Source organism: Streptomyces sp. NPDC048248, from assembly GCF_043201875.1.
GTDB lineage: Bacteria > Actinomycetota > Actinomycetes > Streptomycetales > Streptomycetaceae > Streptomyces.
In genome coordinates, this window is sequence record NZ_JBICZL010000007.1 from 1 (window position 1) to 56047 (window position 56047).

At 70.2% G+C, this 56047-nt stretch carries 52 protein-coding genes and 2 pseudogenes (1 of these 54 cut by a window edge); 35 read left to right on the forward strand and 19 right to left on the reverse strand.

The genetic code is table 11. The annotated features are described in order from the left end of the window. Window positions 1-197 precede the first annotated feature (197 nt). Together ACGFZW_RS15830 and ACGFZW_RS15835 are read left to right on the forward strand one after the other, a co-directional pair. Window positions 198-3407 carry an alpha-L-rhamnosidase gene (locus ACGFZW_RS15830; protein ID WP_393893693.1) on the forward strand — a complete coding sequence of 1070 codons (3210 nt, stop codon included), beginning with the start codon at window positions 198-200 and terminating at the stop codon, window positions 3405-3407. A 298-nt stretch (window positions 3408-3705) separates the two neighbouring features. Next, entirely contained in the window at window positions 3706-4497 is a 792-nt protein-coding gene (locus ACGFZW_RS15835; protein WP_393893694.1) for a methyltransferase domain-containing protein, read from the forward strand. A gap of 34 nt (window positions 4498-4531) precedes the next feature. Here the strand turns inward: ACGFZW_RS15835 and ACGFZW_RS15840 are convergent, their stop codons facing one another. Continuing rightward, window positions 4532-4930, reverse strand: a complete 399-nt coding sequence (locus ACGFZW_RS15840) for a VOC family protein (RefSeq protein WP_393893695.1) — start codon at window positions 4928-4930, stop codon at window positions 4532-4534. Between the two features lie 92 nt (window positions 4931-5022). Here ACGFZW_RS15840 and ACGFZW_RS15845 point away from each other — a divergent pair, with 92 nt between their 5' ends. Both ACGFZW_RS15845 and ACGFZW_RS15850 read left to right on the forward strand, forming a co-directional pair. Then, window positions 5023-6033 (forward strand): helix-turn-helix transcriptional regulator, encoded by a 1011-nt coding sequence (locus tag ACGFZW_RS15845; protein ID WP_393893696.1) that lies wholly within the window; start codon window positions 5023-5025, stop codon window positions 6031-6033. Between the two features lie 413 nt (window positions 6034-6446). Next, window positions 6447-7211 carry a thioesterase family protein gene (locus ACGFZW_RS15850; protein WP_393894103.1) on the forward strand — a complete coding sequence of 255 codons (765 nt, stop codon included), beginning with the start codon at window positions 6447-6449 and terminating at the stop codon, window positions 7209-7211. A gap of 108 nt (window positions 7212-7319) precedes the next feature. Here ACGFZW_RS15850 and ACGFZW_RS15855 read toward each other — a convergent pair whose 3' ends face one another. Together ACGFZW_RS15855 and ACGFZW_RS15860 are read right to left on the reverse strand one after the other, a co-directional pair. Further along, window positions 7320-7853, reverse strand: coding sequence for a GNAT family N-acetyltransferase (locus ACGFZW_RS15855; RefSeq protein ID WP_393893697.1), 534 nt, complete (start codon window positions 7851-7853; stop codon window positions 7320-7322). A 326-nt stretch (window positions 7854-8179) separates the two neighbouring features. Further along, the gene (locus ACGFZW_RS15860; protein ID WP_393893698.1) at window positions 8180-9592 is read right to left on the reverse strand and encodes an MFS transporter; all 1413 of its coding nucleotides are present in this window, start codon (window positions 9590-9592) and stop codon (window positions 8180-8182) included. Window positions 9593-10279: 687 nt separating this feature from the next. Here ACGFZW_RS15860 and ACGFZW_RS15865 point away from each other — a divergent pair. Both ACGFZW_RS15865 and ACGFZW_RS15870 read left to right on the forward strand, forming a co-directional pair. Further along, the gene (locus ACGFZW_RS15865) at window positions 10280-10510 is read left to right on the forward strand and encodes a hypothetical protein (RefSeq protein ID WP_393893699.1); all 231 of its coding nucleotides are present in this window, start codon (window positions 10280-10282) and stop codon (window positions 10508-10510) included. A 185-nt stretch (window positions 10511-10695) separates the two neighbouring features. Further along, on the forward strand, window positions 10696-11274 hold the full coding sequence (locus ACGFZW_RS15870) for a Type-2Aa cytolytic delta-endotoxin (RefSeq protein ID WP_393893700.1): 579 nt from the start codon (window positions 10696-10698) through the stop codon (window positions 11272-11274). A gap of 389 nt (window positions 11275-11663) precedes the next feature. On the opposite strand, the gene ACGFZW_RS15875 is transcribed toward ACGFZW_RS15870, so the two are convergent. Next, window positions 11664-12290: a TetR/AcrR family transcriptional regulator gene (locus ACGFZW_RS15875; RefSeq protein ID WP_393893701.1), complete on the reverse strand. Its 627-nt coding sequence runs from the start codon at window positions 12288-12290 to the stop codon at window positions 11664-11666. A 98-nt stretch (window positions 12291-12388) separates the two neighbouring features. Between ACGFZW_RS15875 and ACGFZW_RS15880 the strand changes: the two genes are divergently transcribed. Both ACGFZW_RS15880 and ACGFZW_RS15885 read left to right on the forward strand, forming a co-directional pair. Then, on the forward strand, window positions 12389-13432 hold the full coding sequence (locus tag ACGFZW_RS15880; protein WP_393893702.1) for an aldo/keto reductase: 1044 nt from the start codon (window positions 12389-12391) through the stop codon (window positions 13430-13432). A gap of 102 nt (window positions 13433-13534) precedes the next feature. After that, window positions 13535-13726 (forward strand): annotated as a pseudogene (locus ACGFZW_RS15885) (IS982 family transposase); the annotation flags it as partial. Here ACGFZW_RS15885 and ACGFZW_RS15890 read toward each other — a convergent pair. Further along, complete coding sequence (locus tag ACGFZW_RS15890) at window positions 13689-14246, reverse strand: DUF3291 domain-containing protein (protein WP_393893703.1); 558 nt, start codon at window positions 14244-14246, stop codon at window positions 13689-13691. The pseudogene ACGFZW_RS15885 and the gene ACGFZW_RS15890 overlap by 38 nt on opposite strands. A gap of 430 nt (window positions 14247-14676) precedes the next feature. Here ACGFZW_RS15890 and ACGFZW_RS15895 point away from each other — a divergent pair, with 430 nt between their 5' ends. The 14 genes from ACGFZW_RS15895 to ACGFZW_RS15960 all read left to right on the forward strand — a co-directional run bounded on the left by ACGFZW_RS15895 (window position 14677) and on the right by ACGFZW_RS15960 (window position 28508). Next, window positions 14677-14820 carry a hypothetical protein gene (locus ACGFZW_RS15895; protein WP_393893704.1) on the forward strand — a complete coding sequence of 48 codons (144 nt, stop codon included), beginning with the start codon at window positions 14677-14679 and terminating at the stop codon, window positions 14818-14820. 11 nt (window positions 14821-14831) lie between these two features. Further along, window positions 14832-15554, forward strand: coding sequence for an SAM-dependent methyltransferase (locus ACGFZW_RS15900; protein WP_393893705.1), 723 nt, complete (start codon window positions 14832-14834; stop codon window positions 15552-15554). A 254-nt stretch (window positions 15555-15808) separates the two neighbouring features. Further along, window positions 15809-16357: a SigE family RNA polymerase sigma factor gene (locus ACGFZW_RS15905; RefSeq protein ID WP_393893706.1), complete on the forward strand. Its 549-nt coding sequence runs from the start codon at window positions 15809-15811 to the stop codon at window positions 16355-16357. Then, complete coding sequence (locus ACGFZW_RS15910; protein WP_393893707.1) at window positions 16357-17088, forward strand: hypothetical protein; 732 nt, start codon at window positions 16357-16359, stop codon at window positions 17086-17088. The genes ACGFZW_RS15905 and ACGFZW_RS15910 overlap by 1 nt, the downstream gene beginning before the upstream one ends. Before the next feature lie 88 nt (window positions 17089-17176). Beyond that, complete coding sequence (locus tag ACGFZW_RS15915; RefSeq protein ID WP_393893708.1) at window positions 17177-18010, forward strand: pectate lyase; 834 nt, start codon at window positions 17177-17179, stop codon at window positions 18008-18010. Window positions 18011-18171: 161 nt separating this feature from the next. Beyond that, window positions 18172-18840, forward strand: a complete 669-nt coding sequence (locus ACGFZW_RS15920; protein WP_393893709.1) for a GntR family transcriptional regulator — start codon at window positions 18172-18174, stop codon at window positions 18838-18840. Then, entirely contained in the window at window positions 18837-19748 is a 912-nt protein-coding gene (locus tag ACGFZW_RS15925; protein WP_393893710.1) for a dihydrodipicolinate synthase family protein, read from the forward strand. Before ACGFZW_RS15920 ends, ACGFZW_RS15925 begins: the two co-directional genes overlap by 4 nt. After that, window positions 19745-21466 carry an L-arabinonate dehydratase gene (araD, locus tag ACGFZW_RS15930; RefSeq protein WP_393893711.1) on the forward strand — a complete coding sequence of 574 codons (1722 nt, stop codon included), beginning with the start codon at window positions 19745-19747 and terminating at the stop codon, window positions 21464-21466. The genes ACGFZW_RS15925 and araD overlap by 4 nt, the downstream gene beginning before the upstream one ends. Window positions 21467-21565: 99 nt before the next feature. After that, on the forward strand, window positions 21566-22519 hold the full coding sequence (locus tag ACGFZW_RS15935; RefSeq protein ID WP_393893712.1) for a carbohydrate ABC transporter permease: 954 nt from the start codon (window positions 21566-21568) through the stop codon (window positions 22517-22519). After that, window positions 22516-23355, forward strand: coding sequence for a carbohydrate ABC transporter permease (locus tag ACGFZW_RS15940; RefSeq protein ID WP_393893713.1), 840 nt, complete (start codon window positions 22516-22518; stop codon window positions 23353-23355). Before ACGFZW_RS15935 ends, ACGFZW_RS15940 begins: the two co-directional genes overlap by 4 nt. After that, complete coding sequence (locus ACGFZW_RS15945; RefSeq protein ID WP_393893714.1) at window positions 23352-24539, forward strand: Gfo/Idh/MocA family protein; 1188 nt, start codon at window positions 23352-23354, stop codon at window positions 24537-24539. Before ACGFZW_RS15940 ends, ACGFZW_RS15945 begins: the two co-directional genes overlap by 4 nt. Continuing rightward, window positions 24536-25390, forward strand: a complete 855-nt coding sequence (locus tag ACGFZW_RS15950) for a PmoA family protein (RefSeq protein WP_393893715.1) — start codon at window positions 24536-24538, stop codon at window positions 25388-25390. The genes ACGFZW_RS15945 and ACGFZW_RS15950 overlap by 4 nt, the downstream gene beginning before the upstream one ends. Continuing rightward, a complete protein-coding gene (locus ACGFZW_RS15955) occupies window positions 25387-27051 on the forward strand; it encodes a family 43 glycosylhydrolase (protein ID WP_393893716.1) in 1665 nt (554 codons plus the stop codon). The genes ACGFZW_RS15950 and ACGFZW_RS15955 overlap by 4 nt, the downstream gene beginning before the upstream one ends. 110 nt (window positions 27052-27161) lie before the next feature. Beyond that, complete coding sequence (locus tag ACGFZW_RS15960; RefSeq protein ID WP_393893717.1) at window positions 27162-28508, forward strand: ABC transporter substrate-binding protein; 1347 nt, start codon at window positions 27162-27164, stop codon at window positions 28506-28508. A 30-nt stretch (window positions 28509-28538) separates the two neighbouring features. Here ACGFZW_RS15960 and ACGFZW_RS15965 read toward each other — a convergent pair whose 3' ends face one another. Continuing rightward, complete coding sequence (locus tag ACGFZW_RS15965) at window positions 28539-29228, reverse strand: flavin reductase family protein (RefSeq protein ID WP_393893718.1); 690 nt, start codon at window positions 29226-29228, stop codon at window positions 28539-28541. A 72-nt stretch (window positions 29229-29300) separates the two neighbouring features. Next, a complete protein-coding gene (locus tag ACGFZW_RS15970) occupies window positions 29301-29744 on the reverse strand; it encodes a cupin domain-containing protein (RefSeq protein ID WP_393893719.1) in 444 nt (147 codons plus the stop codon). 184 nt (window positions 29745-29928) lie between these two features. Between ACGFZW_RS15970 and ACGFZW_RS15975 the strand changes: the two genes are divergently transcribed. Together ACGFZW_RS15975 and ACGFZW_RS15980 are read left to right on the forward strand one after the other, a co-directional pair. Continuing rightward, window positions 29929-30588 (forward strand): DUF4956 domain-containing protein, encoded by a 660-nt coding sequence (locus ACGFZW_RS15975; protein ID WP_393893720.1) that lies wholly within the window; start codon window positions 29929-29931, stop codon window positions 30586-30588. Further along, complete coding sequence (locus ACGFZW_RS15980; protein WP_393894104.1) at window positions 30585-31403, forward strand: VTC domain-containing protein; 819 nt, start codon at window positions 30585-30587, stop codon at window positions 31401-31403. The genes ACGFZW_RS15975 and ACGFZW_RS15980 overlap by 4 nt, the downstream gene beginning before the upstream one ends. A gap of 51 nt (window positions 31404-31454) precedes the next feature. On the opposite strand, the gene ACGFZW_RS15985 is transcribed toward ACGFZW_RS15980, so the two are convergent. After that, entirely contained in the window at window positions 31455-32744 is a 1290-nt protein-coding gene (locus ACGFZW_RS15985; RefSeq protein ID WP_393893721.1) for a sensor histidine kinase, read from the reverse strand. After that, on the reverse strand, window positions 32744-33493 hold the full coding sequence (locus ACGFZW_RS15990; protein ID WP_393893722.1) for a response regulator transcription factor: 750 nt from the start codon (window positions 33491-33493) through the stop codon (window positions 32744-32746). The genes ACGFZW_RS15985 and ACGFZW_RS15990 overlap by 1 nt, the downstream gene beginning before the upstream one ends. Before the next feature lie 183 nt (window positions 33494-33676). Between ACGFZW_RS15990 and ACGFZW_RS15995 the strand changes: the two genes are divergently transcribed. Further along, a complete protein-coding gene (locus ACGFZW_RS15995) occupies window positions 33677-34204 on the forward strand; it encodes a hypothetical protein (RefSeq protein WP_393893723.1) in 528 nt (175 codons plus the stop codon). A 99-nt stretch (window positions 34205-34303) separates the two neighbouring features. Here ACGFZW_RS15995 and purU read toward each other — a convergent pair whose 3' ends face one another. The 7 genes and pseudogenes from purU to glyA form a co-directional block, all read right to left on the reverse strand. Continuing rightward, on the reverse strand, window positions 34304-35218 hold the full coding sequence (purU, locus tag ACGFZW_RS16000; protein WP_393893724.1) for a formyltetrahydrofolate deformylase: 915 nt from the start codon (window positions 35216-35218) through the stop codon (window positions 34304-34306). A gap of 4 nt (window positions 35219-35222) precedes the next feature. Beyond that, a pseudogene (locus ACGFZW_RS16005) lies at window positions 35223-36013 on the reverse strand (serine dehydratase beta chain). Then, window positions 36013-36642: a sarcosine oxidase subunit gamma gene (locus ACGFZW_RS16010; protein WP_393893725.1), complete on the reverse strand. Its 630-nt coding sequence runs from the start codon at window positions 36640-36642 to the stop codon at window positions 36013-36015. Before ACGFZW_RS16010 ends, ACGFZW_RS16005 begins: the two are co-directional and overlap by 1 nt. Then, the gene (locus ACGFZW_RS16015) at window positions 36635-39574 is read right to left on the reverse strand and encodes a sarcosine oxidase subunit alpha family protein (protein ID WP_393893726.1); all 2940 of its coding nucleotides are present in this window, start codon (window positions 39572-39574) and stop codon (window positions 36635-36637) included. Before ACGFZW_RS16015 ends, ACGFZW_RS16010 begins: the two co-directional genes overlap by 8 nt. After that, window positions 39571-39897, reverse strand: coding sequence for a sarcosine oxidase subunit delta (locus ACGFZW_RS16020; protein WP_393893727.1), 327 nt, complete (start codon window positions 39895-39897; stop codon window positions 39571-39573). The genes ACGFZW_RS16015 and ACGFZW_RS16020 overlap by 4 nt, the downstream gene beginning before the upstream one ends. An 85-nt stretch (window positions 39898-39982) precedes the next feature. Continuing rightward, window positions 39983-41203: a sarcosine oxidase subunit beta family protein gene (locus tag ACGFZW_RS16025; RefSeq protein WP_393893728.1), complete on the reverse strand. Its 1221-nt coding sequence runs from the start codon at window positions 41201-41203 to the stop codon at window positions 39983-39985. Next, window positions 41200-42516, reverse strand: a complete 1317-nt coding sequence (glyA, locus tag ACGFZW_RS16030) for a serine hydroxymethyltransferase (protein ID WP_393893729.1) — start codon at window positions 42514-42516, stop codon at window positions 41200-41202. The genes ACGFZW_RS16025 and glyA overlap by 4 nt, the downstream gene beginning before the upstream one ends. 94 nt (window positions 42517-42610) lie before the next feature. Here glyA and ACGFZW_RS16035 point away from each other — a divergent pair, with 94 nt between their 5' ends. The 3 genes from ACGFZW_RS16035 (at window position 42611) to ACGFZW_RS16045 (ending at window position 45936) form a co-directional block, all read left to right on the forward strand. After that, window positions 42611-43276 (forward strand): GntR family transcriptional regulator, encoded by a 666-nt coding sequence (locus tag ACGFZW_RS16035; protein ID WP_393893730.1) that lies wholly within the window; start codon window positions 42611-42613, stop codon window positions 43274-43276. 561 nt (window positions 43277-43837) lie between these two features. Continuing rightward, window positions 43838-44494 carry a TetR/AcrR family transcriptional regulator gene (locus tag ACGFZW_RS16040; protein WP_393893731.1) on the forward strand — a complete coding sequence of 219 codons (657 nt, stop codon included), beginning with the start codon at window positions 43838-43840 and terminating at the stop codon, window positions 44492-44494. Continuing rightward, a complete protein-coding gene (locus tag ACGFZW_RS16045) occupies window positions 44491-45936 on the forward strand; it encodes an MFS transporter (RefSeq protein ID WP_393893732.1) in 1446 nt (481 codons plus the stop codon). Before ACGFZW_RS16040 ends, ACGFZW_RS16045 begins: the two co-directional genes overlap by 4 nt. 29 nt (window positions 45937-45965) lie before the next feature. On the opposite strand, the gene ACGFZW_RS16050 is transcribed toward ACGFZW_RS16045, so the two are convergent. The 3 genes from ACGFZW_RS16050 to ACGFZW_RS16060 form a co-directional block, all read right to left on the reverse strand. Beyond that, window positions 45966-47180: an NAD(P)/FAD-dependent oxidoreductase gene (locus ACGFZW_RS16050; protein WP_393893733.1), complete on the reverse strand. Its 1215-nt coding sequence runs from the start codon at window positions 47178-47180 to the stop codon at window positions 45966-45968. Window positions 47181-47417: 237 nt separating this feature from the next. Next, a complete protein-coding gene (locus ACGFZW_RS16055; protein ID WP_393893734.1) occupies window positions 47418-48320 on the reverse strand; it encodes a GNAT family N-acetyltransferase in 903 nt (300 codons plus the stop codon). A 299-nt stretch (window positions 48321-48619) separates the two neighbouring features. Continuing rightward, on the reverse strand, window positions 48620-49339 hold the full coding sequence (locus ACGFZW_RS16060) for a hypothetical protein (RefSeq protein WP_393893735.1): 720 nt from the start codon (window positions 49337-49339) through the stop codon (window positions 48620-48622). Window positions 49340-49415: 76 nt separating this feature from the next. Between ACGFZW_RS16060 and ACGFZW_RS16065 the strand changes: the two genes are divergently transcribed. The 7 genes from ACGFZW_RS16065 to ACGFZW_RS16095 form a co-directional block, all read left to right on the forward strand. After that, complete coding sequence (locus ACGFZW_RS16065; protein WP_393893736.1) at window positions 49416-50303, forward strand: LysR family transcriptional regulator; 888 nt, start codon at window positions 49416-49418, stop codon at window positions 50301-50303. A gap of 206 nt (window positions 50304-50509) precedes the next feature. Continuing rightward, complete coding sequence (locus tag ACGFZW_RS16070) at window positions 50510-50809, forward strand: ArsR/SmtB family transcription factor (RefSeq protein ID WP_393894105.1); 300 nt, start codon at window positions 50510-50512, stop codon at window positions 50807-50809. Between the two features lie 140 nt (window positions 50810-50949). Then, on the forward strand, window positions 50950-51957 hold the full coding sequence (locus ACGFZW_RS16075) for a zinc-dependent alcohol dehydrogenase family protein (RefSeq protein ID WP_393893737.1): 1008 nt from the start codon (window positions 50950-50952) through the stop codon (window positions 51955-51957). A gap of 435 nt (window positions 51958-52392) precedes the next feature. After that, window positions 52393-52596: a hypothetical protein gene (locus ACGFZW_RS16080; protein ID WP_393894106.1), complete on the forward strand. Its 204-nt coding sequence runs from the start codon at window positions 52393-52395 to the stop codon at window positions 52594-52596. 357 nt (window positions 52597-52953) lie between these two features. Further along, window positions 52954-54246: an ABC transporter substrate-binding protein gene (locus ACGFZW_RS16085; RefSeq protein ID WP_393893738.1), complete on the forward strand. Its 1293-nt coding sequence runs from the start codon at window positions 52954-52956 to the stop codon at window positions 54244-54246. Beyond that, window positions 54246-55235, forward strand: coding sequence for a carbohydrate ABC transporter permease (locus ACGFZW_RS16090; protein WP_393893739.1), 990 nt, complete (start codon window positions 54246-54248; stop codon window positions 55233-55235). The genes ACGFZW_RS16085 and ACGFZW_RS16090 overlap by 1 nt, the downstream gene beginning before the upstream one ends. Beyond that, window positions 55228-56047: the 5' portion of a carbohydrate ABC transporter permease gene (locus ACGFZW_RS16095; protein ID WP_393893740.1), read on the forward strand. It continues 50 nt past the right edge of the window; only the first 820 of its 870 coding nucleotides appear in the window; its start codon is at window positions 55228-55230; its stop codon lies off the right edge, out of view. The genes ACGFZW_RS16090 and ACGFZW_RS16095 overlap by 8 nt, the downstream gene beginning before the upstream one ends.

Below are 56047 nucleotides of genomic sequence, written 5' to 3' on the forward strand. Positions count from 1 at the left end.
GAAACAACACCCACAACTCATCCGGAACCAACCGCTCAACCAGATCCGTCATGCACCGCTCAACGAGCCAACGAGCCATAAGAAACGGCTTCTAAGGCCCATGGACTCCATGACCAACCTCTTGACGGATTACCCCTGCGTCTCTAGCTTCCCTCTGTGAAACGATTCACTGTCGAGTCATTTACGGAGACCCGAGCGTGATCAGCAGAAGACGACTGCTCAGCACGACCACAACGGCCGCACTGGCCACCGCACTTACCGCCTCTGTCGCGCGAGCCGACGCGCCGGACGCGCCCTCCGCCCCCGCGACCACCGGAGATCCGCTGCGCGTCACCGCACCCACCGTCGAGTACACAAGGAATCCCCTGGGTCTCGACGTGCAGCGCCCCCGGCTGAGTTGGCACCTGTCATCGGATGCGGAGGGCCGGGCCCAGAGCGCCTACCAGGTGCGGGTCGCCACCACCCCGGGCCGCCTCGCGAAGCCCGACGTCTGGGACAGCGGCAAGGTCGCGTCCTCGGACTCGGTCCTCGTGCCGTACGACGGCCCCGCCCTGGCATCCCGTACCCGCTACTACTGGTCGGTCCGGGTCTGGGATTCCGACGGCAGGGCCTCGGGGTGGAGCGAGCCGTCGTGGTGGGAGAACGGTCTGACCGCCGCGTCCGACTGGTCGGCCCGCTGGATCGGCGCGCCCGCCGCGCTGGTCGGGGCCCCGGCTCTGGACGACGCCTCCTGGATCTGGTTCCCCGAGGGTGATCCGGCGAGCAGCGCCCCTGCGGCGACCCGCTGGTTCCGGGGCCGTGTCGACGTCCCCGACGGTGTGGTCCGGGCACGCCTGGTGGTGGCCGCCGACGACGGCTGCACGACATATGTGAACGGCACGCGTGTCGCGCACACGGACGCGGACGGCGCCGCGGACAACTGGCGCCGTCCCGTCGTGGCGGACGTGACGGACCTGCTGCGCGGCGGCCCCGCGGTGATCGCTACCGCGGCGACCAATGAGACCGAGGGGCCCGCTGGTCTCCTCGTCGCGCTCGAACTGATGGCGTCGGACGGCACCGTGAGCACCGTCGCGACCGACGCCACGTGGAAGGCACTCGACAAGGAGCCGTCGGGCGGTTGGGAATCGGCCGACCACGACGACGCCTCCTGGCCGGCGGCCAAGGTGGCCGCCGCGTGGGGGTCCGGCCCCTGGGGCAAGGTGGCTCCCGCCTACGCCCCCGCCGCTCAGCTGCGCCACGAGTTCCGCCTCAAGCCGAAGGCCGTCGCGCGCGCCCGCCTGTACTCGACCGCACTGGGCCTCTACGAGGCGTATCTGAACGGCGAGCGGATCGGCGACGACCGGCTCGCGCCGGGCTGGACGGACTACCACAAGCGTGTCCAGTACCAGACGTACGACGTGACGAAGCTGGTCGCCTCCGGCGCCAACGCGCTCGGCGTGACCCTCGCCGCTGGCTGGTACGCGGGCAACATCGCCTGGTTCGGGCCGCATCACTACGGTGAACGCCCCGCGTTTCTCGCCCAGTTGGAAGTCACCTACACCGACGGCGCGACCGAGCGCGTGCTGTCGGGGACCGACTGGCGCGCCGCGACAGGGCCGATCACGAACGCCGACCTGATGTCGGGTGAGGACTACGACGCCCGCCTGGAGACCGCCGGCTGGACGCGCCCCGGTTTCGACGCTGCGGGGTGGGTCGCCGCCGACGCGGTCGACAAGATGGATGCCGCCGTCGTGGCCGAGGTCGGCGGCCCCACGCGCGTCGAGCGTGAGGTCTCCGCCCGCAAGATCACCGAACCCGAGCCCGGCGTCTTCGTCTTCGACCTAGGGCAGAACATGGTGGGCGCGGTACGGCTCACCGTCTCCGGCAAGGCGGGCACCACCGTCCGGCTACGTCATGCGGAGGTCCTCAACCCCAACGGCTCGATCTACACGACGAACCTCCGCACGGCCCGTGCCACCGACACGTACACCCTCAAGGGCGAGGGCAAGGAGACATACGAGCCGCGCTTCACGTTCCACGGCTTCCGCTATGTCGAGGTCACCGGCTACCCGGGCAAGCCGCCGCTCGACGCCGTCACGGGCCGGGTCATCCATACGTCGACGCCCTTCACCATGGACTTCTCGACGAACCAGCCGATGCTCAACCAGCTGCACAGCAACATCACATGGGGACAGCGCGGCAACTTCGTCTCCATTCCCACCGATACACCCGCCCGCGATGAACGCCTCGGGTGGACCGGCGACATCAACGTCTTCGCCCCGACGGCCGCCTACACCATGGAATCGGCCCGGTTCCTCACCAAGTGGCTGGGTGATCTGCGCGACGGGCAGTCGGACGACGGAGCGTTCACCGACGTGGCGCCCTTCATCGGCACGGTCGGGAAGGGTGTGGCGGGCTGGGGCGACGCAGGAGTGACCGTGCCCTGGGCGCTGTACCAGGCATACGGGGACACCCGCGTCCTCGAACAGTCCTGGTCCTCGATGCTGAAGTGGCTGGCCTACCTGGAACAGCACAGCAGCGGCTTCCTGCGTCCTGCCGAGGGGTACGGCGACTGGCTCAACATTCAGGACGAGACCCCCAAGGACGTCATCGGCACGGCCTACTTCGCGCACGCCGCCGACCTCGTCGGGCGGGCCGCCGAGGCACTGGGCAAGGACCCGGCGCCGTACGCGTCGCTGTTCCGCAGCGTGCGCGACGCCTTCCGCGCGGCGTACGTCACCGACGGCGGACGGGTGAAGGGCGATACGCAGACCGCGTACGTCCTGGCCCTGTCCATGGACCTGTTGGCGGACGCGGACCGTGGCCCGGCCGCCGACCGCCTCGTCGAACTGATCAAGTCCAGGAGCTGGCATCTGTCGACGGGCTTCCTCGGTACGCCCCGCCTGCTCCCCGTGCTCACCGCGACGGGCCACAACGACGTCGCGTACCGGCTCCTCACCCAGCGCACCTTCCCCAGCTGGGGCTATCAGATCGACCGGGGAGCGACCACGATGTGGGAGCGCTGGGACTCCATCAAGCCGGACGGCAGTTTTCAGGACGCCGGGATGAACTCGTTCAACCACTACGCGTACGGATCCGTGGGCGAGTGGATGTACGCGAACATCGCGGGCATCGCCCCGGCGGCGCCGGGCTTCGCCAAGGTCTTGATCCGGCCGCGTCCCGGCGGCGGTGTCACCGGCGCGGAGGCGAGGTTCGACTCCGTCCGCGGCCCGATCACCACGCGCTGGACCACGGGTGACGAAGGGTTCCGACTCACCGTCGAGATCCCCGCCAATGCGACCGCCGAGGTGTGGGTCCCGACGGACAAGACCTCGGAAGCAACCCACGGCGGCACGAAGTTCCTGCGGACGGAGGACGGCTGCGCCGTGTACGCGGCGACGTCGGGTACGCACCACTTCGCGGGCTGAGCCGATCCCGCCAAGGTGTTGATGGGCTGCGCGATGACCGGCGGCACAGCATGGAAGCCGTGAACCGGAACCTGTGAGGCAGCCGTGACAGGGGCGGCCACCCAGGTCGGCGATAGGCCGTTCCGGGCTCGCGGAATCTCCGGCTCACGCTTCGCGGTCTTCGCGCAGCCCGTGCAGCCCCCCGTGGCCGCCACCCGTACAGCCCTTCCGTGTCGCCCCCCGCACACCGCGGCGCTACGGTCGCTGCACACCCCGGTCAGGGCCGGCGCAGTCCGCGGCACGCGCGGGAGGGCATTCGATGAATACCTGGATCACTCCCACCCACGGCGAAGATCTTGCCGAGGTGTATGCCCGCCACAGCAGCACACTGCGTGGGGCCCTCCGCCATCACCTGGTGGACCGTGCCCTGACCGAGCACCTGGCGGACGCGCGCCCGCAGCGGGTGCTCGACATCGGCGGTGGCACCGGCGTGCAGGCCCGGATGCTGGCAGAGCGCGGACATGAGGTCACCGTGCTCGATCCGGACGAGGAGATGCTGAACAAGGCGCGCCTGGCCTGGCAGCGGTACTCCGCGAGCGTCTCGGGCTCGGTCGGCTTCCTCCACGGCGTCGGCGAGCGGGCGCCGCAGTGCGCCGGCACCGGATGGGATGCCGTGCTGTGCCACGGCGTGCTGATGTACCTGGAGGACCCCGCCCCGTTGCTACGGGCGCTCGCGAGGTGCGTGCGGCCCGGCGGCCTGGTCTCCGTCCTCGCCAAGCAGGCCGCCGCCCTGGCCATGCGGCGGGGGCTGCAACGGGACTGGGACGGTGTGGTGGAGGCGCTGCACACCACGGCGGAGCTCAGCAACCTCGGTGCGATCAGCCGCAGTGTGGACCGCGCCGTCGTCCTGCGGGTCCTGGCGGAGCACCGTATCCACCTCCTGCACTGGTACGGCGTTCGGGTGTTCACCGACCATCTAGGCGACGAGCCCGTCGGCGAGGACTTCGACCAGGTACTGGAAGCGGAGTGGGCTGCCGGGCAGGTCGACCCCTACCGACGCGTCGCTCGCCACTACCACCTCATCGCCCGCGCGGAGTCGGACAGCGCCTGATCGTCGACACCGGCGGGCGACCGTGCCCCCGGCGTCACACCGCGAACTTCTCGAGGGCGGCCGGGGCGACGGGGGTGAAGAAGTTGACGAGGTTGCCGTCGGGGTCGCGGAACAGCAGCGACCGGTTGCCCCAGGGCATCGTGGTGGGCTCGGTGACGAAGTCGGTGACGAAACCGGTCAGGTTCTGGTGAACGCGGTCCACGTCGGCGACGCGGAACTCGGTGATCACGCTGTGGTTGTCCGCCGGGCGGGCCGAGCCCGGGGCGAACAGCGGGACGGTGCGGGTGCCGGCGATCGCGAGGGTCGCGTTGGGGGTCTTGAGTTCGGCGAAGTCCTCGGTGGCCCATGTCGCCTGCACCCCGGTGGCTCGTTCGTAGAACTCGACGAGGCGCGCCACGTCGCTGGTGATGATGCGGATCGAGACGAAGTCCATGGTGATCTCCTTGGCCGGTGAAGTGGCTGCACGACGCAGGCTAGGAGAAATAGCGGACAGAATCGGTCCTGTATTCGCATTAGGCTGTGCACATGCCTCGACCCACCGGCCGCGTGCTGACACTCCTGGAGCTACTGCAATCGGGCGGCACCCGGACGGTGGCCGAACTCGCCGACCGACTCGGCGTCGAGGGGCGCACCGTGCGGCGGTATGTGGGCCAACTGATCGACCTCGACGTGCCCGTGGAGTCGGTGCGCGGCCGCTACGGCGGGTACCGGCTCGCCCCCGGCTACCGGTTGCCCCCGCTCATGCTCGGCGACGACGAGGCCCTGGCCGTGCTGCTCGGCCTGGTCGCAGGCCGCCGATCAGGGTTGATGACGGCGGGTCATACCGCGAGCGAGACGGCGTCGGCCAAGATCCGGCGGGTGCTGCCCAAGCATGTCGCTCGCCGGCTCGAAACACTCCTGGAATCCCTCGCCTTCACCGATGAGGCCGGTGAGTTCGCCACTCCGGACGCAGGGGTCCTGCTCGCCCTCGCCGATGCGGTACGCCACCGCCGACCGGTTTCCCTCAGATACGCCGACCGCGACGGCCGACGCAGCGAACGCACACTGCACGCCTACGGGATCGTCGCCCACTCGGGCCGGTGGTACGTCACCGGCACGGACCCCGAGATCGGTGAGGACCGGACCTTCCGGCTCGATCGCATCGCGGACGCGAGAACCCTCCCCGGCTCGTTCGAGGCACCCGTGGGTCCCGATCCCGCCCAGCGCGTGTTGTCAGGGTTCGCCACTGCTGAGTACCGGCACGAGGTGACCCTGCGGATCCACGGGACCGTTGAGCAGATCCGCGCCCACCTTCCCGCCGGCATCGCGAACCTGGAGGAGCACGCGCCCACGGCGGACGAGGACGGGGCGACCGAGCGCTGGCTGCGCGTGGAGCTACGGGCGGAGCGGCTCGACTGGTTGCCTCCGGTACTCGCCTCACTCGACCGGCCGTTCGTCATCGAGCGCCCCGATGAGCTGCGCGACCTCGTCATCGCGCTCGCCGAACGCCTCGCGTCCCACGCCCGCCGGTCTGACTGCGAGGAACCGATGCCATGAGACGGCGCGGTCGACGTGCAGGGCGTGGTCAACGACCGCACGCATCCGCGCTCACGAGTCTGCCTTGATCTTCTTCATGGTGAGAGGGGATTCAAGGCGCAGGATGGCAGGCAGGCCGCTCCCTGGCCGCGCACTTCCCGGCTGTAGCCGGTGTCAGAGATGGGCTGTGGTCCTGCCGTTGACGATGGCCGTTGGCTGCCCTGGCGGTCACCATCGGTGTGCACCTGTGGCGCCGCAAGGCCCTGCTGAGCAGCCTTGCAGGCACCGCCGTACATGTGGCCCTGGCCAGCACGGTATTCGCGCACTGAACGGCACCCGTACGGCGCGTACGGCACGCGTCCTTCTACCATCGCAGCGACCCCAACCCCCGGAAGGCCGAGCCCCCGTTGAGTACCCCCACCTACTTCGCACCCATGGACGAGCACCGCTACAAGCCCACCACCCATGCGAGCGGTGCGTGGGATCCGGACGAGCAGCACTTCAGCCCGCTCGCCGGCCTGATCGTGCACGCCATCGACCGCCACCTCGCCGCACACCCGGACACCGGCCTGAGGCTTTCCCGCATCAGCTTCGACATCCTCGGCCGCCTCGCTCTCGACGAGTGCGAGGTCCAGGTGGAGACCATACGGCCGGGCCGCACCATCGAACTTCTCGAAGCCGTCGCGCTCATCGCCGGACGCCCCGTCGTGCGGGCCAGGGCCTGGCTTCTCGCCGACAACGACACCACCGCCGTCGCAGGCGGCGGCGCCACCCCGCTGCGCTCTCCCGAGACGCTCGATCCCTGGCCGATGACGTCCGTATGGCCCGGCGGATACATCGCCTCCCTGGACGTGCGCCCGCTTGCGCCCCCTCAGCCGGGCCGCACGACGGCCTGGATCTCCACCCGCCTCGGCCTCGTCGCTGGGCAGCCCGTCAGCCCGCTCGCGTCGTTCGTCGCGCTCGTTGACACCGCCAACGGCATCGCCGTACGACAGCCGCCCACCGCCTGGATGTTCCCCAACGTCGACCTCACCATCCACCTCCACCGCAGGCCCGAGGGCCGCTGGACCGGTCTCGACACCACCGTCACCTTCGGCCCCACCGGCCAGGGAGTCACCAGCACCGTCCTGCACGACCTCGCCGGACCCGTAGGACACGCCCAACAGATGCTCACCGTCCGCCCCCTGCCCGCCGCTTGAGGCATACGAAGAGCCGGACCGGCACCCTTCGACTCAGTCCCCCGAGGGTGCTTCCGCTGGTACCTCTCGCCGTAGAAGCACTTCGTCACACCGCCGGTGACACCTCGGTCACAGGGGGAACGAGAGCAGCCGCACCGTTCCGGTCGGCCAGTTCGCTCCGTCGTGGAGCGCCGTGACCATGGTCCGCAGCGGCATCAGCACGGGCCCTTGAGCCTGCTCGACGTGGACCTCCTGCTCCAGCGCCCGCCATCCGAGCCGGCCGTAGAGGGGGACGAGAGCGTCCCGGCAGAAGAGGAGCCCGTGCGCAGGGCCCAGGGTTCGTGCGTGGTCCAGGGCCGCGCTGATGACCTGCCGGGCCAGGCCGTGCCCCCGCACATCGGGTGCAACGGCCACCCCGCCGACGCCGACCACTTCGGTGCCGACACCACCGATCGATAGCGGCAGTCTGCGGAGGCCGGCGTGCGCCACGAGGCGGCCACCCAGCCTGACGCCGAAGTGGTCCTCCTTGGGCAACCAGGTGAGGCCCGTGGACGCGACGCCGAACGGATCTGCGCCGTCACCGAGGATCTCGTTCTGCTCGGTCTGGGTGTATCGCGTGAGCCGTATCGCGGCCGGCGGCGAGGTTGACATGTGATCAGCCATGTCCGCATGATCCTTCACCTCCCGGCTCCTGCTCAACCGGGAGCGCTCAGCCTCACCGAAGGACGCGAAGAGTGAAGGCGACGCCGCGACGCCGCCGCTGCGGAACGCGGTCTCGTCTGTGTCCACCTCGGATGCGTGCTCGCCGACTCCGAGGTGGACTCGCACGCTGGTGTGGTCCCGACGGTATCGGCGGCCAGGTCGAGCGCCGGCATTTTGTCGGCCGTCGCATCACAGCGACCGGCCCGGCTGCCCGGCTCACTCTCAATTGCACGCTTTTCGGGATGAGTTCAACACTTCGGTATCCGATCCTGCCGGTACGTCGCCGTTCAGTCGGTGAGGTGGTGGGGTTCCTTCCGGGGGATGCAGAGGACAGCGAGGACGGCGGCCGTGACATACGCGACCGCGCCGACGGCCATGCTGGTGCGCAGTCCGGTGGCGAAGCCGGCCGTGGTGGTCAGCAGTGAGCCTCCCAGCGCGACGCCTGCGGCACTGCCGATCTGGCGGGTGGTGTTGAAGAGGGCGGAGGCGGTGCCGGAGTAGGCGTCCGGGGCGGCCGACATCACGGTGGAGGTCGCTCCGGTGAGGGCGAAGGACGTGCCGAAGCCCGCTGCCATCATCGGCCCCACGAGCAGAAGGTAGTGCGGATCGGCGCCGGCGGCGGCCCACCCGGCCAGTCCGGCCGCCCCCAGCGTCATACCGGTGATCACGAGCGGGCGGTGTCCGGTGCGGCGTGCCAGTCGTCCGGACAGGACGGAGGCGAACATCGTCATGGCCACGGCCGGGAAGAGAGCGATGCCGGTGCGCAGCGCGGTCAGGCCGCGGTAGTGCTGGAAGTACAGGCTTGCGGTGAAAATCATGCCGTAGAAGGCGAAATTGAACAGCAGGCCGATGACCGCGGCCCCGCTCATGGGGCGGGAGCGCAGCAGAGGCAAGGGCAGCACGGGGGAGCGGGCGAAGCGCTCGCGCAGGACGAACGCGACCACCGCCAGCACGCACAGACCGGCCCCGGTGAGGATCAGTGGGTCGGCCCAACCCCGTCGTCCGGCCTCGTTGAGGACTGCGGTGAGCAAGGCCACCGCGGCGACGAGCGCGCACTGGGCCGGCCAGTCCACGGGACGGTCCGTGCGCCGGGGAGAAACGGGCACGCGGCGCAGCGTCAGCAGCAGGCAGGCGCATCCCACGGGCAGATTGATGAAGAAGACCCAGCGCCAGCCCACCGTGGTGACCAGGAGACCGCCCAGCAGGGGCCCGGCCGAGGCGGCGATGCCGGCCATGGAGCCCCACAGGCCGAAAGCCCTGGAGCGTTCGGCGGGTTCGGGATAGGCCTGTTGGAGGAGAGCCAGGGAGCCGGGCACGATCAGCGCCGCGCCCAGTCCTTCCAGCAGCCTGGCGGCGATCAGGGTGCCGGTGCTCCGGGCCAGCCCGCAGCCGGCCGAGGCGAGGGTGAACACCACCACGCCGGTGCAGAAGATCCGGCGGTTGCCCAGCCGGTCTCCCAGCGCGCCGCCGGTGAGCAGCAGACCGGCGAAGACGAGGGTGTAGCCGTCCGTGATCCACTGGATGTCGGTGAGCGAGGCGGACAGGTCCCGTCCCACCACGGGAACGGCGACGTTGATGACGGTCACGTCCAGGATGACCATGAAGTAGCCCGCGCAGACCGCGAGAAGCGGGGCCCGCGACCGGCCCGGGCCCGCGGGCCCCTTCGGACGATCGGCCTGGGGGCTACCGGCGTGCACCATGGCGACACGGTATTGCCGAAACGCACCCGTCCCACGGCTTTGAGCAGTCCGGCGGCGCGCCGGTCGTGCACGCCGCGCCGCACCGCCAACGGTGCCGTTCGGGACGCCGGTTCCTGCTCGGAGAAGGAACATCCTTGGACCTCAGGAGCATGCGTGCCGGTGTCAGGGGCCGTCTCCATGCTCCGGTCGTATGAGTGAGAACAGGCTTGAGTCGCTGCTGGAGAACGGCTTCACCGACCGTCTCGGGGAGCGAGGCAGGAGGCTGCTTGCGCGCCGGGCGCTGCTCAAGTCCGTGGGGGAGACGCCGGTTCACGGGCTGCCGACAGCCTGGTGGTTCGCGGTGCCGGGCGAGAGTGACGAAGGACTGTTCGATGCTCTGGACGTGTACGACCGGATACCGGTCACCCTCCGCGAGGGGGAGGACGTCCTGGATCTGCCGTCCCGTCCGGGAGCGGACCGGGTCTTCGTCACGCCGGAACTCGGCGGATGGCGGCTGATCTACGGGGGCCTTCAATCCGTGGTCGGCTACAGCTGGGACGGCATGATGGGCGCTGTGCAACGGCTGAGCCTGCGGTGCGGAGAGGCGCAGATGTTCCTGGAGGACATCGCGGGCGGTGCCGACATCTGGGTGGTCGCCGAGAAGGGCACATCCGGCGCCGTTACGCACGCGAGAGCGATCCGGAGTGGGTGGGTGAGCCGCTCGCGTGGGAGACGCGGGCCGTCGATGACGAGGACTTCGACCCGGACTTCGACGAGGCCGAGCCGAATGAGGGCACGGAGAGTGCCATGTCGGCGTGCGAGTACCTGTCGGTGCACCCCGGCATCGACGCGGACACCCGGATATGTGGGCACGGCTGGCCGGCTCTGAGCGCACCGAACGTGGGCCACAAGGGGATGGTGGCTCTTGCCCGCTCCTGATTCAGGCGCCGCGGTCGCCGTTGGGCGGTTCGCCTCCCGTGAGTCGGGCCCGGCCGGGGTGCTCTCCTCGGCGTTCTGCGGCCGGTGGCGTTCCGGCGTCGTCCGCACACCGGGACGCCACTGCACCGGCCGAAGCCTGCTCGGCATACTGCCTCTCTTGATTATCGCGACACGCAGGAGGAGCTTTGGCCGGCAATTTCAAAACCGTCATCGACGTGGGCACGGACCATGTCGACCAGGCCCGGGCCATCGACCGGGTGTTCCAGGAGGCGATTGCCCCGGCGACCGTCAACTTCGACTTCGGCAACATCAGGGAGGCAGCCGCCGCGATACCCGGCGGTGTGATCGTCAAGACGGTCGTTGGCTGGGGGCTTCAGGAGTACGCCCCGATCATGGTGATGGTGCTCTCCTTGAAGGAGGCTGTGCGGCAGGCTCTGCCGGATTCGTTCGCCGACGCTTCCTTCTGGGGCACGATCGAGGAGGAGTTGGTGCGCGCCTTCACCGGCCTCGCCGCGCAGGAGGGTGAGCCGGGGCTCTCGTACTACGAGGAAGGCGAGGAACACACCAGCTTCTACCGGGACCTGTTCTTCGCCCTCCAGGACGAGGAGACCGGCGCGGGGGTGTACGCCATCGCCTTCTGCGTGGATGCCACCATCGGCCTGGAGAAGACGCGGGTCGGTGCCCTGGAGATCTCGGATGTCGCCGAGTTCGCGCTGAGACTCAACGCGATCGTGGTGCGCCAGGAGCTGCAGCCGGTGTCCTGACTGCCGCCTGAGGGGCAGTCACCCTTCCGGCCCGCCGTCCCGGGCCGGCTGATCCGATAGCGATCCGCAGCTTTCAGCTGTGCGGTAGCCGGACCGTTGTGCCCAGGTCTGCACGGGCGTCCGGTGGTAACCCGTTGACCAGCCCCGGTAATGAACCCGGGAAGAAGTGACCTCGACGCCGGGCAGGCTGATGGCGTGCCGCCGTTGCCGTCGTGGCCACAAGAGCGGCACCTTACGGGATGTCAGGTCCCTCCCTCACGAGTCACCGTCCCGTCCGACGGGGAGTGTGCCGGACGGCGCCCCGTCCGACTCGTCGCCACCTCCATCGCAGGCGCTGGTGCGGACATCGCCCGGCGTGCCACCTGCTTCGCGCACCGGCTCTTCGCGCGTCATCCGCTTCCCACGTGCCGGACATACGCACCGGCCCGTGCCGCTGTGAACGCTGCCTGCGCGGCGCGCTGTGCGTCGCTCTCGTCCAGGGGGAGGTGCGTGGTGAGGAGCTGGTAGTAGAGGGGCGCGGATACGGCCCGTACGACCGCTTGCGGGTCGGTGTTCTCGGGCACCTCCCCCCGCTCGGCGGCCTGCTGCACGCAGGATGCCCATTCCTGGACGCGGATCTCGTAGAAGCGGTGCAGGGCCTGGGCGGTTTTGGTGTCGCAGGTGGCGGCGGCGAGGACGGCTTTGAACAGTGCGCCCTGGCGAGGGTCGGCCAGGGTGCGGCATACGAGATCGGCGTTGGCCTTGAGGTCTTCGAGCAGTGAGCCGGTCTCGGTGCGGGGCAGCGACTGCTCGGCCATGTCTGCCAGCAGGTCGGCCACCAGGCCGGTCACGGTGCCCCAGCGGCGGTAGACGGTCGTCTTGCCCACCTCCGCACGGCGCGCGACGTCGGCGAGGTCGAGCCGCGCGAAGCCCCCTTCGGCCAGTGCGTCTCCGGCTGCCCGCAGCACCGCGGCCCGCACTCGCGCCGTGCGTCCGCCCGGGCGCAGCGTCCCCGGGTCGGCACTCTCGGAATCCATAACGGCACTCCTGTTCCATTTAGTGTCGGGGCTCTGTTACGGTCAATACATCTTAACGGAACGGGCGACCCATTAGCTCGTCGGGGAAGGGAACAGTCATGGAGTACAGGCAGCTCGGCGCTTCCGGGCTCAAGGTGCCCGCTCTCAGCTTCGGCACCGGCACCTTCGGCGGTCAGGGCCCCCTCTTCGGAGCCTGGGGCGACACGGACGCCCAGCAGGCGCGCCGGCTCGTCGACATCGCGCTGGACGCCGGCATCACCATGTTCGACACCGCGGATGTGTACTCCGCCGGCGCCTCCGAGGAAGTCCTGGGACAGGCCATCAAGGGCCGTCGGGACGAGGTGATCATCTCCACCAAGGCGGGGCTGCCGATGGGGGACGGCCCGGGCGATGCGGGCACCTCCCGTACACGGCTGATCCGGGCGACCGAGGATGCGCTGCGGCGTCTGGACACCGACCACATCGACCTCTTCCAGCTCCATGCCTTCGACGCGGCCACCCCGGTCGAGGAGGTGCTCGCCACGCTGGACCAGCTCGTACGCGCAGGAAAGATCCGCTACGCCGGCGTCTCCAACTTCTCCGGCTGGCAGCTGATGAAGTCCCTCGCCGCGGCGGACAAGCACGGTCACCCGCGCTACGTCGCCCACCAGGTCTACTACTCCCTCATCGGTCGCGACTACGAATGGGAACTGATGCCCCTCGGTCTCGACCAGGGCGTAGGAGCGGTCGTATGGAGCCCACTGGGCTGGGGCAGGCTCACCGGCAAGATCCGGCGCGGTCGTCCGCTGCCCGAGCGCAGCCGTCTGCACGAGACCGCCGACTACGGCCCGCCGGTGGAGGATGAGCTCCTCTTCCGCGTGGTCGACGTCCTCGCGGAGATCGCGGAGGAGACGGGCCGCACCATTCCGCAGATCGCCCTCAACTGGCTGCTGCGGCGCCCGACCGTTTCGTCCGTCATCATCGGCGCCCGCGACGAGACGCAGTTGCGCCAGAACATCGACGCGGTCGGGTGGGAGATGACCGGCGAACAGGCCGCCCGCCTCGACGCCGCGAGCGCCAAGCCCGCGCCGTACCCGTACTTCCCCTACGAGCGGCAGGAGGGCTTCGCCCGTCTCAACCCGCGCCCGGCTGGCATCGCCTAGATGATTCATTGCAGCTGGACCCTGCGAGACCGGAACGAAGGTGTCCAAGATCGTTCTGTGACGAACAACCTGGACACCCTCGCGACGGCACTCCAGTGGCCGGGTGCGCATCTCTTCAAGCCTCTGCGGCAGGTCATCGCGTCGATCAACGAGACCTTCAAGGGCCGGCTCGACCTCGAACGCCACCGCGGACGCACACCCAACGGCGTCATCGCCTGCGTCATGCAGCGCATCCTCGCGCTTTCAGGCTTCCTTGTCAGCGAACCTGGTCGCTCTTCGGCCCGATGCCTTTGATCCTGGTCGGAGTTCCGTCCGGGGTGAACGAGTGGTGGAAGGTGAAGGCGTGCGGCGCGGGGCCGTGGTCGTGGAGGTGTTGCAGCCTGGAGACCCCGTCCTGCCAGGTGGGTATTACGTCGTCGGAGACCCACCAGAACGCGTAATTCGGGTGTCCTATCCTCTCGAACCAGTCGTAACGCCTGTTCAGCGCCTCACGGTGCAGACCGGTGTAGATGGCGTCGAAGGCGGGGCGCAGGTCGGTCCAGAGTGAGAGGGTCGCGGCCAGGGCGGTGGTTTCCGCCGTACGGCCCTTGCCGTACCAGGCCGGTACAGCGAACTCTCCCCATGCGCCCCAGTCCGCCTCGAAGAGCGCGCCCCGGTCGCCGTCCGCCACTTCGGCATGAGCAACGTACCCGGGGTGCTGACTGATCTTCCGGTAGACGGCCTCACCGATGTCGTAGAACTCGCGCGTGAGAGGTGCGGGATCGGCGAGAGGTGACTTCAGGACGCCGAATGTGTACAGAGCAAGATGGGGCATGCGTCTCTCCCTGGTTGGGGGTGCCTGGTATGGACCCGGTTCGGTGGCTTACGCATGGGGCGGGGATTCGTGAGGCGCGACCAACTCATCCCGTCACGGGTGGCTCAGCCTGAGGGAACCCCGGTGCGGCCGTGGGCGATTGCCGAAGACCAGGTGAAGGTAGCTGCCTCTGCGGGCCGTGTCGAAGTTGCGTTTTCCCTGCCCAAGTGGCCTCCTGCACAGGTCCTTGCGGGAGCTGGGGCGGTGGCCCTGCCTGCCGTCGGGGAAGTCCGCATCGGCCCAGCAGCTGCGGAGGAGCGTATCGACGGCTCCGCTCAAGCTGGTGTGCCGGGGCATCGACCGGATTGGATGACGCAGCGACCGGGGTCGCTGTCAAAGGACAACTGACTCCTTGGAATAGATCCTCCAGGGAGTGTCCGGTGGGCCCTCCGTGTCATTCGCCGGGGCCTTCGTCGCCGAGCGGCTCAGGGGTGAATGCGGCGGCGAGGAGCGGGACATGGGCGTGGGCGGAGTGTGGCGCACCGAGGAAATGGAGGTGCGTGCGGTCGTCGGCGGTGCCAGGCTGCGCCGGTGAACAGTGAACAGATGTCGAGAATCGCTCATGCCGATCACCCGATCAAGTCGCCGCTCGACGACGATTCGGTGCGCCAACTGCTCGACCACGGGATCTCGCGTGCCGACGCGCGCGTGCTCGATCTGGGCTGCGGAGGAGGGGAGTGGCTCCTTCGAGCCCTGAGCGCCGGCCCGCGAGTGCGGGCCGAAGGCGTCGACATCTCGGAAGAGGCCCTGGCGCAGGCCCGTGAAGCCGCGAGCAGCGGCAGCCTCCAAGAGCGCCTGGTCCTCCACCACGCGTCGGCCGCCGACTTCACCTCTCCGCACCCGTTCGACCTGGTGCTCAGCGTAGGGGCCGCCCATGCCTTCGGCGGCTTGCTGCCCACTCTCGCGGCGGCACGCGAGCACCTGGCTCCTGGCGGACGCGTCCTGGTCGGTGACGGGTTCTGGGAGAAGGAGCCCTCGCCGGAAGCCGTTGAGATGCTCGGCGACTTCGCCGACCTGGCAACCACCTTGGACCGCGTGGCCGCAGACGGGTGGACGCCGGTCCATGGCCACGTCAGCACACGCCGGGAGCTGGACGACTACGAGTGGGCGTGCTGGGGGTCGCTGGCTTCGTGGGCCCTGGACCATCGCGATGATCCGGACAGTTCCGAGGCCCTCGCGACAGCCGCCACCCGCCGCTCCGAATGGCTGCGCGTCTACCGGGACACTTGGAGCTTCGTCTGCCTTGTCCTGCGCCGCACGTCCGACTGACCCGCACCGGCTCGCTGCGTCGGCCCGGCTGTGGTCGCGCCGTCCGGTAGGTCAGCGGGAGGGCTACGCGCCGCAACCGGCGTCGGTGCCGCCGCTCCGGCCGGTCCTGGACCGGCCGTTGCCCGGCGGTGCTCCTGCCTCTAGCCTGTGTTCGCGATTCCGATAGTTGGTCGAAATCTCGAACATGGGGAGCGTGGGTGAACGGTCGGAAGGCGCCTGGCCTCCGCGATGATCCGGGTGCGGGGCGGACGGCCTTGGGCGCGAATCGATCGGCGGACGTCGAGGGCGATGCCGCCGCCGTGGAGTTCCGCGCGTTCTTCGAGCGCCACTACGCCGAACTCGCCCGGCTCGCCCGCCTGCTGACCGGCGACCCCGAAGGCGCCGACGACCTGGCGGCGGACGCCCTGGTCGCCCTCTGGCGCCGCTGGGACCGGGTCCGCGCGGCCGACCACCCCGCGGCGTACGCCCGGGGAGTGGTGGCAAACCTGGCCCGCAGCCACATCCGCAGCGCGATGCGGGAGCGCCGCCGGGTCGCCCTGTTCTGGGCGCAGTGCACCGAGCACAGCGATGCCCCGGATGTGCCAACCGTCGTCGATGTGCAACAGGCCCTGCGCACACTGCCGTTTCGCAAGCGGGCCTGTGTCGTGCTGCGGCACTCCTTCGACCTGTCCGAGCGGGAGACCGCGCTCGCCCTCGGCGTCTCGGTGGGTACGGTGAAGAGCCAGACCTCCAAGGGGATGGCGCAGCTGGAACGGCTGCTGGGTGCCGGTGCCACAGGGGAACTCGTCGGCGGGAGGGCGTGATGGACGAGCTGCGTCGACAACTGCGGCAGAGCGCCGCGGCTCACCGCCCGGACCGGGAGCGGATGCTGGCCCGTGTCGAGCGCGGCATGTCGGCCGAGGGGAGACCGGGCCCGCGGCGCCCCGCCCGGCCGGCGCAGTCGCTGCGCATCGCGGGCGCTGCCGCGGCCGCCGCCGGTGTCCTCATGGCCGGCGGCCACGGCATGTCCGCCCTGCTGAACGAACACGAACACGCCCGCGCCGACCGCCCCCTGCATGCCGTGGCGCCCGCACCCACCGTGCCGCCCACCCGCAGTGCCCCGCCCGCGCCCAGCACCTCGCCGCGCGGCGCCCGCACAGAGGATGGCCCGCTCTGGAGCGACGGCTCCGTCGACCCGCACAGCAACGACTATTGGGCACAGAGCAATGTGACCCTCAAGACGACGAAGCCGCTGACCTCGCTCGCCGTGGAGCTGCGCGTCGCACGCACCGAGGGCGTACGGCCGGCCGGCGCGTGGCGCACGCTGCCCGCCCGTGACTTCGTCCTCACCACGACGGCCGAGGACGGCTTCCTCGTCTACCGCTGGACGCTGAAGGAAGGCCGCACGGTGCCGGCGGGCAGCCATGTCTTCGCGGGGCAGTACGACCATGCGCCGGGCGGCAGAGATGCGACCGCGGACGGTTACGCGGTTACCGCGCGGTCCGGCACTGAACAGGTCGCGGTACGGGGCGACTTCGCGCCGCGACGCGACTGAGGGAAAACTTTCCCGGACCCGGCAACCCCTTCCGCCTCCGGTGGCGACAGGACGACGTAGGTCTCACCCCCACCGAAGGAAACGGGACATGACATCAGCAGCACAGCGGTCCGCAGGCCGCCACCGCAGGTCCGTCGGACGCCGCCGGGCGGTGCTCGGCGGGTTCGCCGCAGCCGGGCTGACCGGCGCCGCGATCCTCACGACGACGCTGGTGGGAACGGCGAACGCCGCCGCCGACTGGCCGACGCCCGGCGGCAGCCAGGCGGTCTCCAGGACCATCGAGGTCTCCGGTACCTACGACGGCGGGTTGAAGCGCTTCTACGGCAGCGGTGACCTCGGCGACGGCGGTCAGGACGAGGGCCAGGACCCGATCTTCGAGCTCAAGGACGGCGCGGTGCTCAAGAACGTCGTCATCGGCTCGCCGGCCGCCGACGGCGTCCACTGCTCGGGCAGCTGCACACTGCAGAACGTGTGGTGGGAGGACGTCGGCGAGGACGCGGCCTCCTTCAAGGGCACCTCCGCCGGTGCGACCTACACGGTCACCGGCGGCGGCGCGAGGAAGGCGTCCGACAAGGTCTTCCAGTTCAACGGCGCGGGCAAGCTGAACATCAGCGGCTTCCAGGTCGCCGACTTCGGCAAGCTCGTCCGCAGCTGCGGGAACTGCTCGACCCAGTACAAGCGCACCATCAGTGTCAGCGACGTCGACGTGACCGCTCCGGGGAAGTCCCTGATCGGCATCAACACCAACTACGGGGACACCGCGACGCTGCGGAACATCCGCATCCACGGCGACAGCGGCAAGAAGATCAAGCCGTGCGTGCGCTACACGGGCAATGACAACGGCGACGAGCCCGTCGAGACCGGCAGTGGCCCGGACGGCACGCATTGCCGCTACTCGGCTTCCGATATCTCGTACAACTGATCATCCCGCAGGGCCTGTTGGTCGTGTGGCGGTCGTTTCTCCGGTTCTCCTGTCAGAAGCGTTGACGAACCTCCTGGGGCGTTCTAGCTTCATCGCGTCGTACTTCATGCGTCATATATGAGACGCGATGCGCGAGATATGAGAACTGAGAGCGACCGCCCATGACTTTCGCCCCCGCCCCGATCCCGTCCCGCACGCAGTACGTGCTGGAGGCGATCAAACACCGCATCCTCACCGGCCAGTTGAGCCCCGGCCAGTCACTGGTCGAGACCGAACTCGCCGCCCAGTACGGGGTGTCCAAGACGCCCGTGCGCGAGGCGCTGAAGACCCTCGCGGGCACCGGACTCGTGGTCGTGAGCCAATACAAGGGCGTCACCGTACGGATGGTCGACGCGGCCATGGCCCGCGAGGTTTATGACGTGCGGCTGCTGCTGGAGCCGGAGGCGGTCCGCCGCACCGTGCGCAGCGCCGCATCCGTCGAGGCAGCCCGCACGGCGCTGGTCCGGGCTGCGGAGGCCGCCGACCCGGCGGACCGTTCCCTCGCCAACCGTGACTTCCACCGCGCGCTGTATCTGCCGTGCGGCAACCCGCTGCTGGCCCGGATGCTCGACGAGGTCCGGGACCAGGCCGCTCTGGTGTCGACCGTCGCCTGGGCGGCCGTGCCGTCCTGGGAGCGGGAGGCCGCCGAGCACGAGGAGATCCTCCGGCTGGCCACGGTCGGCGACGCCGACGGCGCGGCCGGCGCGGTCCACGCCCACATCGCCTCCTTCGTCGAACGAGCCTTCCCCGAGCCGGACGAGGCTCCCGCAGCGGAAGGAGCGCAGGCATGACATCGGACGCATTCGCAACCCACCGGGCAGCGCTCGCCGACGTCGTGGCCATCCCGGTGACCCCGTTCACCGCGGACGGCACTCTCGACACCGAGGCCCACCGCGTGCTGCTGCGCCACATGCTCGACGGTGGCGTCCGGACTCTTACGCCGAACGGGAACACCGGCGAGTTCTATGCCCTGACCCCCGGCGAGCGCCGCGCCGTCACCGAGCTGACCATCGAGGCGGCCGGTAACCGGGCCACGGTCCTGGCGGGGATCGGCCACGACGTGCCGACCGCCATTGCCTCAGCACGGCACGCCCGTGACTGCGGCGCACACATGGTGATGGTGCATCAGCCCGTCCACCCGTACGTCTCGGAGGGCGGCTGGGTCGACTACCACCGTGCGATCGCCGAGGCCGTCCCCGAGCTTGGAGTCGTCCCCTACCTCCGCAATCCGGCGGTGAGCGGCCGCCGGCTCGCGGAACTCGCCGACGCCTGCCCGAACGTCATCGGTGTGAAGTACGCCGTCCCGGACGCGGCACGCTTCGCTGCCTTCGCCCGCGACGCCGGTCTCGAACGGTTCGTATGGATCGCCGGGCTCGCCGAGCCCTACGCCCCCTCGTACTTCTCGGCCGGCGCCACCGGCTTCACCTCCGGGCTGGTGAACGTCGCCCCGGCCGTCTCGCGCAACATGCTCGAAGCGCTCCGGTCCGGCGACCACCCGGCGGCCATGAAGGTCTGGGAGGACATCCGCCGCTTCGAGGAGCTGCGCGGCGCGAACGGTTCCGCCGACAACGTGAGCGTGGTCAAGGAGGCCCTGGCCTCGCTCGGTATGTGCCGGCGCGACGTCCGCCCGCCGAGCCGGACGCTGCCCGAGGGCGAGCGTGCCGAGGTCGCCGCCATCGCCGCCGGGTGGTCGAAATGAGGCGCCCCGAGGAGTACCGAAGCCAGCAGTGGTACGGCACCGAGGGGCTGCGTTCCTTCAGCCACCGCGCCCGCACCCGGCAGCTCGGCTACCTGCCCGAGGAACACTCCGGCAAGCCCGTCATCGCGATCCTCAACACCTGGTCCGACATCAACCCCTGCCACCAGCACCTGCGCGACCGCGCGCAGGCCGTGAAGCGCGGGGTGTGGCAGGCCGGGGGGTTCCCGCTCGAATTCCCGGTCGCGACGCTCAGCGAAACGTTCCAGAAGCCGACCCCGATGCTCTACCGCAACATGCTGGCGATGGAGACCGAGGAGCTGCTGCGTTCGTATCCGGTGGACGGCGCGGTGCTGCTCGGCGGCTGCGACAAGTCCACGCCCGCGCTGTTGATGGGTGCTGCCAGCGTCGATCTGCCCGCCGTCTTCGTGCCCGCCGGGCCGATGCTCCCCGGGCACTGGCGCGGCGAGACCCTCGGCTCGGGCACCGACATGTGGAAATACTGGGACGACAAGCGCGCGGGCCTCATCGGCGACTGCGAACTGGCCGAGCTGGAGAGCGGCCTGGCCCGCTCGCCCGGCCACTGCATGACCATGGGGACCGCCTCCACGCTGACCGCCGCCGCCGAGGCGCTCGGCGTCACCGTTCCCGGAGCCTCCTCCATCCCGGCCGTCGACTCCGGGCACGACCGGATGGCGGCGGCGTCCGGCCTGCGCATCGTCGACCTGGTACGCCGGGACGTGCGGCTGTCGCACCTCTTGACCGCGGAGGCGTTCGAGGACGCCGTCACCACCGTCCTCGGGCTCGGCGGCTCGACCAACGCCGTCATCCACCTGATCGCGATGGCCGGACGCGCCGGAGTGCGGCTCACCCTGGACGACTTCGACCGGATCGCCCGCACCGTACCGGTGCTCGCCAACGTCCGGCCCGGCGGCGGCCCGTACCTCATGGAGGACTTCCACTTCGCGGGCGGGCTGCCCGGCTTCCTCTCCCGGATCACCGACCTGCTGCACCTGGACCGCCCGACCGTCGCCCACCCGACCCTGCGGGAGCAGTTGGCCGGCGCCCTGGTCCACAACGACGACGTCATCCGCACCCGAGAGAACCCGGTGGCTGCCGAGGGCGGCGTCGCGGTGCTGCGCGGCAACCTCTGCCCGGACGGAGCGGTCATCAAGCACATAGCCGCCGAACCGCACCTGCTCCGGCACACCGGCCCCGCGGTCGTCTTCGACGACTACCGGGAGATGCAGCGCACGATCAACGACCCGGAGCTCGGCATCACCGCCGACCATGTGCTCGTCCTGCGAAACGCCGGTCCCAAGGGGGGCCCCGGTATGCCCGAGTACGGCATGCTGCCGATCCCCGAACATCTCCTCAAGCAGGGCGTCCGGGACATGGTGCGGATCTCCGACGCCCGGATGAGCGGCACGAGTTACGGCGCGTGCGTGCTCCACGTCGCGCCCGAGTCCTACGTGGGCGGACCGCTCGCCCTCGTCCGTACCGGCGATCCCATCAGCCTGGACGTCGCGGCGCGAAGGCTGTGGCTCGACGTCTCGGAAGCGGAGCTGGCACGACGCCGTGCCGGCTGGACCGCGCCACCCGAGCGGTACGAACGCGGATACGGGGCGCTCTACGCCGAGCAGATCACCCAGGCCGACACCGGCTGCGACTTCGCCTTCCTGGCGCGGCCGGGCAAGGTGCCCGATCCCTACGCGGGTTGAACGGGCCGGTGTCGCCCCGAGCTTCACAGCCGGCCCCTCGCCTTGGTCGATATTTCGAACATTGTCCCACTCCCCGGTTCCCCAGAACGGAGAAGAGTCATGGCCCAAGCCGTAGCCGTGGCCGAGTCGCCACCCGGAAGCCGCGGGACGCAGACACCGCCAGGACGCCGTCGCGGCACGTATCCGCGCCGGCTGCCGTACCTGCTGATAGCGCCCGCCGCGCTCCTGATGCTGGGCTTCATCGCCTACCCGGTGCTCAGCGTCTTCCGGACCGCCCTGCAGCACGACAACCCCACCAAGCCGTGGCGGAACGGCTTCGCGGGGCTGGACAACTTCACCGAGATCTTCACCGACGACACCCTCTTCCGGGGCACCCTGACCTTCAGCCTCAAGTGGGTCGTCGTCGAGGTCGGACTCCAACTGCTGTTCGGGCTGGCCCTCGCCCTGATCGTCAACCAGACCTTCGCGGGCCGGGCACTCGCCCGCGCGCTGGTCTTCTCGCCCTGGGCCGTCTCGGGCGTCCTCACCTCCGCGATCTGGGTGCTGCTCTACAACTCCCAGACGGGCATCAGCCGTTACCTCGCCGACGCCGGGATCGGTGAGTACGGCACCTCGTGGCTCTCCGACACCGCCACCGTCTTCCCTGCCGTGGTCGTCGCCGACCTCTGGCGTGGGGTGCCCTTCTTCGCCATCCTCATCCTCGCCGACCTCCAGTCCGTCTCGAAGGACCTCTACGAGGCGGCCGAGGTGGACGGCGCGGGCCGGCTGCGGCAGTTCTTTCACATCACGCTGCCGCACCTGAAGGACGCCATCATCCTCTCCACGCTGCTGCGTGCTGTATGGGAGTTCAACAACGTCGACCTGCTCTACACACTGACCGGCGGAGGCCCGGCGGGGGAGACCACCACCCTCCCGCTCTACATCGCCAACACCTCGGTCGACGCCCACAACTTCGGTTACGCGTCCGCGCTGACCACCGTCGCGTTCGTGATCCTGCTCTTCTGCTCTCTCGGCTACCTGCGGCTCAGCAAGTTCGGGGGTGGCGACAAGTGACCACGCCGCACACGAAGAAGCGTGCCTGGGACCAGGCTCCCCGGTGGCAGATCCACCTGCCGCTCGCGCTCTACCTCCTCTTCACCCTCGTCCCCTTCTACTGGATCCTGCTCTTCGCCCTCCGCCCGGCCGGCTCCACCTCGCTGGTGCCCTGGCCGGTCACCTTCGAGCATTTCGCGAAGGTGTGGACCGAGCGCAGCTTCGCGACGTACTTCCAGAACAGCGTGCTCATCGGTGTGGCCACCTTGATACTCACCACGGTCGTCGCGCTGGCCGGCGGCTACGCCCTCGCCCGCTTCGACTTCCGCGTCAAGAAGGGCTTCATGCTGGCCCTGCTGTGTTCACAGTTCGTGCCCGGAGCGCTGCTGCTGGTGCCGCTGTTCCAGATCTTCGCCGAGCTGAGCATGATCAACTCGCTGGGCAGCGTCATCCTCGCGGAGACGGTCTTCCAGCTGCCGCTGTCGATGATCCTGATCAGCGGCTTCATCAAGAACGTGCCCTACGCGCTGGAGGAGGCCGCCTGGGTCGACGGCTGTGACCGCTTCCGGGCCTTCCGCATCGTGGTCCTGCCGCTGCTGCGGCCCGGCCTGGTGGCCGTCGGCTCCTTCGCCTTCGTGCACGCCTGGAACCACTTCCTCTTCGCGCTGATGTTCCTCAGCAACCAGGAGAAGCAGACGATCCCCGTCGGCCTGAACACCCTGATGGGTGCCGACAGCGTCGACCTCGGCGCGCTGGCCGCCGGTGGTGTCATCGCGGCCGTACCCGTCGTGCTGGTCTTCGCGTACATCCAGAAGTGGCTGATCACCGGCTTCAGCGCAGGGGCGGTGAAGGGATGAGCAGCGCTGCGGCCGCACAGCCGTTGCCGGCCGTGCTCGTGGGTGCCCACGGTCACGGCCGCCGCCACCTCGCCAACCTCCACAGGCTGAGCGGACAGGGCCGGGTCCGCCTCGTCGGCGTCTGCGACCTGACCCCGCTGACCGCCGACGAACTCGACGGCTTCGGCCCCGTCGCCCAGTCCGATGACTTCGCGGACCTGCTCGCCGTCACCGGCGCCCGCATCGCCGTCATCTGCACGCCCATCCCCACCCACGCCGACCTCGCGCTGACCGCCGCCCGGCACGGCGTCCACCTGCTCGTGGAGAAGCCACCCGCGCCCTCCTACGCGGAGTTCCGGCGCATGGCGGACGGCATCGAGGCCGCCGGCGTCGCGTGCACCATCGGATTCCAGTCACTCGGCTCGCACGCCCTCGCGGCCATCCGCGGCCTGCTGGCCGACGGCGCGATCGGCACACCGACAGGCATCGGTGCCGCGGGTGCCTGGGTGCGCGACGAGGCGTACTTCCGTCGCGCACCCTGGGCAGGACGCCGCAGAATCAACGGCACCGACGTCCTGGACGGGGTCCTCACCAACCCGCTCGCACACGCCGTCGCCACCGCACTCGCGCTGGACGGCAGCACCACCGCAGAGGACATCGCACAGGTGGAGACCGAACTCTGCCGCGCTCACGCCATCGAGTCCGACGACACCTCCTGTGTCCGCGTCACCACCGCACGCGGAAGCCGGGTCACCGTCGCCGCGACCCTGTGCGCGGAGACCGCCGCGGAGCCGTACGTCGTGGTGCACGGCACCCGTGGCCGGATCACCTTCTGGTACAAGCAGGACCGTGTCCTGGTGCAACGTCCCGGTCGCGTCCCCGAGGAGACCGTGCACGGCCGCACCGATCTGCTGGAGAACCTTCTCGCCCACCTCACCCACGGCACACCTCTGCTCGTACCGCCCGCCGCCACCGGCGCCTTCATGCGCGTCCTCGAAGCGATCCGGCGCTCCCCGGACCCGGTGGCGCTGCCCCCGGACGCCTGGCGCAGCGCACCCGGCATCACCGAGGGCGCCGCCCGAGGCACACTGCGACGCGTCGTCCCCGGCATCGACGGCCTGGTCGCCGCCAGTGCCGAGTCCCTCTCCCTCTACTCCGAACTCGGCGCCCGCTGGGCGCTCCCGCAGGAGGTGCGCCCCGGATGACCGCGCCCCGCACGACCCCGACCCTCGCCCTGTGCTGCGCCGGACGGCCCGTCGCCCGGTACAGCTACCGCCCCGACCTCGACCCGCGGCTCGCCCCGCGCCCGTACCTGCACCCGGTGACCACCCTGCTCGGCACACCCGTCACCGAGCTGATGCCCGCCGACCACCCGCACCACCTCGGTGTGGGCATCGCGGTGCCCGACGTGGCGGGCCACAACTTCTGGGGTGGCCGGACCTATGTACGCGACCGTGGCCCGACCGAACGGGACAACCACGGCGTGCAGCGCCACACCGCCTTCAACCTCCGCGACCCGGACGGCTTCGTGGAGGAGCTGAGCTGGCGCGCCGACGAGCAGGAGCTGTTGCGCGAGCGCCGCACCGTGGCCGTCGCGGAACTGACCGACACCGCCTGGGCGTTGGACTTCACCTTCTCGCTCACCAACACCACGCCCGGGCCGCTGTCCCTCGGCAGCCCCGCGACCAATGGCCGCACCGGCGCCGCGTACGGCGGTTTCTTCTGGCGCGCCCCCAAGGCCGCCTCCGTACCCGACGTCTACACCGCCGACACCGAGGGGGAGGCCGCCGTGCACAGCAGACCCGCCGACTGGGTCGCCTTCGGCGGCGACCGCTGGACGCTGGTCTTCAGCGGCGCCACCGAACCCACCCGCCGCGACCCGTGGTTCGTGCGCACCGGCGGCTACCCCGGCGTCGGCTCCTCCCTGGCGCACGGCGAGCGGCTGCCGATCACCGCGGGCGGCACCGTCGTACGCAGGATCGTCACCGTGGTCGCCGACGGGCGCCTGAGCCGTGAGGAGGCCGCATCGCTGGTGCGGAAGGCGGTGACCGCATGACCGCCGGCGACCGGATCCCGAACACCCCCGAGCCGGCTCCCGCCGACCGGCACGCCGCCTGGCTCTCCGCCGACCGAGGCGACGGCACCTACCGCAACCCCGTCCTTGCCGCCGACTGGTCCGATCCCGATGTCACACGCGTCGGTGACGACTACTACCTCACCGCCTCAAGCTTCGGCCGGGTTCCTGGCCTGCCGCTGCTGCACTCCCGCGACCTGGTCAACTGGACGCTGATCGGGCACGCGCTCGAGCGGCCGGCGCCGGCCGAGGCGTTTACCGTGCCGCGCCACGACTGCGGTGTGTGGGCACCCTCGATCCGGTACCACGACGACCGCTTCTGGATCTTCTGGGGCGACCCGGACCACGGCATCTTCCAGGTCAGTGCCGAGGACGTGCGCGGTCCTTGGAGCCGCCCTCATCTCATCGAGCCGGGCAAGGGGCTGATCGACCCGTGCCCGCTGTGGGACGAGAGGACCGGTGAGGCGTACCTCGTGCACGCCTGGGCAAGATCCCGATCCGGCATCAAGAATCGGCTCACCGGCCACCGTATGCGCCCCGACGCCACCGGCCTGCTCGACGACGGCACCACGCTCGTCGACGCGGACCGCATCCCCGGCTGGTTCACCCTCGAAGGGCCCAAGCTCTACCAGCACGACGGCTGGTTCTGGATCCTCGCCCCTGCCGGGGGCGTGGCGACCGGCTGGCAGGGCGCGTTCCGCTCGCGCGGCTTCTTCGGCCCGTACGAGGAGCACGTCGTCCTCGCCCAGGGCGACACCGACATCAACGGGCCGCACCAAGGCGGCTGGGTGCGCACCCCGGCGGGCGAGGACTGGTTCGTGCACTTCCAGGAACAGGGCCCCTACGGGCGCCTCGTCCACCTCCAGCCGATGCGCTGGGACGAGGGGGCCACCTCGCGATCGGGCTCAGTCGAGCGCGGGGGAGGCTGGCCGGTGCTGGGCGAGTACGGCAGTCCGGTGCGCGAGCACCCCAAACCGGCCCTGCCGCCACAGCCGCCCACCGCCCCGGTCACCGACGACGACTTCCCCGGAGGGCGGTACGGCCGCCAGTGGCAGTGGGCCGCCGACCCGGGCAGCGGCTGGGCTCCTCCTCACTCCGGCGACGGGCTGCGGCTCACCTGTGTTCGTACCCCCGATGCTCACGACCTGCGCCGCCTGCCGCACGTCCTCACCCAGAGGCTGCCCGCGCGTCCGGTCACCGTCGAGGTCGGATTGCGGCTGGAGAGCGCGGAGCCGGGTGCCAAAGCGGGACTGACCGTGCTCGGTGACGCGTTCAGCTGGATCGGGCTGGAGCGCGGAACGGACGGAAGGGCGCGCCTCGTCCACCGGTTCGCTGAGTCCCTGGCGGAGGGCGAACGGGACGCGGCGCATTCCTGGCCCGCACCCGACGAGCGTGCCCGGTTGCGGATCGTCATCGGGGCAGGCGCCCGCTGCCGCTTCGCCGCCGACACGGGCGACGGCTGGACGCCCCACGGGCAGGTCTTCGCCGCCCTGCCCTGGCGCTGGGTCGGCGCCCTGCTCGGCTTGTTCGCCGCCGCGCCCGCCGAAGCGGGCGACACCGGCGGGGGACACGCCGGTACCGCACTCTTCACGCACTTCCGCATCACCCCCGTCGCCCGTCGCCGACCGGCCGCAGATGAGTGACGCCGACGCCGCCCGTCACGAGGCGGCCGACCACCCGAGCGGCACGGACGGTTGGAACCCGTACCGCCGTCGCTGATCACCACCCACGTACGAGCAGAGAAGAGCCGAACATGCCCATTCGCAGCGGCAGACGCTCCCGCGCCACCGCCGTCCTCGCCCTGTCCGCGATCCTCGCCCTCACCGCCACCGCGTGCGGTGACGACGGCAGCGGCGTCGCGGGCGAGACGGGCGCGGAGGGCTCCGGCACAGGCACGATCACCTTCTGGGACAACAACGGCGGGGTCCGCACCGACGTCTGGAAGGAGATCATCAGGGACTTCGAGAAGGAGAACCCCGATATCACGGTCGATTACGTCGGTGTCGCCGCGACCGAGGTGCAGTCCAAGTACGACACCGCCATCCAGGGCGGCGGCCTCCCCGACGTCGGCGGCATCGGTGCCGCGATGCTCGCCGGCATCAGCGCCCAGGGCGCCCTGGAGCCGCTCGACGGGCGCATCGAGGACAGCGCGCTCGACGGCAAGCTCAACGACCGCATGGTCAAGAGCGTTCGCTCCGCGGCCGACGGCAAGCAGCTCTACACCGTTCCGATGCACGCCACCAACGGTGTCCTGTACTACCGCACCGATCTGTTCAAGGCGGCGGGCCTGCCGGCGCCCACCACATGGTCGGCCTTCTACAAGGCCGCAGCGGAACTGACCGACAGGGCCGGCAACAAGTTCGGCTACACCATCCGCGGCGGCGCCGGCTCCATCGCGCAGGCGCTGGACGCGATGTACGGCCAGTCCGGCATCACCGGCTTCTGGAAGGAGGACGGCCTGCGCACCACCGTCAACGACCCGAAGAACGTGGCGGCGCTGGAGAAATACGTCGCGCTCTACAAGAAGAACACCCCGGCCGCCGACATCAACAACGACTTCACCAAGATGGTGGCCCAGTGGGACAGCGGTGAGATCGGCATGCTCAACCACAACATGGGCTCCTACCAGGACCATGTGAAGGCGCTCGGCGCGGGGAAGTTCCGCGGCATCCCGAACCCCACGCTGGACGACGGCACCCGGGTGATGGTGTCCAACCCCGTCGACGGGCTCGGCCTCTTCAAGTCCGGCAGGAACAAGGCCGCCGCCTGGAAGTTCATCGAGTTCGCGGCCTCGCACGCGTCCAGCAGCAAGTGGAGTGAGTCGGCAGGCACCATCCCGTCCCATGTCGACGCGGCGAAGGACGACTGGGTGCGGAAGTCGGAGACCACCCGGCTCGGCGCCGAAACGCTGAACAGCGACAAGACGTCAATCGTCGACCTGCCCTACTACCTTCCCGACTGGAACACCATCTCCAAGGCCGACAACGAACCCGCCTTCCAGAAAGTGCTGCTCGGCAGGACGACACCCAAGGCGTTCCTGGACGCCCTCGCCGCCCAGCTGGACGCGGCCCAGGCCGAATGGAAGCAGCGGGACAAGTGACGCTCTCCCGTGGCCGGGTGGACGCAGCTCTCAGATCGCTTCGATCAGGGTGCCGCCGCCATTGCGGCACGGGCCTTCAGGGGGCGTCCGGGTCCGGTAGGAGTGGCCGAGTTCCGGACCGAGCCCGAAGTAGTGGCGGAAGTTGTAGATGAGCGGGCTCCAGGCGACCGGGTCGACATGGTCGGTGCCCGGCACGACGATGCGGCGGTCGGCGTGCACTTTCCGCACGACCGCTTCAACGATGACGAAGGCCCCGGAGACGTCCTGCCGCACCTGTTCGGCGCGTGCCTCCAGCTGGATGGGGCATTCGGCGACTCGCGGAGGTCGGACCTCGTGGGATGTCTCGGCGCGCAGGCCGGCCGCGGTGAACTTGTCCGGTTCGAACCGGAAGCTCGCTGCTTTGGCCGAGGGCACCGGGTTTCGGCCGGTCAGCGGGGCCAGCCGCTCCACCGCCGGCCACTGGGCGGGAGTAGGAAGGCTGATCACCACGTCGGGCCGATCGCCGAGGTTGCGTGCGGTCTGCCCCTCGTGACCCAGACCGAGCACGACCGTCCGCCCGAGCGCCCACGCGGACGATATCGGGGCGAGGTTGAACGAGCCGTCGTCGTTCTCCGTCGTGAGGAGCACCACCGGAGTCCCGAAGTACAGGATGCTCGGCTCGATTGCGGTGTGGGTGCGGAGAGCCTCTGAGGGCAGGGCACCGAGGGGTGTGCTGTTCATGAACCTGAGTCTGCATCCGGGACGCTTCGGCATCTGCCGAAGCGTCCCGAAAGCAGCTTCCGCATCTTCCTTCTACTGCGTGGCTGTCTCGTCGAGCCGGTACAGCTCGGGCACGGAGACTTTGATCGGCTCTTGCGTGGTCCGGGCGATCACGACGACCGCGGGCTCGTTCGGGTCGGGGTTCTCCTCGCGGTGCGGGACGAACGGGGGGACGAGGAAGAAGTCGCCCGGCTGGGCGGCGAGGCGCACCTCCTGTGTGCCGTCGTGGTAAACGAACACGGGGTGACCGCTGACCACGTAGATCCCTGCCTCCGAATCACCGTGGTGATGGTTGTCCGTGGCGCTCGACGGCGGGTTCTCCACCAGGCCCATCCAGAGCTTCCGCGAACCGGCCATGCCGCCGCTGATGGCGGCGTAGCCGTCCAACTCGCCGGACCGGATGTGGTGGACGCGGTTGTTCGGTGGCGCGTTGTCACCGGAGCCGAGCGCGGTTTCGACGCCTTCATGGGTAGTCATCGTGCAGCCTCCTGGATTTCGTTGGCCTTGCCCGGAACCAGGCTGCGACACCTCCATCGGATGCGGCAACAATGTTTGCCGACACGGCAAAGGGTGCGCGTCGGGCCGACGGGCCAGGAGTGCCGCCGAGTCCTTAACCCGCGATAGCGGTCCCTTTAACTCCCCACGTCCTAGCGTCGTGGCCATGGACAGCACAGGAACTCTCGGACAGATGGCCGCCCACTTGGGGCTCGATCTCGTGGCCGTGACGCTGCTGACGTTCGGCGTCTTCCAACCGAGGCATCGCAGGCGCGAGTTGGTGCCCGCCTATCTCGCGCTGAACGTCGCGCTGTTCGCCGTCGTCGCCGCGCTCGGCACGGTGGGCAAGAGCGGCGGACTCGCGCTGGGATTCGGGCTGTTCGGCGTCCTGTCGATCGTCCGGCTGCGATCCGACGCGGTGCAGCATCAGGAAGTCGCCTACTACTTCACCACTCTGGTCCTGGGACTGCTCTGCGGTCTCCCCGGCCTGGGCCTGGGTGTGGCCGCAGGTCTCACGGCCGTGCTGCTGCTCGTGGTGTACGGAGCCGATCACCCCCGGCTGTACGCCCGTGAGCGGCGGGCAGTCGTCACCCTCGACGCGGTGTACGACGATGAGGAGGCCCTGTGCGCCGATCTGCGGCGGCGGTTGGGGGAGCCGTTCGGATGGACCGTGCGGCAGGTGGACTACGTGCGGGACCTGACAGTTGTCGAGGTGCGCTACCGGCAGCCCGCCGCGCGGGCATCCCGCGCCTCCCACGGGCCCCTGGCGGCCGGTGCGCCGGCGCGGCTCACCGCGACGGAGGCGAAGGAGCCGACCCCGTGGTGAGCGGCAGCGGGACGCCGTCGGAGGCCCTGCGTGCCCTGGAGCGGGCCGCGCTCGCCGCTCATCCCCTGTCGCTGGCCGAGCTGAACGCCCGCGCCGAACTACTGGCCCGCTACGACAACAGCTATCTCGTGCCCGTCCCGGTTTTCGAGGACTTCGTGGCCCGCCTGACCGATCCGCGCCGCGCCGACGCCTTCCGGGTCCTCGCCATCGACGGGCTGCGTTGTTTCCGGTACCGCTCCACCTACTACGACACCCCGGGGCTGAGCACCTTCCACGACCACCGCCAGGGGCGCCGGCGTCGCTTCCGCATCAGGGAGCGGGTGTACGAGGACAGCGGCGAGCGGCAGTTCGAGGTCAAGCTCAAGAGCGGGCGAGGGGAAACGGTCAAGTACCGGCAGCGGATGTCCGGCGACGACGGCCCGCTGGACGGGGCACGGCGGACATTTCTGGGCCGGGTGCTCAGGCAGTCGTACGGGCCCATCGAGGTCCCGCACGACCTCCTGCCCACGCTCCGCACGGACTACCGCAGAGTGACCCTCGTCGCCGACGGACAACGGGTGACCTGTGACGCCGGTCTGGCGGTGCGGGACGAGACGTTCGGACGGAGCGCCGCCGCGGACGGTTCGCTCGTACTCGTCGAGACCAAGACACGCGGGCATCTGACGGAGGCGGACCGTGTGCTGCACCGGCACGGCGTACGGCCGGCCGAGTTCACGAAGTACAGCGGGGGACTGGTCGCCGTACGGCCGGGTCTGGCGGCGAACGCCTGGGCACGGGCGGTACGGCGGGTGTTCCCGGGCGCCCTCAACGGCTGAGCCCTCAGCGCATCTCCCCGCCCACGCCGCTCCGTTCTCCAGGGGAGCGCATCATCCCGTGTTCGACGGGAACGTCAACGTCACTCTCGCCCCCGGTGCGCTCTGCACCGTGAAGGTGCCACCCGACTCCTGTGCCGTGCGGCGGACGATGTCCAGCCCGAGGCCGGTGGATCCGGCGCCGCTGATCCCGCGTTCAGTGGTATCGGAGGCGGGGAAGCCAGGGCCGTCGTCCTGGATCAGGAGCTCGGCGGCGTCCCCCCGGGAGCGGACCGCGACGCGGAACGGGGTGCCGTGCGGGGTGTGGTCCAGGACGTTGCCGATCAACGCGTCCAGTGCGGCGGCGAGTTCGTCGCGGGGTACCGGGACCGGAAGGGGGCCGGGCGGGGTGTCGACCTCGACGGCGCGGTCCTGGTCCTCGGCAAGCGGGAGCCAGAAGGCGGTTCGATCGCGGGTGATCGCGGACAGGTCCGCGGTGGGCTCGGAGTCGCTCAGGGGCCGGCGGGCCCGGCGGATGACCTCGTCGACGCCGTGCTCCAGGGACGCGACGCTCGCGGCGATCCGTTCGGCCTCGGCGGGATCCCGCAGGGTCTCCGCGTCCAGGCGGAGCGCGGCCATGGGCGTACGGAGGCGGTGAGCGAGGTCGGCGGCATTCTCGCGCTCGGCGGCGAGGAGCTGTTCGATGCGGGCGGCCAGCCTGTTCAACTCATCTCCCACCAAACGGAGTTCGGGCGGACCCGCAGGCTTTGCCCGGGCTTTCAGGTCACCGGCCGCGAGTCGGACCGCCGTCCCGGCCAGCGCGCGCGTCGCTCCCACGAGGCGCGCGCCCAGCCGGTCCGCGAGGACCAGACCGAGCAACACCAGCCCCGCCCCGATACCGGCGAGCACCAGCCATGAGGTGAGGACCCCCGCGTACAACTGCCGCTCGGCGAGGGCGACCTGGACGACCGCCGTGCCCTCGGGCGCCCCGTGTACCGGGACCAGGACCATTCGGCCGCCGTCCGGTGGCTCATATGTGAAGGCACGTCCCGTACGCGCGAGCCGGACCGCGTCGGTGACGCGGGCGGGTGCGCCGACCACCGTGCCGTCCATGAGGATGAGCGACGTCCTGGGCAGCCCGGGCCCGTTGACGCTCTGCATGGTCTGTTCGACGTCCGTGACCCCCCGTGCTCCGCCCGCCAGCACCGGCCCGGCCGTCGCCGCCACCCACTGCGCCCGCGCGGTCGCCTCGGCCGTTGCGCGGTCGGCGGCATGAGACCGCGTGAGCAGGGTGAGCGGCACCAGCAGAGCGGCCAGTACGAGGGCGGTGGTGGCCCCGGTGAGCAGGAGCAGCCGACGACGCACTATCGGTCACCGGTCTCCGCCGCCGTGCTCCCGGACTCCGGCTCCGCCGCGGGCCGGGATGTCACCGCTTGACCGGGAGCCATCAGCTTCACCCCCACCGTGCGGACCGTGTGCAGATAGCGCGGGGTCTGGGCCGTCTCGCCCAGCTTCCTTCTCAGCCAGGACAGATGGACGTCGACCGTCTTGTCCGCACCGCCCAGGGGCTGTTGCCAGACCTCGGCGAGGAGTTCACGGCGCGAGACGACCTGGCCGGCGCGGCGGGCGAGGTGGGCGAGCAGGTCGAACTCCCGGGGCGTGAGTTCGAGGGCGCAGCCGTCGAGGGTGACTTCACGGGCCGCCGGGTCCACGACGAGTCCGCCCACCCGTAGCGGCTCCTCCGCATCGGCCGGGCCGAGGCGCCGCAGCACCGCCTTGATCCGCGCGTCGAGCTGCGCCGCGCCGAACGGCTTCACGAGGTAGTCGTCCGCGCCGCCCTCCAGCAACGCGACCATCTCCGATTCCTCGTCCCGCGCGGTCGCCACGATCACCGGTACATCGCTGACCGCCCGCAGCATCCGCAGTACCTGCCCGCCATCCACGTCCGGCAGGGCCAGGTCCAGCACGATCAGATCCGGCGGGCTGGTCACCGCCGCGTCGAGCCCCGCCATCCCGCCGGCGGCCGTGGCGACGGCGTGTCCCTTGTCGCGCAGGGCGCGAACCAGAGCACTGCGCAGGGCGGCGTCGTCCTCCACGACAAGCAGGTGGGCCATGGGGACACGGTAGCCACCAAGTGGATGCAAGGGGCACTCAGGGGGAATGACGGATGCCTCCCCGGGCCGGCTTTGTGGATGTCTTAACGCGACGTTAGGAAAGGGTGGGGGAGGGTTCACGGTGGACGCCGGTGAATCCGGTACGACATTGCCGGCTGAAGCCGATGTGCGGAGGAGATCGTCGTGAAGTGGCGCAGCGCGCTCGTGACCGCAGCCTGGATCGCTGTCGGCACGGGTGCAGGCGGGCTCGGCGCGTGGCAACTCGCGAGCGCCGACGCCGGATCAAGCGCGGATGCGCACGGACGGGCCCTGGACGACGCCGCGGTCCGGCGCGCCCTGACGGCGAACACGCACCCGGCCACCGCGGCGGAATCCTCCGAGCTCCCCGCTCCCGAACCCCCGAAGTCCCCGGACCCACAGGGCACTCCCACCGTCGCCGGACCGCGAACGGCACCCGATCCCCGAACAGAGACGGTGCGCTTCACCGGCGGCACAGCCACCGCAGAGTGCCGTCCCGACGGAAGGGTCTACCTCGTCTCCTGGAGCCCGGCCAACGGCTACGCCTTCGACGAGGACGTCGTACGGGGCCCGTCCGCGGTGGCCCACCTGGAGGCCGAACCCGACGCCGAGGATGCGGACGACCTGTCGTACGACATCACATGCACGCCGGCCGGAGCCCGGGTCCGGAGAATGGGGGACACGGACGACTGAGCCGTACACAACGGGCGCAATGCGCCTCGCGGCACGAGCCACACCAGCCGGCAGATCCGCACCCTGGGTGAGCCGGCAGAGGGGACGCGAGCGGACCGTTCAGCGCAGGACCACCGTGCGCCTGCCCTGGACGAATACCCGGCCCTCGCAGTGCCAGCGGACCGCGCGGGCCAGGGCTGCCGACTCCGCGTCGCGGCCGATGGCGGCCAGATCGTCGGGGGTGTGGCTGTGGTCCACGCCGATGACCTCCTGGGCGATGATCGGGCCTTCGTCGAGATCGGGGGTGACGTAGTGGGCCGTCGCGCCGACGAGTTTGACGCCGCGGTCGTGTGCTTGGTGGTAGGGCTTGGCGCCCTTGAAGCTCGGCAGGAACGAGTGGTGGATGTTGATCGTCCGGCCCGCCAGGCGGGTGCACAGGTCGTTGGAGAGCACCTGCATGTAGCGTGCCAGCACGACCAGGTCGACGTCGAACGAGTCGATGATGTCGAGGAGTTGGGCTTCGGCCTCCGGTTTGGTCGCCGCGGTGACCGGCAGGTGGAAGAACGGGATGCCGTGCCAGGCGACGAGTGCCTCGTGGTCCCGGTGGTTGGAGACGACCGCGACCACGTCGATGGGCAGGTCACCACTGCGGGTGCGGAAGAGCAGGTCGTTGAGGCAGTGGCCGAAGCGGGACACCATGACCAGCACGCGGCGCCGGGTGCTGACCGGTTCGAGGTGCCAGCGCATGGCGAAGGGGGCGGCCACGGCGGCGAAGTTCCGCCGCAGGTTCTCCGTGGTGTTCTCGCTCCCGAGGGCGGCGAAGTGCACCCGCATGAAGAAGTGGCCGTCGCGGCGGTCGCCGAACTGCTGGTTGTCGATGATGTCGCTGCCGTGCTCGACCAGGAACCGCGAGACGGCATGGACGATGCCCGGGGCCTCGGGGCAGTCGAGGGTGAGTACGTGCTCGACCGGCGCCGTGGCGGGGTCGGCGGGCGTGTGGGCGGGGGACACGGCGGAAGCCGGGATATCAGTCATGGTGTCAGCATTCGATGACGTTGACGGCGAGACCGCCGCGGGCGGTTTCCTTGTATGTGACCTTCATGTCCCGGCCGGTGTCGCGCATGGTCTTGATGGCCTTGGCCAGGCTGACCTTGTGCGTGCCGTCACCGGCCGGCGAGCCGTGCCGCGTTGATCGCCTTGACGGCGGCGACGGCGTTGCGCTCGATGCAGGGGATCTGACGAGCATGATGTCGCTGATGGCGAGGCTTTCCCGAGCACAGTGCGCGAGCAGTTCGGCTGCCGAGCCGAAGGGGAACGGCACCTGCGTGGTGTCCGCGACGACGCGGTCGGCGCCCTGGCGGCCTCGTCCACGACGAACCCGCCACCCACGGAGTAGTAGGTCCGCTTGACGAGTACCCGGCCGTCGTCGGCGAAGGCGTGGAACACCGTTCCGTTGGGGTGCGCGGGTAGCGACTTACGGCGGTGCAGCACCAGGTCTGCATCGCCGTGGAAGCCGATTCGGTGCTTGCCGGCCAGGAGCAGGGTGCTGCTGTCGCGTACCTGCGCGACCCGGCTGTCTACCCGGTCGGTGTCCAGGGTCGCGGGATCCTCGTCCTCCAGGCCGAGCACGACCGCCTTGTCCGAGCCGTGCCCGTGGCCGGTCGCACCGAGGGAGCCGAACAGTTCGGCTCCGACCCGGCTGACGGAGGGCAGCAAGCCCTCACTGTCCAGGAGCCTGACGAAGCGCCGGGCCGCCCGCATCGGCCCCACCGTGTGAGAGGAGGAAGGGCCGATGCCGACCGAGTACAGGTCGAAGGCGCTGAGCCCCATCAGGGGACCTCCGGGCCGCGGTACTCGCTCATCGCGTCGATGAGCCAGCGCGCCAGGTAGTCGGCGAACGAGGAGCGCGGGAACAGCCGGTAGGTCGGCACGCTGTCGACCTGCCAGAGCAGTACCGCGACCGGGCCGACCGTGGTCGACACCGCCTGGCCGGGCCCGAAGGCCCGGGGATGCAGGTTGAGCGAGCAGCCCTTCTCCAGGACCTGCCGGGCGGACGGGCCGCGCAGTTCCAGCGTGGTGCGGTTCGCCGAGACGTCCACCACTGAGCCCGGGTCTCCGCCGAGTGCCTCCCGCAACTCGGCGGCCACGGGGACCGCCTCGGCCTGGGACAGCACGAGCCATTCGTCGGGACCCAGCCAGGCGACCGTATGGGGGCCGGACGCGGTGGTGCGTCCGCACTGCCGTGGGAGCGGGGCCCCCAGGGTCTTCCCGATGCGGGCGGCCGCCTCGGAAGAGGGGTCGACGCGCAGGTTCACCATGGTGAGGAACGGCCACTCGGTCAGTGTGACGCCCCGGGCGCCGGTGACCGCGGCGGCGCGTATCCGCTCTTCCAGATGGGCCAGGGGGCTTCTGCGCAGTGCCACAGGACCTGTGCCCGCGTCGATCGTCGGCTCAGCCATCTCGCTTGGTCCCTTCGGGGTCGTAGAGGACGGGTTCGGTGACCTCCACGGGTACGAGGTCGTCGCCGACGGGCGCGAAGAGCGTGTCACCGACGCGGTCCCGGCCCGCGGCGACCAGCGCGAGGGCGAACGGGCGGCCAAGCGCCTCGCTGTGGTAGCTGGAGGTCACGTGCCCGAGCATCGGCACCGGCAGGGCCCCGGGGGTGAGGGGTACGTTCGGCGCGATGAGCTGGGTGCCCTCGGGAAGCCGGGTCCTGCGGTCGCTCGGCAGCAGTCCGACCAGTTGTTTACGGTCGGTGCGCGAGGTGTCGGCGCGGGAGTAGGACCGCTTTCCGATGAAGTCCTTCAGCTTCGAGACGACCCAGGACATGCCCGCGTCCTGCGGCGTGACGGTGCCGTCGGTGTCCTGCCCGACGATGATGTAGCCCTTCTCGGCCCGTAGGACGTGCATGGTCTCGGTGCCGTACGGCGTGATGTCGTAGGGGCGGCCGATCGCGTCCACCTCCTCCCAGACCGCCAGGCCGTACCACGCGGAGACGTTGATTTCGTAGGCGAGTTCGCCGGAGAAGGAGATCCGGCAGATGCGGGCCGGGATACCGGAGGCCAGGGTGGTCTCGCGGAAGGCCATGAACGGGAACGCTTCGGCGGAGAGGTCGACGTCGGGCGCGAGCTGGGCGACGACCTCGCGGGAGCGGGGGCCGACGACCGCGATCGTCGACCACTGCTCGGTCACCGAGGTGCAGTGGACGTCGAGTTCGGGCCACTCGGTCTGCAGCCACTCCTCCAGCCAGTCCAGGACTCCGGCGGCGCCACCGGTCGTGGTGGTCATGAAGTAGCGGTCCTCGGCGAGGCGGAGGGTGACCCCGTCGTCGAAGATCATGCCGTCCGGCTTGCACATCACGCCGTAGCGGGCGAGGCCGGTCTTGAGCTTCTTGAAGCCGTTGGTGTAGATGCGGTTGAGGAATTCCCCGGCGTCCGCGCCCCAGATCTCGATCTTGCCGAGGGTGGAGGCATCCATGAACGCCACCCCCTCGCGGGCCGCGCGGCACTCGCGGCGCACGGCCGTGTCCATGTCCTCGCCGGGCTGGGGGTAGTACCAGGGGCGCTTCCATTGCCCGACGTCCTCGAACAGCGCCCCGTGCGTGACGTGCCAGCTGTGAACGGACGTGGTGCGCTCCGGGTCGAACAGTGCGCCGCGCTCACGCCCGGCCAGGGCGGCGAAGGCCACCGGCGTGTACGGCGCCCGGTAGGCCGTGGTGCCGACCTCTCCGGGTGACGCGCCCGCGCCGAGGGCCTGGGCGATCACACCGATCGCGTTGACTCCGGACGTCTTGCCCTGGTCGTTGGCGGTGCCGAGGGAGGTGTAGCGCTTGACGTGCTCGACGCCGCGCATGCCGGCGCCGGTGGACCGCCAGACGTCGGCGACGGTGACGTCGCGCTGCAGGTCGACGAAGTGGGCGTCCCAGGTGGCGGGGTCGCTGTCCCCACCGCTGTCGGATTCGCTGCCGGGGGCGGGCACCAGCCACAGTTCACGCACCGGGCCGGCTCCGGCCCCGGAACGGGCGTCGTCGGAGGGCGGCACGGGCACGGGCCCCGGGAAACCGGCGGCCGTCGCGGCGTGGGCTCCGGCCGGCGCCCCTTCGGCCAGACAGCAGTCGAGGTCGTACGTGCCGCGGGCCGCGCCGACGACCTGCTGGTCCCGTACGGGGCCGTCGGGGACGAAGGCGACCAGGTCCTCGTCCCAGCGCAGGCGGCCCTGGCGCTGGCTGTGCAGGTGCACCACCGGGCTCCACCCGCCCGAGACGGCGAGCAGGTCGCAGTCGAAGGACTCCGGGCCGCCGGTGAGTTGCCCGCTCTCGTCGAGGGCCTGGACGATGACGCCGGTGAGCCGGCCACCGCCCTCGGTGTCGACCACCGCGCTGCCCGGCAGCACCCGCACCCCGGTCGCCTCGGTGACCTCGGCGGCCCGGTGGGACAGCTCCGGGCGTGCGTCCACGACGACGGCGATGTCGATTCCGGCCGCACGGAGGTCGGCGACCGTGTCATAGGCGCTGTCGTTGGTCGTGCTGACCACGGCCCGCGAGCCCGGAGCCACGCCGTATCGGTTGACGTACGTGCGCACGGCCGCGGCGAGCATCACCCCCGGCCGGTCGTTGCCGGCGAAGACCAGCGGACGCTCGTGCGCACCGGTCGCCAGCACCACCTGGCGGGCGCGGATGTGCCACAGCCGCTGGCGCGAGATGCCCGTGGACGGTTCGGGTGCGTCGGCTCCGAGGTGGTCGGTGCGCCGCTGCAGGGCGAGTACGTAGTTGTCGTCGTAACTGCCGAACGCCGTGGTGCGCTGCAGGACGGTGACCTCGGGGGCGGCGTCGAGTGCCGCCCGGGTCCCGGTGACCCATTCGAGGGCGGTCCGCGTGCCGACCGTCTCGGTGCGTCCGGAGAGCAGCGAACCACCGGGCTCGGGCTGGTCGTCGACGAGGATCACGCGGGCACCGGAATCGGCGGCGGCAGCGGCGGCCGCGAGCCCGGCGGGTCCGGCGCCGACGACCAGGACGTCGGTGTGCACGTACTTCTTGTCGTAGACGGCGGGATCGGGGGCCGGGTCGAGTCGGCCCATCGAGGACAAGGTCGTCGCGGACAGTCCGTCGGAGAGCTCGACGGCGGTGGCCGGCAGCATGCCCTCCGAGCACGGTCCGGCGATCTGGAGCAGTGCGTTGGGCTCCTCGACACCGGCGGCGACGATGCCGCGCGGGCGACCCCGGTAGAGGGACGGCGCGACCTCGGTGATGCCGTTGGCGAGCATCGCGCTGGCGACGGTGTCACCGGGGTGGCCGGTCAGTTCGCGGCCGTCGACGGTGAAGCGCAGGGTCGTGCTGCGGTCGACGCGGCCGGAGTGCGGCAGCCGGTGGGTCTGGTGGGGCTGGTGGGTCATCGGGTCCCTCCGGCCGCTTCGGCGGTCTGTCGGCGGTCACGCGGGGCGGAGAGTTCGGGACGGGGTTCGTCGAGCCGGTAGACGGCGAGGATCTCGTAACTGGCGGTGTCACGAAGGACGTTGAACCAGCGGCGACAGCCGGTGCTGTGCATCCACCGCTCGGCGAACGGGCCCTTGGGGTTGTCGCGGTAGAAGACGTACTCGGCCCACTGCCGGTCGTCGAGGTCCGCGGGGTTCTCGGGGTAGGGGACATGGGCCTGCCCCCCGTAGTGGTACTCGGTCTCCTCACGGGGACCGCACCATGGGCACGTGATCAATAGCACGGTGGGTGTCCTTCTCTCGGCGGGGCTCTGAGCGCTCTCGGCGGGCGCTCGGCCGGGGCTGCGAGGGGCTGGGAGGGGACTTTGGTCAGTGGGCCACGGCCGCGGCGCCGTGTTCGTCCACCAGCGCGCCCGTGGTGAAGCGCTCAAGGGCGAAGGGCGCGTTCAGCGGATGCGGTTCGCCCGTGGCGATGGTGTGCGCGAAGGTCAGGCCGGCGGCGGGCATTCCCTTGAAACCGCCGGTGCCCCAGCCGCAGTTGACGTACAGGTTCTCGATCGGTGTGAGGCCGATGATCGGGGACGCGTCGGGCGTGACATCGACGATGCCGCCCCAGGTCCGCAGCACATGCGCGCGGGCGAAGATCGGGAACAGTTCGACGGCGGCTGCCATCTGATGTTCGATCACATGGAAGGAACCGCGCTGGCCGTAGCCGGTGTACTGGTCCACGCCCGCGCCCATGACCAGTTCGCCCTTGTGGGCCTGGGAGACGTAGACGTGCACGTGGTTGGACATCACCACGGTGGGGTGCACCGGCTCGTGCAGTTCGGAGACCAGTGCCTGGAGGGGGTGGGACTCCACCGGCAGCCGGAAGCCGGCCAGCTCCGCGAGGACAGTGCTGTGCCCGGCGGCCGCGAGACCGACCCGGCCGGCGAGGATACGGCCCCGGTTGGTCTCGACACCGGTGACCCGGTCGCCGTCCTTGACGAAGCCGGTGACCTCGCAGCCCTGGATCAGATCGACGCCCATCTCGTCGGCCCGGCGGGCCAGTGCCCAGGCCACATGGTCGTGCTTGGCGATGCCCGCGCGGGGCTGGAAGGTCCCCCCGAGGACCGGATAGCGGGTGTCGGGCGAGACGTTGACGATGGGGCAGACCTCGGCGACCTCGTCCGGTTCGAGCCATTCGGCGTCGACGCCGTTGAGGCGGTTGGCGTTGACCCGGCGGACGCTTTCGCGGACGTCCTGCAGGGTGTGCGCGAGGTTGAGCACGCCACGCTGGCTGAACAGGAAGTCGTAGTCCAGTTCTTCCGGCAGCTGCTCCCACAGCTTGAGCGCGTGCTCGTAGATCGCGGCGCTCTCGTCCCACAGATAGTTGGAGCGGATGATCGTGGTGTTGCGCGCCATGTTGCCGCCGGCCAGCCAGCCCTTCTCCAGGACGGCGACATTGGTGATGCCGTGCTCCTTGGCGAGGTAGTAGGCGGTGGCCAGGCCGTGGCCACCCGCGCCGACGATGACGACGTCGTAACCGGAGCGCGGCTCGGGGTTGCGCCAGAGGAAGTCCGGGTGCTCCGGCAGCGGCTGTGTGGTCATGCCGCGTCTCCGTTCAGGTGGGGATAGAGGGGGAACGCACCGGCGAGCTTCTCGACCCGGTCGCGCAGCAGGCCCGTGCGCTCGTCGCCGAGCCGCTCCTCCTTCAGGGCCTGGGCGATGATGTCGGCGACCTCCCGGAACTCGGTCTCGCCGAAGCCCCTGGTGGCCAGGGCCGGGGTGCCGATCCGCAGCCCCGATGAGACCATCGGCGGGCGCGGGTCGAACGGCACGGCGTTGCGGTTGACGGTGATGCCGATGCGGTGCAGCCGGTCCTCGGCCTGCTGCCCGTCGAGCGCGGAGTCGCGCAGGTCGACGAGGACCAGGTGGACTTCGGTGCCGCCGGTCAGCACGGTGATCCCGGCCTCGGCCACGTCGTCGGCCAGCAGCCGTCCGGCGAGGATGCGGGCGCCGTCGAGAGTGCGCTGCTGCCGCTCCTTGAACGCCTCGCTCGCCGCCACCTTGAAGGCCACCGCCTTTGCGGCGATGACGTGCTCCAGCGGCCCGCCCTGCTGGCCGGGGAAGACCGCGGAGTTGATCTTCTTGGCAAGGTCGGCGCGGCTGAGGATCACACCGCCGCGAGGGCCGCCGAGGGTCTTGTGCGTGGTGGTCGTCACGACGTCGGCGTACGGCACCGGGTTCGGGTGAAGACCCGCGGCCACCAAGCCGGCGAAGTGGGCCATGTCGACCATCAGGTAGGCGCCCACCTGGTCGGCGATCCGCCGGAACGCGGCGAAGTCCAGGCGGCGGGGATAGGCCGACCAGCCGGCGACGATCATCTTGGGCCGGTGCGCGAGGGCGAGCTGCTCGACCTCGTCCATGTCGATGCGCAGATCGGACTCGTGCACGTGGTACGGCACGACGTTGTACAGCTTGCCCGAGTAGTTCAGACGCATGCCGTGGGTCAGGTGCCCGCCGTGCGCCAGGTCGAGGCCGAGGATGGTGTCGCCGGGCTTGAGCAGGGCGAACATCGCGGCCGCGTTGGCCTGGGCGCCCGAGTGCGGCTGCACGTTCGCGGCCTCGGCGCCGAACAGCGCCTTGATCCGGTCGATTGCCAACCGCTCGATGACATCGACGTGTTCGCAGCCGCCGTAGTAGCGGCGGCCCGGATAGCCCTCGGCGTACTTGTTGGTCAGTACCGAGCCCTGGGCCTCCATGACAGCGGCCGGGGCGAAGTTCTCCGAGGCGATCATCTCCAGGGTCGACTGCTGACGGTGCAGTTCGGCGTCCACCGCGGCGGCGACATCCGGGTCGAGCTCGCCGAGCCGGAGGGAGAGGGGGGAGATGACCGTGGTGATCGACGGTTTCGTTGCCATCTGCGCACCATTCTGAGAGCCAACTAATGGGCAACTGATATATCAGCTTGTGCGGTAAGGTATGGGAGCTCGTTGAACAAGTCAAGGGGGCCTCATGCAGCACACGGCGACCGAGCCCGAGGGTGCGGAGCTCTCCCTCGCCGAGCGCGCCTACCGCGCCCTCCGTGACCGGCTCGTCATGCTGGAGATCCGCCCGGGTGCGCCGATCAACGAGGATCAGCTGGCACAGTCACTCGGCGTCGGACGCACGCCGGTGCGTGAGGCGCTCAAGCGTCTCCAGTACGAGCGGCTGATCACGACCTTCCCCCGGCGTGGCACCTTCGCCACCGAGGTCAACATCACCGACCTGGCCCACATCTCCGAGGTGCGCCAGGAGCTGGAGCCCCTGGCCGCAGCCCAGGCCGCGCGGCGCGCCACGGCGGTGGACCGGGCAGCCCTGACGGCGCTGCTGCGGGAGCTGGAGAGCGTGGATTCCGGCAGGCGGGATGCCGCGGAGCTGATGCGCCTGGACCTTCAGGTCCACCGCGCCATTTACGCCGCCACCCGCAACCCGTACCTGGAGGACACCCTCGTCCGCCACGACAACCTGGCCACCCGCATCTGGTGCCTGTTCGTCGAGCGCATGGCCGACATGGCCGGTCACATCGACGAGCACGGACCGTTGATCGAGGCGATCGTCGACGGTGACCCGGACAAGGCGGCTCATCTCTCCCGCAGTCACGTCGAGGGCTTCGAGCGGGCCATCCGCGAAGCCATCTGAGACGCCGCGCGACCGAGGACTGTAGGGCCGCCGGCTCGCGGCACCATTAGGCCGGTGCCGGCCTCGGAATTCAGGACGCGGCAGCGGCCTGAAGCGTCTGCCGGCGGGCCGAAGTGTATGGCGTCGGCCGCGGCGTCGAATGGTCGGCCGTATCGGTGCGGTCGCCGGCCGCGGAGCTCCGGTCGAACGGCCAGCGGCAAAAGCATCCACCGTCACGCCAACGATGGCTCTCTTGTGCGTCGGCAACGGTGTGGACCCAGAACGCTCGGCGCAGCCAGGTTCATCGCCGCGTGCCGAATTCGGAACGGTCTGGGGCGACTCGCTCCCGTGCCGGCCGGACGAAGCCCCTTGAGGTGGAGCCATGGGGCTTCAGCTACGGCCGTGCCCTGTCCATCTCTGCGCCGGACGGCTCCTCGCGCACGAAGCACGTCATGCGCAACCACGGGCGGAAAGCCCGCACTTGTGGCCACGTCCCATCCCGGCCGGGGCGGGGGAGGCGTGGGCGACTGGCGCACAGGGCGCGAGTAGACACTGTCTACGCACTGCTGGTAGACACTGTCCATGGAAACCGAGAGCTCTCTTCGGGAGCGGCTGATCGATGTCGGAGTGGACCTCGTGATCACCGAGGGTTCCGCGTCGCTCGGGCTACGCGAGATCGCCCGCCGGGCGGGGGTGTCCCACGGGGCGCCGCGCCGCTACTTCCCCACGCATCACGCCCTGCTCTCCGCGATCGCCCGGCGCGGCTTCGCCGACCTCGGGGCACGATTCCGGGCCGCCATCTCCGACACGGCATCTGCGCGGGCTCAGCTGCAGGCCCTGGCCCGGACGTACGTCGCCTACGCCCTGGATCACCGGGGCATGTTCGAGCTGATGTTCCGCCACGACCTGCTAGACAGCGAGAAGCACGCCTCCGACCAGTCGAGGCTGCGGGAGTCGACCCTTCCGCTCTTCGAGCTCATCGTCGGGCTCGTCGCCCGGCACCGGACCGAGAGGGGCGCCACGCATCGGCCCGGCGCCACGGCCGGTGCCGAGCCGCCACCGGCCGTGGCGGCCGCAGCACTCTGGTCGAACCTTCATGGCATCGCCCAGTTGTGGGCCTGGGACAGCCTGCAACTCGTCCTCGGTGCCCCGAAACCCGAGGGCGCACATGTCAGTGCCCAGGTCGATCAACTCGTCACCGCGGCCCTCGACGCCCATCTCGGCCCGGTGACCGCATGACCCCAACTGTGCGGCCGCACCTCGCACTCCTGGTCAGCGCGGCCGGCGCGATGATCGTCGCGCTCGACGGCACGGTACTGCTGGTGGCGCAGCCCAGCCTGCAACGCGACCTCGGCGCGACCGTGGCGCAGGTCCAGTGGACGAGTACCGGCTACCTGCTCGCCGTCGCCGCGTTTCTCGTCATCGCGGGGCGCCTCGGCGATCGCTACGGCCACCTGCGGCTGCTGGTCGTCGGTGTCCTCGGCTTCGGCGCCGCCTCGGCGGCCATCGCGATCGCGCCCCAAGTCGGCTGGGTGATCGGCCTGCGCGCCGTCCAGGGCGTGTTCGGTGCGCTCCTGCAGCCGGCGACACTCGCGTTGCTGCGGCTGGCCTATCCGGCGCACCGGCTCGGCACGCCGGTCGCCATCCGTACCAGCGCGATTGCGGTTGCGGCGGGAACAGGTCCGGTCATCGGGGGTGTCCTCGTCGAACACCTGGGCTGGCGTGCGGTGTTCTGGGTCAACCTGCCCATGGCGCTCGTGATCGTCGTGCTCGCTCTCGCCGTCCGGGTGCCCACGCCCGCACGTGCCGGCTCCCAGCGCCCCGACTTCACCGGCGCGGCCCTGCTCGCGTCCGCGCTCGCCCTCCTGGTCCACACCCTGACCGACGTACCGTCCCGTGGGTGGACCGCCCCGCTGACATTGCTCGGCCTGGCGTCCGTCGCGGGCCTCGCGGGGGTGCTCGTCGCGCACCAACGCCGGACCGTCCACCCGATCGTGCCGCCTGCCGTGGCACGGTCCGTACCGGTTACTGCATCGATGATGCTCCTGCTGGCAACCGCCGGGGGGATGTTCGGCGCACTGTTCGTGGCCACGTTCTTCCTCCAGGACGTACTCCGGCTCGACGCCCTCGGCACCGGCATCCGGGTACTCCCGCTCACGGCGCTCATGGTCCTCGGCGCGCCCGCTGCCGGCGCGGCGCTTCGCAGATACGGACCGCGCCGCACCGCTGTCGCGGGTACGCTCCTCGTCACCCTCGGCATCGCGGGCCTGTCCCGGCTCGACGCGACCAGTACGTGGATGGTCACCGGGGCGATCTTCGCCGTGCTCGGTGCGGGGTTCGCCACCGTGATGGTGACCGCCACCGGGACGGTCGTCGGCGACGCGCCCCCTGGATACGCCGGGGTGGTCGGTGGCCTCAAGCAGACCGCCATGAACATCGGACCGGCACTCGGGATCGCCGTTGCCGCGGGCATGATGCGTACGAATCCGTCCTCCGTCGAGTCCCTGGCGACATCTGCCCCGGCGATGGGCCCCGCATCGCTGGCGCTGGCCGGACTCGCCGCGCTCGGCTTCGTACCGGCATTGCTGCTGCCCCTGGGTCCGGCCCGTAGGAAGAAGCGCGAAACGACAGCACCGGCCGACACAAGCAGCCGCCCGGTCGCGCTGGACGGACGGACGTGAGGGGGTGCAGGTCTCCGCCGGAGCCTGCGTCAGTGCGTGTCGTAGATTCCCTGGTAGTGCCCCAGGGCGGTTTCGCGGGTCTTCTCATCGGTCCAGTGGGTGAAGCGATCGGGTGCCAGGCGCTCCGGCGTGACGAGGAGATCGCCGGTCTCCAGCAGCATGTTGGCCAGCTGCCTGCCGACACCTCCGGCGTGCGTCACCCAGGATGCCTCCGCGAACCACAAGCCCGGCAGGGCGGCGGCCGGGCCGACGAGCGGGAGTTCATCGGGGGTCAGGGCGAACACCCCGTTGAGGCGCCGGCCTTGGACCGCTTCCCGGAAGGCCGGTACGAGGGTGGTGGCCTCAGCGATGGCCGCGCCGAAGTCGGCTTCCCGGAATGGGCGTTCGGCTGAGGCGAGCGCGGTGGTGGCAGTCAGCGGGAGCGGGGTGTGGGAGTAGGTCCCCAGACCGAAGCGGCGGCCGTGACGGCGGGTGTAGACCGAGTGGTCGGGATAGCGCACGATCGGGGTGTCGATGGGTGTGTCGTCCAGCCCTGCCACCTCGGTGGTGAACACGTAGGGGTGCTGGACACCCACCATGGGCAGCCGCATCCCCGCGTCCGCCGCCAGCGCAGGCCCCCAGATACCCGTGGCCAGAACGACCCTGTCGGCCCTGAGGAGTTCGGCGTCCTTCCCCGTGCGGACGCCGACGACCCGGCCTTGATCGCGCTCCAACGCACACACGGGTGTGTTCCAGCGGAAGCCGGCCCCGCCCCGCTCCGCGGCGTCGACCAGTGCGTGCGTGAGGCCGGCCGGGTCGGCGGCACCGTCCGAGGGGATGTGCAGTGCGCCCAGCGCCCGTTCGGCGTTGACGAGCGCGGGGGCGAGCGCGACGGCTTCGGCCGCATCGAGCACCTGGGCTCCGATGCCCAGACGGCGCCCGTGCTCGACATCCAGGTGGGCCTGCTCCAGTCGAGCCGGTTCGGTGGCGATCTCCAGGCATCCGACCTGCCAGAACAGTGGCGTCGGCGAGGCCTGCGAGAGAGCGAGGTAGGTGGCGACACTGTCCTTGGCCAGCACGGCCAGTTCCGGGGTGGAGCTGAGCTGCCCGACGAGGCCGGGGGCCAGGCCGGTCGACCCGGGCAGCACATCCCGGTCACGTGCGTCGACGACCGTCACCCGATCATGTCCCAGGCGGGTGAGGTGATACGCCACCGACGCCCCCACCACACCAGCCCCGACGACCAAGATGTCTGCCGTAGCCATGAGCCTCATTCCCCCTTGTTCTGCCGTTGATATGAGCCGGTACAGCGAGCCTATACAAGGGAGCGAAAGTCCAAGGGGCCAGGCGAGGGCGGTCTTTGTTCCGCAGAGAGTAGCCAGGACAACCGGGGTGGTGGAGACGCTCGTTGGGGGAGCGGGCGCCACCACACCGAAGGGGACGATTGCTACGTGGGGGAGGAGTGTGTAGCCCCCATTCGTCGGCTGCGCGCCGACGGGACGTCAGACGAAGTCGACCCGCTCCTCGGTGACCGGGTAGCCCATCGTCGCGAAATGTGCCGCCATCGGGAAGTTCCCCTGGTCGGTGGCGGCCGCGATACGTGTCGCGCCCCGTGCCACCAGGTCTTGTGTGCACTCGACCAACAGGTCGTAGGCATAGCCGTGGCCGCGCTGCTCGGGAAGGACGCCGATGAAGCCGATGCAGGCGCCTGAGGGATTGTGGGCGGGGACGTGGAAGCCCGCCAACTCGCCTGTCGGGGTGTACGCCAGGCGCCACCAGCTCCGCGGGGAAGGCATCGAGGTGAGGATGCCGAGGAGCTCCTCCACGGCACCGTCCCTGCCGTACTCCGCGATGGCATGCAGGTCATGAGCATCCAAGGAGGCTTCCTGGATGCGGCGCACGACGCCCCGGATGACACTGTCGTCCGGCTCCGGCCGGTACTCCAGGCGCCCGGTGCGCTCGGGGAGCGGGCAGTCGGAGGTCCAGGTGTAGCGGTAGCGTTCGACCAGCTTCCGCAAACCTGCGGCCCCGGCAGCGGCCATCCGGGCCTCGGCTGCGGCCCGCGCGTCCGGCTTCTCGCGCCAGCCGGGCGGTAGCAGCAGGCTGTACTCGGCGTACAGCGGTGCGGCGCGCAGCAGCTGCACGGCGGCCTCGGCATCGGTGAAGTCGAACCAGTCGAGGGCGACGGGCTCTTCGTCCTCAGGACGGGCCCACCAGGCAGCGCGGGCGACAACGACACCCTCGCGGAGGGCGACCCAGGTCCATTCGGGCCGGTACTGGCCACCGTCGGCAATCATGCCGTAGGTGTGGCCGAGAAGGGCGCGCCCGACGATGCCGGTGTCGGGCAGGGAGGTGAAGAGGGGAGTTTCGCCCGCGGTGAGCGGGCGGATGACCAGTTCAGTCATGGATGAAGCGATCCTTCGGGAGAGGGACGCGCTCCCGGATCAGACCTGGGACGCCCGGTGGACGGGGCGGGAGCGCACAGTTGTTGTGGTGGACATCGCTCTCGCCTCCTTCTCTTTGATCACGGGCGTGCGCTCACCGTAAGCCTGGTCGCTCGCAGACGTCCAGGCATTTTTCCCGCTCAGCCGCCGCCGGGGGCGGCGCTGGAGGGGGAGTTGGCCGCCGCCGGTGCGTCCCTGTGGCGCCCGCACCCCCACGCCCGCCGTCGAGGTGTTTGCCCGGCGCGGGCTTACCAGTCCGGTCAAGCCGTCGCCGCCGCGTGTGTCACGCCCGCGGCGGCGAGGCCGCGGATGAGGGGATGCGGGCGAGTGCCGTCGCCGGCGAGTTCCGGCTGAAAGAGGGTGGCGAGGAAGAACGGGTGGCCGGGCAATTCCGCGATGCGTACCTCGCCGTCCGAATTGGTGCCAGTGAAGCGCAGGCCGTGGGCGTGCAGCAGCTCCACGTGACGTGGGTTGGCGCCGTAGTTGCAGTGGTAGCGCTCGATGGATCGCTCGGCGCTGATGAGCTGTTCGGCGAGTGAGCCCGGAGCAAGCTCGATCGTGCCCTCGTGGCCCACCAGGGAGCAGGCGAGCGGTATCACCACGGCGTCCTGTGCCGGAGTGTCCGGCTGGTTCTCGGCGTGCCCCGCCGTTCCCAGGCCGCACACGTTGCGAGCGTATTCGAGCAGGACGTGCTGGAAGCCGGCGCAGGTACCGAGGAAGGGAATCCGGTGTTCGCGTGCGGTGCGGACGGCCGCGAGCGCGCCCGCCTCGCTGCGGTAGGGGCTGCCGGGCAGCACCCAGACCGCATCGAAAGCGGCCAGCGCCGCCTCATCCGACGCCTCCTCGGTGGGGATCCAGTAGGCATCCAAGTCCAGGCCCTCGCGCTCGCGCAGCGCGTCGAGGAGGCGAGGGAGGCGGGTGTGGGAACGGACGTGCGGCGAGCGGTCGCCGACCAGGGCGATGCGGGCGGTGTGTGTCATACGACCATCCTGAGCGGGTCGCGCGCATCGCGTCCAACGATGATCTCTGCATGCGTTATCAGCAATACTGATGCTCATGGACCCGCAGCAACTGCGCACCTTTGTCGCCGTCGTCGATCACCACTCCTTCTCGGCCGCGGCCCGGGCCCTGGGCTACACCCAGTCCGCTGTCTCACAGCACATCGCCGCCCTCGAAGCCGACTTGGACGCGGCACTGGTCACCCGCCGCCCGGTCGCTCCGACCGAGGCGGGCGGCCGACTGCTGGAGCACGCCCGCCCGCTGCTGTTGCGTCTGGACGCGGCCCGGGCGGACATCGCGCGTCTGCGGAGGGCGCGCCCCGGGCGGCTGGCGATGGCGTGCACCCCCGGTGCGCTGAGCCCCGCTGTCGCGGACGCCCTGGCATGCGCTCGGGCCGCGGACTCCCGGCTGGCAGCGTCGGTGCGGGTATGCGGTCGCAGCGAGGCGGTACGGGCGGTGCTGACGGGAGCCGCCGATCTCGCCCTGGTCGAAGGGGCGGTGGCGCCCAGCGACCCGCTGCCGCTGCCCGACGCCGACTCCCTGACCGCATTCGCCATCGCTCAGGAGCCGCTCGCGGTCCTGCTGCCCGCCGGCCACCCACTCGCCGGTCGGCCGGCGCTGCGGCTGCCCGATCTCGCCGCGTCCCGATGGATCGACGCACCGGACGCCGCCGTTCCCCTCAGCCAGCTGCGAGCCGCCGCCCGGACCGATGGCTTCGGACATCAACTCACTTACACCGGAAGCGATATCAGGGGGCTCGGTCTCCTCGTGGCAGCCGGCGGTGGGCTCACCACCGCTGCTCTGCCCGCCGCCGTCGGCTTGCCGGGAGTGACCGCTGTCCCGATCACGGCGCCCCGGGTCGTGCACCGCACCGAGCTTCTCCACCCTCGCACCCCCACGGCCGCCGCAGCCGGGCTGGCCGAGGCCCTTCGTCTCGGGCGGTAATCGCACGGACGGCAGTCAGGGGCGGTCCACCCTTCCACCCGGGGACCGACGGCCGCGATGTCAGCGGCTCAGGTGTGCGGCCGGCCATGGCGACCGGCCCCTTGCTTCGATGGCGGTCGTAGGATGGGTTGGCAGTGCCGACATCGCCCCGAGGAGTCACCGTGGCCCGCCCCCGTACCGCCGCCCGAACGGTGGAGCACCCCGACATGACGCAGATCTCTCTGCAGCAGGTCCTGGAGGCACTGGTGGACCCGGTGCGCCGGATGGTGCTGTCCCAGCTCGTTCGCGCGGGTGAGGACCTGACCTGCGGCACGTTCGAGGCGCCGGTGTCGGCGTCGACGTTGACGCATCACTTCAACATGCTGCGCGAGGCCGGCGTGATCCGTCAGTACTACGTGGGGACGACGAAGATGAACACGCTGCGCGCGGAGGAGATGGAAGAGCGTTTTCCCGGCCTGTTGTCGGCTGTCATGGCCGCCTGCGCCGCGGAGGCGGATGCGTCCTGAGACCGGGGGACGCACCACACCGGGTACATATTTCGATGGCTCTCAAAATTTGACGGTCATCGAACTTTGGGGCAGAGTGAAGGGGACGCCGCACCGATGCGGCGTCCCCTCCCTGCTTCTCCTCCTGGAACTGGTGCACCATGGCAAAGCTCGTACAGTTCGACCGGCTCGGCGGCCCCGAGGTCCTGACCCTGCGCGACGTCGAGGTGGGCGCTCCGGGCGCGGGAGAGGTGCGTATCCGTGTCGACGCGATCGGCCTGAACCGGGCCGAGATCATGTACCGCGAGGGTGCGTACTTCTACCAGCCGGCCTTCCCCTCGACGCTGGGTTACGAGGCCGCGGGCGCCGTCGAGGCGGTCGGCGAAGGTGTGGACCACCTCGCCGAGGGCGACCTGGTCGCCGTCGTACCGGCGTTCCTGCAGAACGAGTACGGCACCTACGGTGACCACGTCACCCTCCCCGCCTCGGCCGTGGTTCCCCGCCCCGCGAACGTCGATCCCACCACGGCTGCGGCGGTGTGGATGGCCTACATCACCGCCTACGGCGCGCTCGCCGAGAGCGGCCGGGTACGGCCGGGCGACCACGTACTGATCACCGCGGCCTCCAGTAGCGTCGGCCTGGCGGCCATCCAGATCGCCCGCCACATCGGGGCCATCCCGATCGCCACCACCCGCGGCGCGAGCAAGCGGCAGCGCCTGCTGGACGCCGGCGCGGCGGATGTCATCGTCACCGACGACGAGGACCTCCCCGCACGGATCAAGGAGATCACCGGCGGCGAGGGGGTGCGTCTGGCCTTCGACCCGATCGCCGGTCCCGGCGTCGAGACCCTCGCCCAGGGCATCGCCCCCGGCGGCCACCTGGTCATCTACGGCGCTCTCGACCCCCGGCCCACCCCGCTGCCCAACGCGCAGTCCTTCCCCGCGCTGACCAGCGGCACCTACACGCTCTTCGAGATCACATCCGACCCCGAGCGCCTGCGGCGCGCAGTCGCCTTCGTCAACGCGGGCCTCGCCTCAGGCTCCTTCACGCCGGTCGTCGACCGCACCTTCGACCTCGCCGACATCGCGGAGGCCCATGCCTACATGGCGGCCAACGGCCAGGTCGGCAAGATCGTCGTCACCGTCACCCACGACGACGCCACGTCGTGAACCACCGCGCTCGCCGCCGCTCGCGGGTGTCGACGATGCCGAGTGGCTCTGCCGGTCCTTCGCCGAACGGTCGGAGCAGGAGCGGCGACCGGTCGAGGCCGGAGCGCGACTGATCACACACCGCGACGCCGGCCGCTGACCAGCTATTACGGGTGAGAGGCCGGCGTCGGCTGCTGCGCGCCTCTGGTACGGAGGCACAGCGGAAGCCGCGCTGACGACTGGGCGTGCATGGGCAGAATTCGGCAGCCGCGCCGAGCCTGCGAGGGCCGTCAGGTCAGCTGCCGGGTGTCAGGCCCAGCGCGTTGAGCACCCCGTACACGCCGAGGGTGTCGGTCCACAGCCGGGGGACGCCGGCCGACGAGGCGACGGTCACCGAGAAGAGCACCCTTTGATCGCGTCTTCCTGGGCGCCGACGGCGTCACCGTCGACCGGGGCATCCGCGAGGCGGATCTGCGCCAGACCCGCCTCAAGGAGCTGATGTCCCGCCGCACGGACCGCGTCTACGTCCTGGCCCATGGAGCGAAGCTGGGGCGCGCGCCGTTCCACGCGTGGGCGACGCCTACGGGTGAGTGGACACTCGTCACGGACGCGTGGGCGCCCGCGGAGCAGACGGCCTCACGGGTGAAGAACTCGCCGTGATCGAGCGGTACTTGCAGCGGGCCGGTCCACGCGCGTAGCTCACCGTGCCGACGGTGAGCTTCGGTGTTGGTTTGTTCCCGTGCCGACCGCTTGTCGAGCAGCTTGCCCGCTGCCGGGACCACTCTCCTCAGGTTGGTGGTGGCGCGAGCGTGAGGCGGGCCGAGGGAGTCGCGGCGAGGTGTGCGTCGACAGGTCGATGCGTAAAGATGATTGAAAAGGCATTGACCTTGTCAACTTTGAGCAATTAGCGTCCGGGTGGCTCGGCTGAAAACCAACGTCCTGCACGGACGATTTCCGCCGACTTCACGGCCTCCTCCCTGCGGTGGGGCCGCCGGCCCCACCTCAGGAAGGCTCCGCGTGCGTAGACGTTCCCTACTCACGGCGGCCGCCGCCACCACGCTTGCGGCGGTCCCGCTCGCGTCCGGCTGCGGCCCCTCATCGTCATCGGCCTCCGGTGGCGGGCCCCGGCGCGGCCATCTCACCTACGGCGTCTGGGACGTCTATCAGGTGCCCGCCATGAGGCGGGTGGCGCGAGAGTTCGAGCGCTCCCGTCCGGGGGTGACCGTCGATGTTCAGCTCACGCCCAACGGGACGTACTGGACCAAGCTGCGCACGGCGTGCACAGGCGGCGCAGCTCCGGACGTCTTCTGGATGAACGGGCCCAACTTCGGTCTCTACGCGGATGCCGGGCAGCTTCTGCCGCTGGAGACCGACGGGCCGGATGCCGTGCTGCGGCCCGCCGACTTCCCGACCGATCTGATGTCCCTCTACCGCTGGAAGGGCACCCAGTACGGCGTCCCGAAGGACTTCGACACGGTCGCGCTGTGGTTCAACAAGGAGATCTTCGACCGGGCCAAGGTCGACTACCCGGACTCCACCTGGACCTGGCAGGACCTGATATCCACCGCTCAGCGGCTCACCGACCGCAAGCGAGGGATCTACGGCGTGGGGGCTCCGGTTCGTGCCCAGGAGAACTACTACAACTCGATACCGCAGGCCGGCGGCTGGGTGATCTCCCAGGACAAGAGGCGCTCCGGCTACTCCGGCGAGCGCACCCGGGAGGGGCTCCAGCTGTGGATCGACCTGATCCACCGATACCGAGCCTCGCCGTCCCTGCAGCAGATGGCCGACACGGACCCCACTCAGATGTTCCTGTCCGGGACGCTGGCCATGACCTACGAGGCGTCCTACAACGCGGCGATGTTCCACGCCGACCGCGAGCTGCGGGCCAAGGTGGACGTCGCGCCGATGCCCAAGGGCCGGCGGCGCGCCACCGTTCTGCACGGCCTGGCCAACGTTGTCTACGCCCGCACGCCGCAGCCCGAACTGGCCAGGGACTTCGTCCGGTTCCTCGGTGGCAAGCGCGCCTCGTTGATCCAGGGCAAGTACGGCACCGCCATCCCGGCGCGCAACGGCACCGCGGAACCATGGACCGCCGGCATGCCGAGCTTCGACCTCCAGGTGCACCTGGACGCGCTCGATTACGCGGTGCCCTTCCCCAGCTCCGCCAACAGCGCCGCCTGGTCGCACAAGGAGCAGATGTGGCTCGCCAAGGCGTGGAGCGGCGACGAGAGCCTCAAGGGCGCCACGGGCTCCCTGACCGAAGCGATGGATCAGCTGCTCGCGCAGGAGAGGAAGGGCCGGTCCTGATGAGCCTCAATGTGCGTGCGGAGACCGCCGTCCCGGCGCAAGGTATCCGCCCGGCCCCTTTCGACCAGCGGGAACTGCGCCGCCGTCAGCGCCGTTTCCAGCACCGTGACAAGTGGTGGGGTTACGCGCTGATCGCCCCTGCCGGGCTGGGCCTGGCGGTCTTCTACCTGTGGCCCGTGGTGCAGACGGTCTACTACAGCTTCACCCAGTGGGGCGCCTTCGGCGGGACCACCTGGATCGGCCTCTCCAACTACCGCACGCTGGTGGACGACCCCGAGTTCTGGCAGTCGCTGGGCAACACCGGCATCTACACCGGGCTGGTGCTGCTGGGGATCCCGCTGTCGATGGTGCTGGCGGTCCTCCTCAACCTCAAGGGCCTGCGCGGCACCGGCTTCTACCGCACGTTCTACTTCCTGCCGGTGGTCACGATGCCCGCCGCGGTCGCGGTGGTCTGGCGCTGGCTCTACAACGGTGACGTCGGCGTTCTCAACCACGCACTGTCCGCGATCGGCATCCACGGCACCTACTGGGTGTCCGACCCTGACACGATCCGGTTCGCGGCCGCCGTCGTCGGCGTGTGGATGACCGTCGGCTACAACATGATCCTGCTGCTGGCCGGCCTCCAGAGCATCCCCGCCGACTACTACGAGGCCGCGTCGCTCGACGGCGCCGGGCGCGTTCGGCAGTTCTTCTCGGTCACCCTGCCGCTGCTCAGCCCCACGCTGTTCTTCACCACGGTGCTGTCCGTCATCCAGTCCCTGCAGGTCTTCGATCTGGTGTACCTGATCATCGGCGCCAACACGCAGAACTCGCTCCAGAACCCGGCGTACGGCGACGGGCAGACCGTCGTGATGCTCTTCTTCCAGAAGGCGTTCTTCGACAACCAGCGCGGCTACGGCGCGGCGATCGTCTGTGTGCTGTTCTTCCTGATCATGGCGCTGACCGCCGTCCAGTTCCGGTTGCAGAAGAGGTGGGTCCACTATGCCTGAGGTGACACAGGGCACCCGGAGCCCCGTAGGCTCCCGGCGCGGAAGCCGTGCGGGCCGGCTGTGGCCCGCCCACGTCCTGCTCGTTCTGGGCGCGGTGGTCACCGTCTTCCCCCTGCTGTGGGAGGTGCTGACCTCCTTCAAGAGCTTCGGCGAGTCCGTCCGGGTGCCGCCGACGATCCTGCCCGCGCACTGGGACTGGTCGAACTACTCGAAGGTCTTCGAGGCGATTCCGTTCGGGCAGCAGTTCGTGAACACCGTCGTGATGGCGCTGCTGCGCACCGCGGCCCAACTGCTGCTGTGTGCGATGGCGGCCTACGCCTTCGCGCGCATCCGTTTCCCGGGGCGCGGGGCGATCTTCCTCGGGTTCCTCGCCGTGCTGATGGTGCCCGGCCAGCTGTTCCTGCTGCCGCAGTACCAGATCATGCAGAGCCTCGGCTGGCTGGATTCGATGCAGGCGTTGGTGATCCCCGGGATGTTCTCCGCCTTCGGTACCTTCCTGCTGCGGCAGTTCTTCATGGGGCTGCCGGAGGAGTTGGAGGAGGCGGCGCGGCTGGACGGCGCCAACCCCTTCACGGTCTTCTGGCGCATCGCCCTGCCGCTGGCCCGCCCGGGGCTGCTGGCGCTGGGCATCCTCACGTTCCTGTGGTCCTGGAACGACCTGATGTGGCCGCTGATCGTCAACACAGACCCGGCCAAGATGCCGCTTTCGGCCGGGTTGGCCTCCCTCCAGGGAGCCCACCTGACCGAGTACCCGGTGCTGATGGCCGGCTCTCTCCTCGCCACGCTCCCGGTGATCGTGGTGTTCGTCGCGA

Bases quoted from the DNA above. Each gene is read 5' to 3' on its own strand.
- ACGFZW_RS15845 (WP_393893696.1), top strand. From the start codon at position 5,023: ATGCCTCGACCCACCGGCCGCGTGCTGACACTCCTGGAGCTACTGCAA.
- ACGFZW_RS16090 (WP_393893739.1), top strand. From the start codon at position 54,246: ATGAGCCTCAATGTGCGTGCGGAGACCGCCGTCCCGGCGCAAGGTATC.
- ACGFZW_RS15900 (WP_393893705.1), top strand. From the start codon at position 14,832: ATGTCGAGAATCGCTCATGCCGATCACCCGATCAAGTCGCCGCTCGAC.
- ACGFZW_RS15975 (WP_393893720.1), top strand. From the start codon at position 29,929: ATGGACAGCACAGGAACTCTCGGACAGATGGCCGCCCACTTGGGGCTC.
- ACGFZW_RS15990 (WP_393893722.1), bottom strand. From the start codon at position 33,493: ATGGCCCACCTGCTTGTCGTGGAGGACGACGCCGCCCTGCGCAGTGCT.
- ACGFZW_RS15950 (WP_393893715.1), top strand. From the start codon at position 24,536: ATGACCGCGCCCCGCACGACCCCGACCCTCGCCCTGTGCTGCGCCGGA.
- ACGFZW_RS16060 (WP_393893735.1), bottom strand. From the start codon at position 49,339: ATGACACACACCGCCCGCATCGCCCTGGTCGGCGACCGCTCGCCGCAC.
- glyA (WP_393893729.1), bottom strand. From the start codon at position 42,516: ATGGCAACGAAACCGTCGATCACCACGGTCATCTCCCCCCTCTCCCTC.
- ACGFZW_RS15855 (WP_393893697.1), bottom strand. From the start codon at position 7,853: ATGGCTGATCACATGTCAACCTCGCCGCCGGCCGCGATACGGCTCACG.
- ACGFZW_RS15965 (WP_393893718.1), bottom strand. From the start codon at position 29,228: ATGAACAGCACACCCCTCGGTGCCCTGCCCTCAGAGGCTCTCCGCACC.
- ACGFZW_RS15880 (WP_393893702.1), top strand. From the start codon at position 12,389: ATGGAGTACAGGCAGCTCGGCGCTTCCGGGCTCAAGGTGCCCGCTCTC.
- ACGFZW_RS16025 (WP_393893728.1), bottom strand. From the start codon at position 41,203: ATGACCACACAGCCGCTGCCGGAGCACCCGGACTTCCTCTGGCGCAAC.
- ACGFZW_RS16070 (WP_393894105.1), top strand. From the start codon at position 50,510: ATGACGCAGATCTCTCTGCAGCAGGTCCTGGAGGCACTGGTGGACCCG.
- ACGFZW_RS15945 (WP_393893714.1), top strand. From the start codon at position 23,352: ATGAGCAGCGCTGCGGCCGCACAGCCGTTGCCGGCCGTGCTCGTGGGT.
- ACGFZW_RS16075 (WP_393893737.1), top strand. From the start codon at position 50,950: ATGGCAAAGCTCGTACAGTTCGACCGGCTCGGCGGCCCCGAGGTCCTG.
- ACGFZW_RS15935 (WP_393893712.1), top strand. From the start codon at position 21,566: ATGGCCCAAGCCGTAGCCGTGGCCGAGTCGCCACCCGGAAGCCGCGGG.
- ACGFZW_RS15970 (WP_393893719.1), bottom strand. From the start codon at position 29,744: ATGACTACCCATGAAGGCGTCGAAACCGCGCTCGGCTCCGGTGACAAC.
- ACGFZW_RS15875 (WP_393893701.1), bottom strand. From the start codon at position 12,290: ATGGATTCCGAGAGTGCCGACCCGGGGACGCTGCGCCCGGGCGGACGC.
- ACGFZW_RS15955 (WP_393893716.1), top strand. From the start codon at position 25,387: ATGACCGCCGGCGACCGGATCCCGAACACCCCCGAGCCGGCTCCCGCC.
- ACGFZW_RS16040 (WP_393893731.1), top strand. From the start codon at position 43,838: ATGGAAACCGAGAGCTCTCTTCGGGAGCGGCTGATCGATGTCGGAGTG.
- ACGFZW_RS16010 (WP_393893725.1), bottom strand. From the start codon at position 36,642: ATGGCTGAGCCGACGATCGACGCGGGCACAGGTCCTGTGGCACTGCGC.
- purU (WP_393893724.1), bottom strand. From the start codon at position 35,218: ATGACTGATATCCCGGCTTCCGCCGTGTCCCCCGCCCACACGCCCGCC.
- ACGFZW_RS16045 (WP_393893732.1), top strand. From the start codon at position 44,491: ATGACCCCAACTGTGCGGCCGCACCTCGCACTCCTGGTCAGCGCGGCC.
- ACGFZW_RS15840 (WP_393893695.1), bottom strand. From the start codon at position 4,930: ATGGACTTCGTCTCGATCCGCATCATCACCAGCGACGTGGCGCGCCTC.
- ACGFZW_RS16050 (WP_393893733.1), bottom strand. From the start codon at position 47,180: ATGGCTACGGCAGACATCTTGGTCGTCGGGGCTGGTGTGGTGGGGGCG.
- ACGFZW_RS15960 (WP_393893717.1), top strand. From the start codon at position 27,162: ATGCCCATTCGCAGCGGCAGACGCTCCCGCGCCACCGCCGTCCTCGCC.
- ACGFZW_RS15860 (WP_393893698.1), bottom strand. From the start codon at position 9,592: ATGGTGCACGCCGGTAGCCCCCAGGCCGATCGTCCGAAGGGGCCCGCG.
- ACGFZW_RS16065 (WP_393893736.1), top strand. From the start codon at position 49,416: ATGGACCCGCAGCAACTGCGCACCTTTGTCGCCGTCGTCGATCACCAC.
- ACGFZW_RS15915 (WP_393893708.1), top strand. From the start codon at position 17,177: ATGACATCAGCAGCACAGCGGTCCGCAGGCCGCCACCGCAGGTCCGTC.
- ACGFZW_RS15910 (WP_393893707.1), top strand. From the start codon at position 16,357: ATGGACGAGCTGCGTCGACAACTGCGGCAGAGCGCCGCGGCTCACCGC.
- ACGFZW_RS16055 (WP_393893734.1), bottom strand. From the start codon at position 48,320: ATGACTGAACTGGTCATCCGCCCGCTCACCGCGGGCGAAACTCCCCTC.
- ACGFZW_RS16015 (WP_393893726.1), bottom strand. From the start codon at position 39,574: ATGACCCACCAGCCCCACCAGACCCACCGGCTGCCGCACTCCGGCCGC.
- ACGFZW_RS15920 (WP_393893709.1), top strand. From the start codon at position 18,172: ATGACTTTCGCCCCCGCCCCGATCCCGTCCCGCACGCAGTACGTGCTG.
- ACGFZW_RS15850 (WP_393894103.1), top strand. From the start codon at position 6,447: ATGGACGAGCACCGCTACAAGCCCACCACCCATGCGAGCGGTGCGTGG.
- ACGFZW_RS15925 (WP_393893710.1), top strand. From the start codon at position 18,837: ATGACATCGGACGCATTCGCAACCCACCGGGCAGCGCTCGCCGACGTC.
- ACGFZW_RS15835 (WP_393893694.1), top strand. From the start codon at position 3,706: ATGAATACCTGGATCACTCCCACCCACGGCGAAGATCTTGCCGAGGTG.
- ACGFZW_RS15890 (WP_393893703.1), bottom strand. From the start codon at position 14,246: ATGCCCCATCTTGCTCTGTACACATTCGGCGTCCTGAAGTCACCTCTC.
- araD (WP_393893711.1), top strand. From the start codon at position 19,745: ATGAGGCGCCCCGAGGAGTACCGAAGCCAGCAGTGGTACGGCACCGAG.
- ACGFZW_RS16035 (WP_393893730.1), top strand. From the start codon at position 42,611: ATGCAGCACACGGCGACCGAGCCCGAGGGTGCGGAGCTCTCCCTCGCC.